General features: G+C 70.5%; 48 protein-coding genes (1 of these 48 running past the window's edge). 24 read left to right on the top strand and 24 right to left on the bottom strand.

Features of this window, described 5'->3' with window-relative positions:
* Positions 1-1,204, top strand: the final stretch of a protein-coding gene (locus Q9R33_RS19670) for a fibronectin type III domain-containing protein (protein WP_311294852.1). The gene continues 4,190 nt to the left of window position 1, outside the view; the window shows 1,204 of its 5,394 coding nt (coding positions 4,191-5,394); the start codon falls outside the window, past its left edge; the stop codon is at positions 1,202-1,204.
* 91 nt (positions 1,205-1,295) lie between these two features.
* Here Q9R33_RS19670 and Q9R33_RS19665 read toward each other — a convergent pair whose 3' ends face one another.
* A complete protein-coding gene (locus tag Q9R33_RS19665) occupies positions 1,296-2,333 on the bottom strand; it encodes a TerC family protein (protein ID WP_311294851.1) in 1,038 nt (345 codons plus the stop codon).
* Between the two features lie 262 nt (positions 2,334-2,595).
* Between Q9R33_RS19665 and Q9R33_RS19660 the strand changes: the two genes are divergently transcribed.
* Together Q9R33_RS19660 and Q9R33_RS19655 are read left to right on the top strand one after the other, a co-directional pair.
* Positions 2,596-4,308, top strand: a complete 1,713-nt coding sequence (locus Q9R33_RS19660; RefSeq protein ID WP_311294850.1) for an IlvD/Edd family dehydratase — start codon at positions 2,596-2,598, stop codon at positions 4,306-4,308.
* A gap of 69 nt (positions 4,309-4,377) precedes the next feature.
* Positions 4,378-5,385, top strand: a complete 1,008-nt coding sequence (locus tag Q9R33_RS19655) for an alcohol dehydrogenase catalytic domain-containing protein (RefSeq protein ID WP_311294849.1) — start codon at positions 4,378-4,380, stop codon at positions 5,383-5,385.
* A gap of 61 nt (positions 5,386-5,446) precedes the next feature.
* On the opposite strand, the gene Q9R33_RS19650 is transcribed toward Q9R33_RS19655, so the two are convergent.
* From Q9R33_RS19650 to Q9R33_RS19635, 4 genes are all read right to left on the bottom strand, one after another.
* The gene (locus Q9R33_RS19650) at positions 5,447-5,836 is read right to left on the bottom strand and encodes a DUF5684 domain-containing protein (protein WP_056372115.1); all 390 of its coding nucleotides are present in this window, start codon (positions 5,834-5,836) and stop codon (positions 5,447-5,449) included.
* Between the two features lie 52 nt (positions 5,837-5,888).
* Entirely contained in the window at positions 5,889-6,731 is an 843-nt protein-coding gene (locus tag Q9R33_RS19645; RefSeq protein ID WP_311294848.1) for a CPBP family intramembrane glutamic endopeptidase, read from the bottom strand.
* Between the two features lie 84 nt (positions 6,732-6,815).
* Entirely contained in the window at positions 6,816-6,986 is a 171-nt protein-coding gene (locus tag Q9R33_RS19640) for a hypothetical protein (protein ID WP_311294847.1), read from the bottom strand.
* Positions 6,987-7,211: 225 nt separating this feature from the next.
* Positions 7,212-8,624 (bottom strand): PLP-dependent aminotransferase family protein, encoded by a 1,413-nt coding sequence (locus Q9R33_RS19635; protein ID WP_311294845.1) that lies wholly within the window; start codon positions 8,622-8,624, stop codon positions 7,212-7,214.
* Between Q9R33_RS19635 and Q9R33_RS19630 the strand changes: the two genes are divergently transcribed.
* Both Q9R33_RS19630 and Q9R33_RS19625 read left to right on the top strand, forming a co-directional pair.
* Complete coding sequence (locus Q9R33_RS19630) at positions 8,623-9,564, top strand: DMT family transporter (RefSeq protein WP_311294844.1); 942 nt, start codon at positions 8,623-8,625, stop codon at positions 9,562-9,564. The genes Q9R33_RS19635 and Q9R33_RS19630 overlap by 2 nt on opposite strands.
* Positions 9,564-10,166 (top strand): FMN-binding negative transcriptional regulator, encoded by a 603-nt coding sequence (locus Q9R33_RS19625; protein WP_056372124.1) that lies wholly within the window; start codon positions 9,564-9,566, stop codon positions 10,164-10,166. Before Q9R33_RS19630 ends, Q9R33_RS19625 begins: the two co-directional genes overlap by 1 nt.
* On the opposite strand, the gene Q9R33_RS19620 is transcribed toward Q9R33_RS19625, so the two are convergent.
* Entirely contained in the window at positions 10,156-11,565 is a 1,410-nt protein-coding gene (locus tag Q9R33_RS19620) for an aldehyde dehydrogenase family protein (protein ID WP_311294843.1), read from the bottom strand. The two genes, Q9R33_RS19625 and Q9R33_RS19620, sit on opposite strands and share 11 nt — an antisense overlap.
* Positions 11,566-11,654: 89 nt before the next feature.
* A complete protein-coding gene (locus Q9R33_RS19615) occupies positions 11,655-12,572 on the bottom strand; it encodes a helix-turn-helix domain-containing protein (protein WP_311294842.1) in 918 nt (305 codons plus the stop codon).
* A 162-nt stretch (positions 12,573-12,734) separates the two neighbouring features.
* On the opposite strand from Q9R33_RS19615, the gene Q9R33_RS19610 reads away from it, so the two are divergent.
* Positions 12,735-14,258: an APC family permease gene (locus Q9R33_RS19610; protein WP_311294841.1), complete on the top strand. Its 1,524-nt coding sequence runs from the start codon at positions 12,735-12,737 to the stop codon at positions 14,256-14,258.
* 96 nt (positions 14,259-14,354) lie between these two features.
* Here the strand turns inward: Q9R33_RS19610 and Q9R33_RS19605 are convergent, their stop codons facing one another.
* Genes Q9R33_RS19605 through Q9R33_RS19590 form a run of 4 tightly spaced genes read right to left on the bottom strand, consistent with a single transcriptional unit; the run spans position 14,355 to position 19,011 of the window.
* Entirely contained in the window at positions 14,355-15,746 is a 1,392-nt protein-coding gene (locus Q9R33_RS19605; RefSeq protein WP_311294840.1) for a DUF222 domain-containing protein, read from the bottom strand.
* Complete coding sequence (locus Q9R33_RS19600) at positions 15,743-16,312, bottom strand: dihydrofolate reductase family protein (RefSeq protein WP_311294839.1); 570 nt, start codon at positions 16,310-16,312, stop codon at positions 15,743-15,745. The genes Q9R33_RS19605 and Q9R33_RS19600 overlap by 4 nt, the downstream gene beginning before the upstream one ends.
* Positions 16,309-16,884, bottom strand: coding sequence for a dihydrofolate reductase family protein (locus Q9R33_RS19595; RefSeq protein WP_310251066.1), 576 nt, complete (start codon positions 16,882-16,884; stop codon positions 16,309-16,311). Before Q9R33_RS19595 ends, Q9R33_RS19600 begins: the two co-directional genes overlap by 4 nt.
* Positions 16,885-16,938: 54 nt before the next feature.
* On the bottom strand, positions 16,939-19,011 hold the full coding sequence (locus tag Q9R33_RS19590; protein WP_311294838.1) for a primary-amine oxidase: 2,073 nt from the start codon (positions 19,009-19,011) through the stop codon (positions 16,939-16,941).
* Positions 19,012-19,167: 156 nt separating this feature from the next.
* Between Q9R33_RS19590 and Q9R33_RS19585 the strand changes: the two genes are divergently transcribed.
* Complete coding sequence (locus Q9R33_RS19585; RefSeq protein WP_311294837.1) at positions 19,168-20,019, top strand: nitroreductase family protein; 852 nt, start codon at positions 19,168-19,170, stop codon at positions 20,017-20,019.
* A 177-nt stretch (positions 20,020-20,196) separates the two neighbouring features.
* Here Q9R33_RS19585 and Q9R33_RS19580 read toward each other — a convergent pair whose 3' ends face one another.
* From Q9R33_RS19580 to Q9R33_RS19560, 5 genes are all read right to left on the bottom strand, one after another.
* A complete protein-coding gene (locus Q9R33_RS19580; protein WP_311294836.1) occupies positions 20,197-20,727 on the bottom strand; it encodes an NAD(P)H-dependent oxidoreductase in 531 nt (176 codons plus the stop codon).
* Positions 20,728-20,752: 25 nt separating this feature from the next.
* Positions 20,753-22,105 carry an LLM class flavin-dependent oxidoreductase gene (locus tag Q9R33_RS19575; RefSeq protein WP_311294835.1) on the bottom strand — a complete coding sequence of 451 codons (1,353 nt, stop codon included), beginning with the start codon at positions 22,103-22,105 and terminating at the stop codon, positions 20,753-20,755.
* Positions 22,102-23,490: an aminotransferase class I/II-fold pyridoxal phosphate-dependent enzyme gene (locus tag Q9R33_RS19570; RefSeq protein ID WP_311294834.1), complete on the bottom strand. Its 1,389-nt coding sequence runs from the start codon at positions 23,488-23,490 to the stop codon at positions 22,102-22,104. Before Q9R33_RS19570 ends, Q9R33_RS19575 begins: the two co-directional genes overlap by 4 nt.
* 126 nt (positions 23,491-23,616) lie before the next feature.
* Positions 23,617-24,615 carry a magnesium/cobalt transporter CorA gene (corA, locus tag Q9R33_RS19565; RefSeq protein ID WP_310251049.1) on the bottom strand — a complete coding sequence of 333 codons (999 nt, stop codon included), beginning with the start codon at positions 24,613-24,615 and terminating at the stop codon, positions 23,617-23,619.
* A gap of 103 nt (positions 24,616-24,718) precedes the next feature.
* The gene (locus Q9R33_RS19560) at positions 24,719-27,349 is read right to left on the bottom strand and encodes a penicillin-binding protein (RefSeq protein ID WP_311294833.1); all 2,631 of its coding nucleotides are present in this window, start codon (positions 27,347-27,349) and stop codon (positions 24,719-24,721) included.
* A gap of 99 nt (positions 27,350-27,448) precedes the next feature.
* On the opposite strand from Q9R33_RS19560, the gene Q9R33_RS19555 reads away from it, so the two are divergent.
* The 3 genes from Q9R33_RS19555 to Q9R33_RS19545 all read left to right on the top strand — a co-directional run bounded on the left by Q9R33_RS19555 (position 27,449) and on the right by Q9R33_RS19545 (position 29,914).
* Positions 27,449-28,417, top strand: a complete 969-nt coding sequence (locus Q9R33_RS19555) for a squalene cyclase (protein ID WP_311294832.1) — start codon at positions 27,449-27,451, stop codon at positions 28,415-28,417.
* Positions 28,418-28,478: 61 nt separating this feature from the next.
* Positions 28,479-29,402, top strand: coding sequence for a trypsin-like peptidase domain-containing protein (locus Q9R33_RS19550; protein WP_311294831.1), 924 nt, complete (start codon positions 28,479-28,481; stop codon positions 29,400-29,402).
* Between the two features lie 44 nt (positions 29,403-29,446).
* Entirely contained in the window at positions 29,447-29,914 is a 468-nt protein-coding gene (locus Q9R33_RS19545; protein WP_235560293.1) for a hypothetical protein, read from the top strand.
* A 43-nt stretch (positions 29,915-29,957) separates the two neighbouring features.
* Here the strand turns inward: Q9R33_RS19545 and Q9R33_RS19540 are convergent, their stop codons facing one another.
* The 3 genes from Q9R33_RS19540 to Q9R33_RS19530 are packed head-to-tail and all read right to left on the bottom strand — an operon-like array spanning position 29,958 to position 33,217.
* Complete coding sequence (locus Q9R33_RS19540) at positions 29,958-30,821, bottom strand: serine hydrolase domain-containing protein (RefSeq protein WP_311294830.1); 864 nt, start codon at positions 30,819-30,821, stop codon at positions 29,958-29,960.
* Positions 30,822-30,857: 36 nt separating this feature from the next.
* The gene (locus Q9R33_RS19535; protein WP_311294829.1) at positions 30,858-32,159 is read right to left on the bottom strand and encodes a DUF222 domain-containing protein; all 1,302 of its coding nucleotides are present in this window, start codon (positions 32,157-32,159) and stop codon (positions 30,858-30,860) included.
* A gap of 59 nt (positions 32,160-32,218) precedes the next feature.
* Positions 32,219-33,217 (bottom strand): Lrp/AsnC family transcriptional regulator, encoded by a 999-nt coding sequence (locus Q9R33_RS19530; protein ID WP_311294828.1) that lies wholly within the window; start codon positions 33,215-33,217, stop codon positions 32,219-32,221.
* A gap of 143 nt (positions 33,218-33,360) precedes the next feature.
* Here Q9R33_RS19530 and Q9R33_RS19525 point away from each other — a divergent pair, with 143 nt between their 5' ends.
* The 3 genes from Q9R33_RS19525 to Q9R33_RS19515 are packed head-to-tail and all read left to right on the top strand — an operon-like array spanning position 33,361 to position 37,423.
* Entirely contained in the window at positions 33,361-34,590 is a 1,230-nt protein-coding gene (locus tag Q9R33_RS19525; protein WP_311294827.1) for an amidohydrolase, read from the top strand.
* A 50-nt stretch (positions 34,591-34,640) separates the two neighbouring features.
* Positions 34,641-36,038, top strand: a complete 1,398-nt coding sequence (locus tag Q9R33_RS19520) for a DUF3100 domain-containing protein (protein WP_311294826.1) — start codon at positions 34,641-34,643, stop codon at positions 36,036-36,038.
* Entirely contained in the window at positions 36,038-37,423 is a 1,386-nt protein-coding gene (locus Q9R33_RS19515; RefSeq protein ID WP_311294825.1) for an L-serine ammonia-lyase, read from the top strand. The genes Q9R33_RS19520 and Q9R33_RS19515 overlap by 1 nt, the downstream gene beginning before the upstream one ends.
* Before the next feature lie 10 nt (positions 37,424-37,433).
* Here Q9R33_RS19515 and Q9R33_RS19510 read toward each other — a convergent pair whose 3' ends face one another.
* The 3 genes from Q9R33_RS19510 to helR all read right to left on the bottom strand — a co-directional run bounded on the left by Q9R33_RS19510 (position 37,434) and on the right by helR (position 42,222).
* Positions 37,434-38,891, bottom strand: a complete 1,458-nt coding sequence (locus Q9R33_RS19510) for a hypothetical protein (RefSeq protein ID WP_311294824.1) — start codon at positions 38,889-38,891, stop codon at positions 37,434-37,436.
* Between the two features lie 61 nt (positions 38,892-38,952).
* Complete coding sequence (locus Q9R33_RS19505) at positions 38,953-39,924, bottom strand: hypothetical protein (protein WP_310251031.1); 972 nt, start codon at positions 39,922-39,924, stop codon at positions 38,953-38,955.
* 63 nt (positions 39,925-39,987) lie between these two features.
* Complete coding sequence (gene helR / locus Q9R33_RS19500; RefSeq protein WP_311294823.1) at positions 39,988-42,222, bottom strand: RNA polymerase recycling motor ATPase HelR; 2,235 nt, start codon at positions 42,220-42,222, stop codon at positions 39,988-39,990.
* A gap of 337 nt (positions 42,223-42,559) precedes the next feature.
* Between helR and Q9R33_RS19495 the strand changes: the two genes are divergently transcribed.
* The 4 genes from Q9R33_RS19495 to panB all read left to right on the top strand — a co-directional run bounded on the left by Q9R33_RS19495 (position 42,560) and on the right by panB (position 47,694).
* Positions 42,560-44,914 (top strand): arylsulfatase, encoded by a 2,355-nt coding sequence (locus tag Q9R33_RS19495; protein WP_311294822.1) that lies wholly within the window; start codon positions 42,560-42,562, stop codon positions 44,912-44,914.
* A 319-nt stretch (positions 44,915-45,233) separates the two neighbouring features.
* Positions 45,234-45,971 (top strand): DUF2520 domain-containing protein, encoded by a 738-nt coding sequence (locus Q9R33_RS19490; protein WP_311294821.1) that lies wholly within the window; start codon positions 45,234-45,236, stop codon positions 45,969-45,971.
* On the top strand, positions 45,968-46,834 hold the full coding sequence (gene panC / locus Q9R33_RS19485; RefSeq protein ID WP_311294820.1) for a pantoate--beta-alanine ligase: 867 nt from the start codon (positions 45,968-45,970) through the stop codon (positions 46,832-46,834). The genes Q9R33_RS19490 and panC overlap by 4 nt, the downstream gene beginning before the upstream one ends.
* A complete protein-coding gene (gene panB / locus Q9R33_RS19480; RefSeq protein ID WP_311294819.1) occupies positions 46,831-47,694 on the top strand; it encodes a 3-methyl-2-oxobutanoate hydroxymethyltransferase in 864 nt (287 codons plus the stop codon). Before panC ends, panB begins: the two co-directional genes overlap by 4 nt.
* Before the next feature lie 32 nt (positions 47,695-47,726).
* Here panB and Q9R33_RS19475 read toward each other — a convergent pair whose 3' ends face one another.
* Complete coding sequence (locus Q9R33_RS19475; protein WP_235560295.1) at positions 47,727-48,734, bottom strand: LacI family DNA-binding transcriptional regulator; 1,008 nt, start codon at positions 48,732-48,734, stop codon at positions 47,727-47,729.
* A gap of 136 nt (positions 48,735-48,870) precedes the next feature.
* Here Q9R33_RS19475 and Q9R33_RS19470 point away from each other — a divergent pair, with 136 nt between their 5' ends.
* The 5 genes from Q9R33_RS19470 (at position 48,871) to Q9R33_RS19450 (ending at position 54,708) form a co-directional block, all read left to right on the top strand.
* Positions 48,871-50,184, top strand: a complete 1,314-nt coding sequence (locus tag Q9R33_RS19470) for an extracellular solute-binding protein (RefSeq protein ID WP_311294818.1) — start codon at positions 48,871-48,873, stop codon at positions 50,182-50,184.
* Between the two features lie 91 nt (positions 50,185-50,275).
* Entirely contained in the window at positions 50,276-51,391 is a 1,116-nt protein-coding gene (locus Q9R33_RS19465) for a Gfo/Idh/MocA family oxidoreductase (RefSeq protein WP_310251010.1), read from the top strand.
* A complete protein-coding gene (locus Q9R33_RS19460) occupies positions 51,388-52,302 on the top strand; it encodes a PmoA family protein (protein WP_311294817.1) in 915 nt (304 codons plus the stop codon). Before Q9R33_RS19465 ends, Q9R33_RS19460 begins: the two co-directional genes overlap by 4 nt.
* Positions 52,303-52,326: 24 nt before the next feature.
* A complete protein-coding gene (locus tag Q9R33_RS19455) occupies positions 52,327-53,067 on the top strand; it encodes a cupin domain-containing protein (protein WP_311294816.1) in 741 nt (246 codons plus the stop codon).
* Positions 53,068-53,166: 99 nt separating this feature from the next.
* The gene (locus Q9R33_RS19450; RefSeq protein WP_311294815.1) at positions 53,167-54,708 is read left to right on the top strand and encodes a M20/M25/M40 family metallo-hydrolase; all 1,542 of its coding nucleotides are present in this window, start codon (positions 53,167-53,169) and stop codon (positions 54,706-54,708) included.
* A gap of 51 nt (positions 54,709-54,759) precedes the next feature.
* On the opposite strand, the gene Q9R33_RS19445 is transcribed toward Q9R33_RS19450, so the two are convergent.
* Positions 54,760-55,518 carry a GntR family transcriptional regulator gene (locus tag Q9R33_RS19445; RefSeq protein ID WP_056372171.1) on the bottom strand — a complete coding sequence of 253 codons (759 nt, stop codon included), beginning with the start codon at positions 55,516-55,518 and terminating at the stop codon, positions 54,760-54,762.
* Between the two features lie 175 nt (positions 55,519-55,693).
* Here Q9R33_RS19445 and iolC point away from each other — a divergent pair, with 175 nt between their 5' ends.
* Together iolC and Q9R33_RS19435 are read left to right on the top strand one after the other, a co-directional pair.
* Positions 55,694-56,653, top strand: a complete 960-nt coding sequence (gene iolC, locus Q9R33_RS19440; RefSeq protein WP_311294814.1) for a 5-dehydro-2-deoxygluconokinase — start codon at positions 55,694-55,696, stop codon at positions 56,651-56,653.
* Positions 56,650-57,546 carry a deoxyribose-phosphate aldolase gene (locus Q9R33_RS19435; RefSeq protein ID WP_310250999.1) on the top strand — a complete coding sequence of 299 codons (897 nt, stop codon included), beginning with the start codon at positions 56,650-56,652 and terminating at the stop codon, positions 57,544-57,546. The genes iolC and Q9R33_RS19435 overlap by 4 nt, the downstream gene beginning before the upstream one ends.
* The last annotated feature ends 125 nt before the right edge of the window (positions 57,547-57,671 follow it).

Below are 57,671 nucleotides of genomic sequence, written 5' to 3'. Positions count from 1 at the left end.
CACCGACGTGGGCGACAAGTACTCGACGGGTCTGTACCAGGACACGACGAAGCTCGTCTACCGTCTGCCTCTCGACGCGGGCACGTACACGCTCACGGGCGGGTTCACCGAATGGTGGGGTCTGAACCGCGCGATGTACCAGACGGTGTCGGTGGGCGGTACCGAACTCGCCAAGGGCACGGTCCCGCTGTCGGGCTCGAGCGGGCCGATCGCCGCGCCGCTCACCTTCACGCTGACGGCTCCCGCCACCGTCGACTACCTCGTCACCAACGAGGGCGCCGGCGCCGAGAAGCCCGTCATCTCGTGGCTCGCCGTGGCCGATGAGACGCTCCCCGGCGCGCCGCAGAACGTGACTGCCTCCCTCGCGGGCGACACCTCGATCACGGTCGCGTGGGATGCGTCGACCCTCGCCGGTCCGGGATTCACGGGGTACCGCGTGTACGAGGCGGGCGGCACCGACCCGGTGTGCGAGACGAGCAGCACCAGCTGCACCGTCAAGGCGCTCGAGCTCGGCACGACCCACGCGTACGAGGTCGCGGGCGTGAACGCACTCGGCGAGGGCGAGCGGTCGGCGGCGACGGCATCCGTCACCCTCCCGGAGGTCGCCTCGAACGACGGTGCGAAGACGGCGCCGGCCAAGGGCGTGCTCTCGTCGAACGACGGATGGGACACCGGCCTGAAGGACGGCACGTTCCAGCTGACGATGAACCTGTGGTGGGGCGAGAACGGCTCGCTGTTCAAGCTCTACCGCGACGGCGAGCTCGTCGCCAAGGTGCCGCTCACGATGATGACGCCCGGCGCGCAGAGCGCTGTCGTCGACATCAAGGGCCTGGTGAACGGCAGCTACGTGTTCACCGGTGAGCTGGTCAACTCGAAGGGCACGACCGCGACGCAGCCGCTCACCGTGAAGGTGACGGATGCCTCGCCCGGCAAGCCCGTCCTGTCGAGTGACGTCAAGAACGGCGCGGGCACGTACACCGTCACCGCCGACCTGTGGTGGGGCACCAACGCCACCTCCTACCGGTTCCTCGAGAACGGCGTCGAGGTCGGCGCGGGCGACCTGAAGGCGGCCACCCCGGGCGCGCAGCGCGCGACCCTGCCGGTCGCGGGCAAGGCCAAGGGGACGTACACCTACACGGTGGAGTTCACGAACGCCGCCGGCACGACGGTGAGCGCACCGCTCAAGGTGACGGTCTCGAAGTAGCCGGCCCAGCCGGCGCGGCACCGCAGCAGCGTCCGGCCTCCGCCTCGTGGCGGAGGCCGGACGCCGCTCTGCGCCGGTGGGGATCACCAGGTCAAGAGAGTTCCTTCTCTGGGTGGGCCGTAGACGTGTGATCTGCGGCGGGGATGGTCGGGTGCGACGTCGCGGCGCGGCCGCCGCGGGTCTTGATGAGGCTCGCCGTCGTCGCGACAGCGATCGTCGCGGCGATGAACAGCAGTGAGAACCAGATGGGGATCTCGGGCGCCCACAGCATCGGCTCGCCGCCGTTGATGAAGGGCAGCTCGTTCACGTGCATCGCATGAAGGACGAGCTTCACGCCGATGAAGGCGAGGATCACGGCGAGGCCCTGCGCCAGGTAGACCAGGCGCTCGAGCAGACCGCCGATCAGGAAGTACAGCTGCCGCAGGCCCATGAGCGCGAACGCGTTCGCGGTGAACACGATGTACGCCTCTTCGGTCAGCCCGTAGATCGCCGGGATGGAGTCGACGGCGAAGATCAGGTCCACGAAGCCGATCGCGACGATCACGAGGAGCATCGGCGTCACGAAGCGACGACCCGCCTTCACGACGGTGAGACGGTCACCGTTGTAGTCGTCGCTGACGGGCAGGCGGCGGCGGACGAATCGCATGAATCGGCCCTGCGAGGGATCCGCCTCACCGTGCGTGAAGGCCTGCCGATAGGCGAGGAAGAGCAGCAGCGCTCCGAAGAGGTAGAAGATCCACGAGAAGTTCTCGATCAGCGTGGCGCCGACCGCGATGAAGACGCCCCGGAGCACCAGCGCGATCACGATGCCGATCATCAGCACCTTCTGCTGGTAGATCTTCGGAACGGCGAATCCCGTCATCACGATGAGGAAGACGAAGAGGTTGTCGATCGACAGCGCCTTCTCGGTGAGGTAGCCCGCGAAGTACTCGCCGCCGTAGGTCCAGCCGGAGACGACGCCGACCCCGATGCCGAACAGCAGCGCCAGGCCGATGTAGAACGCGGACCAGCGGGCCGACTCGCCGATCGTCGGCTCGTGGGGCTTGCGGACGTGCGCGAAGAACTCGTAGACGAAGAACGTGATGGTGATCGCGATGGTGATGACCCAGACGAGCGGGGTGATGTTCAAGGAGGCTCCAACCGTGGCGTGACTGATCGACGCCAAGGTCTTCTCCATCCTCGAGATCGAGGACCGATGACCCGGGATGCACCATGCATCCGTAGTGACGAGCCGATCGTGGTGGAGTACTCCCCTTGGGGTTGCGAGCCTACGGAGCGTTCCCCGGCTCTTCCTGGGAGCACGCCGAGTGCGCCCGACGACGGCCGCCCTCTTTTCCGGCAGGATGGCGGAAAGCGCCCGCGATCGCTGCGGGCGAGGATGAGGGTCGACGGTGACGCTGCGCAGCTCCCACTGGTATTCAGGCGACGACCGGAACGCCTACATCCATCGGGCGTGGATGCGTCGCGGTGTTCCGGATTCGGCCTTCGCGGGGCGCCCGCAGATCGCGATCGCGAACACCGCATCGGACCTGACACCGTGCAACGCGCACCTCGACGAGGTCGCGCGGTCGGTGAAGAACGGCGTCTACGAGGCCGGCGGCATCCCGCTGGAGCTGCCGGTGGTGTCGCTGGGGGAGACGAACGTGCGGCCGACGGCGATGCTGTGGCGCAACATGGCCGCGATGGCGACCGAGGAGATGCTCCGGGCGAACCCGATCGACGGGGTCGTGCTGCTCGGCGGCTGCGACAAGACGATCCCGTCGCTGCTGATGGCCGCGGCATCCGTCGATCTTCCCGCCGTCGTCGTCCCCGGAGGCCCGATGCTCACCGGCCACTTCCGGGGCGAGGCGCTCGGCTGCGGCACCGACGTGTGGAGGCTGTCCGAAGAGGTGCGAGCGGGGACACTGAGCCAGGCGATGTTCCGGGGGAGCGAGTCGTCGATGATCCGCTCCAAGGGGCACTGCAACACGATGGGCACCGCATCGACCATGGCGCTCGTCGCCGAAGCCCTCGGCGTCGTGGTGCCCGGCGTCGCGGGGACGCCCGCACCGGACGCCCGCCTGCTCGAGGCCGCCCACCTCACCGGCGCTCTCGCCGTGGCGCTGGTCGCGGAGGACCGCCGACCGTCGACGTTCCTGACGAAGGGGAGCTTCCACAACGCGATCGTCGCGCTCGCCGCCATCGGCGGGTCCACCAACGCGGTCGTGCATCTGCTCGCGATCGCCGGGCGCCTGGGCATCGACCTCACCATCGACGACTTCGACCGGATCGGCGCCGAGGTGCCGCTGCTGGTCAACCTGCAGCCCGCAGGTCAGTACCTGATGGACGACCTGTTCCGCGCGGGCGGGTTCCTCGCGGTGATGCGCGAGGTGCGCGACCTGCTCGACCCCGCGGCCCTCACCATCACGGGTCGCCCGTTCGTGGAGTACCTCGACGACGCGCGCATCTGGGACGCGGACGTGATCACCCCGCGCGACACCCCGCTGCAGCCGCACGCCGGCATCTCCGTGCTGCGCGGCTCGCTCGCTCCGGGCGGTGCGCTGATCAAGCCCGCCGCCGCGTCCCCGCACCTGCTGAAGCACCGGGGTCGGGCGGTGGTGTTCGACTCCATCGAGGACTTCCACGCCCGCGTCGACGACCCCGACCTCGACATCGACGAGAACTCGGTGATGGTGCTGCGCGGCTGCGGACCGAAGGGATATCCCGGCATGCCCGAGGTGTCGAACATGCCGCTTCCGACCAAGCTCCTCGAGCGCGGCATCCGTGACATCGTCCGCATCTGCGACGGCCGCATGTCGGGCACCGCGTACGGCACGGTCGTGCTGCACGTCACTCCCGAGGCCGCCGCCGGGGGACCGCTCGCCCTCGTGAGGACCGGCGACTGGATCGAACTCGACGTGCGCGACCGGCGCCTCGACCTCGACGTGCCGGCCGACGAACTGGCGAGCCGGATGCCGAACCAGGCCACCGTCGACGGCTACGCGAACCCGCGGCGCGGGTGGGAGCGGCTCTACGTCGACCACGTGATGCAGGCCGACCGCGGCGCCGACCTCGACTTCCTGGTCGGAGCGTCGGGTTCGGAGGTGACGCGTGAGTCCCATTGAGCCGAGGGGCGCGGGTCCCGACCTCCGGCCGGGGGTCCGCGGCATCCGTCCCCGCGTGTGGGCGGGGAGATGAGGGCTCTCGTCATCACGGCGCCGCACCGCGCCGAGATCCAGGAGGTGCCCGAACCCGAGCCGGCAGCGGGCGAGGTCGTCGTCGACGTGCGGCGCGCCGGGATCTGCGGCACAGACATCGAGTTCTTCACCGGGGAGATGGCGTATCTGCACACCGGCCACGCCGCCTACCCGATGCGGATCGGCCACGAGTGGACGGGCATCGTCTCGGAGGTCGGCGCCGGGGTCGACCCCGCGTGGATCGGGCGACGGGTCACCGGCGACACGATGCTGGGCTGCGGCGCGTGCCGCCGCTGCGAGCACGGTCGCCGGCACGTGTGCGAGAACCGGCTCGAGCTCGGCATCCGCGGCGGGAAGGCCGGTGCCCTCGCCGAGAAGGTCGCGACCCCCGTCGCATCGCTGCATCGACTGCCCGATGGCGTCGACGATGCGATGGCCGCCATGGTCGAGCCCGGCGGGAACGCCTTTCGCGCCGTGCGGGGTGCGGATCTGCGCCCGGGCGATCGCTGTCTCGTGCTCGGCCCCGGCACGATCGGCCTGCTGAGCGCGATGTTCGCCCGCGCCGCCGGCGCCGAGGTGCACCTGCTCGCCCGCGACGACCGCGCCCTCGCGTTCGCGCGGTCGCTCGGCTTCGACCACATCTGGACGCAGGAACGGATGCCGCGACTGCCGTGGGACGCCGTGATCGAGGCATCCAACGCTCCGCAGCTTCCGGCGAAGGCGCTCGAGCTCGTCGAGCCGGGCGGGCGGGTCGTCTACATCGGCCTCGCCGGCACGCCGAGCCTCATCGACACCCGCGACCTGGCGCTGAAGGACGTGACGGCCGTCGGCGTGCTCAGCGCCTCGCCCGGCCTCGCGGGCACCATCGACGCCTACGCCTCAGGCGTCGTCGATCCGCGACCTCTCATCGCCGCGACGGTCGCCCTCGAGGAGCTGCCCGCGATCCTCGCCGGCGAGCGGCCGGCGGGTGCGGGGCCGGGCCCGAAGTTCCACGTCGCGCCGTGACCGCAGACGCGAACGCCCCCGGCCGCGGAACGGGGGCGTTCGCTCTGTCAGCGGGAGTGGCTCAGACGGGCTTGGTGTAGGTGTCGTTGCTGAAGCCGGTGATGAAGTAGCCGATCGGGTTGAGCAGGAACAGCAGGAAGAACGAGAACGCGCCGCCGTGGCCGAAAGCCCGGCCGTTGCGGAAGGCGACGATGATCGCGAGCACGATGTTGGCGATCGGCACGAACCACAGCAGTCCGAGCCAGGCCGAGTACCCCGCGACCTTGACGAGCACGAACAGATTCACGATCGGGATGATCGCGAGCCATCCCGGGTAGCCGGCCTTCGTGAACGTCCTCCAGTAGGCGGCGATCGTGGCGATCCAGTAGATCAGGCCGACGACCACGTAGCCGAAGACGGCACCGGCGGAGACGGCCTGGTTGATGGGCTCGATGTCAGAAAGCAGAGTCATGCGCTGAGCGTATGGTGTCCGGCGGCGCCGGCCTCGTATTGGTGCCCGTCGGTCAGGCGGCCTTGGTGCCGATGCCCGGCTCAACCACCGATGCGGTCGGCTCGACCTTCCCTCGGATGAAGAAGAGCAGCACGATCCCGGCGATGACCACGGCGATGTTGCCCTGAGCCGCGACGGCGGTGAGCGCGCCGTCGGCGGGGTAGGCCGACTGCAGGAAGATCGACGGATCGGTCGTCGCATGCAGCAGGATCGGCCAGATCAGGTTGCCCGTCACGCGCAGAGACAGGTACATCAGGATGCCGAAGGCGAACGTGTAGACGAGCTGGAATCCTGTGGCGAGCGGCGATTGTCCCGACAGCACGTTGCCCGAGTGCAGCAGGGCGAACAGCAGGGCCGAGACCAGCGCCACCACGATCTCGCGGTAGCCGCCCTTGCGCATGAGGTTCACCACGAAGCCTCGGGTGAGCACCTCTTCGGCGAAGCCGACGAACAGGCCGGCGACGACCCAGGCCACGACCACGCCGGCGCCGGTCGCGCCGTAGTCGATCGTCGCGAACCGCAGCACGTTGAACACCAGCACCACGGCGACGGCGATCCACATCCAGCCGCGGCCGCGGATGGGCTGCGGGCCGAACAGCTCACGGAGCCAGCCCGCCGACCACGCGAAGAGGACGAGCAGCACTCCGCCGAGCGCGATCGGCAGCGCCGTGCCGAACCAGATGAGAGCCGCCGGATCGTCGGTCGAGGTCACCAGCGGAAGGAACGCGAACGATCCGAGCTGGTACAGCGCGTAGTACGCGACCACCAGCAGCAGGGCACGCCACCAGCCGCCCCGCTCCCAGAAACGCCGCCATCCGTTGGTGCCGTGGCTGGATTCCGTGGCGTCGGTATGCATCGGGTCCCCTGTCTCGTGAGTCGACCGGAGTCTCACCCTAGCGGTGGGGCGCAACGCCCTCCCTCGTCCAGGCGGGGGATGAGTTCAGCGGCCCGTGCCCCACAGCCGGTTCGTCTGGGCGTGGGCCTGCAAGAGATCGTCACGCGCCGCTTCGAGCGCGCGCTGCGCATCGATGAAGGCATCCCGCGCCTCGATGAGCCGGACCGGGACCCCGTCCTCCAGGCTTCCGATGCTGAAGCTGTGCGTCCACGACATGGCGTTGCTCCTCTCGTGCGAGCCGGATCTCGGCGCGCTCCGAACCGGCCGGGGAAGTGCCTCCCCGATGCCGTGCCACGACGCTAGACAGCGGCATCCGTCTCGTCCACGGTGCGGTGAAACACCAGGACACGGGCCGTAACGCACATCCGTCAGGGTGGTCGTACGACCATCGTCCGATGGCGGCTCCGCCCCGTACGTGCAACCGGTCGTGGCGGCGGCCGCTCACCCGCCGATCCCGGCGAGCACTTCGCCGAGGACGCGGCCCGCGTCGGCGAATCGCCGCGGGTCTTCGCTGGAGTAGTTGAGACGGACGAAGGGGCCCGACGGCTCCGCCGGGAACCACTCGTCGCCCGCCGCGATGATGAGGCCCCGGGCCTCGGCCCGGCGTACGACCAGACCAGCGTCGGTGCCGTCGGGAAGGCGCGCCCACAGGTTGAGCCCGCCAGCCGGGGTCGTGTCGATGTGGGCGGTCGGCGCGTGCTCGCGGAGGCTGTCGAGCAGCAGGTCGCGGCGGCTGCGGAGCTGCCCGCGCAGGCCTCTGAGGTGCGTGCGCCACGCGGGCTGTGTGACGACGTCGAGCGCCGCCGCCTGCAGCAGCCCGCTGACGTACATCGACTCGGCGGCGCGATCGGTGAGGACGCGCTCGCGCGCCGGCCCCCGTGCGATCACGGCCGCCACGCGCAGCGCCGGCGACACGCTCTTGGTGAGCGAGCGCAGGTAGATGACGTGGCCGTCGTCGTCGTGCGCCGCGAGGGGACGGGGATCGGCGTCGATGGCCAGATCGTGGGCCCAGTCGTCCTCGATGAGGAACGCGCCCCTGCGCCGCACGATCTCGAGGATCGCGTCCGCGGTCGCGGACGGCCACTGCCCGCCGGTCGGGTTCGCGAACGTCGGCTGTGCGTAGAACGCGCGCGCGCCGGTGCGCTCCAGCGCACGCTCGACCTCGTCGGGGTCGGGGCCGTGCGGCCCTGAGGGCACCGGCACGAGGGTGACGCCCGCCTGCTCGGCGGCGAGCATCGCGCCCCAGTAGGTGGGCGACTCGATCACGAGCGGCCGGCCGGTTCCGACGACGGCGCGGAAGATCGACGAGAGCCCGCTCTGGCTGCCCGAGATGATCAGCACATCGCGCGCTGTCGGGGGCGTGATCCCGGCGGGTGCGGCCGCGGCGAGCTCGTGCGCGAACCAGTCCTGCAACTCCGGCACTCCGGTCACTGGCGAGCGGGTGATCGCGGCACCCGAGCGCGCCGCGCGGACGATGGCCGCGCGGACCGCACGCTCGGGGAGCAGATCGGATGCCGGGTACCCCGAGTGCAGACCGATCGCATCGGGTGCGACCGACCGCTGCGTCGACGACAGCATCGACACGCGCGCCTGCGGCGTGCCCAGCGCCGCCGTCTGCCAGCCGTAGTCGGCGGGCCGTGCGGGGCGGATCGCGCGCACGAACGTGCCGACGCCGGGGCGGCTCTCGACGAGACCGGCCTCGATGAGCCGGCGCATGGCCTTTTGCACCGTCACGGGGCTCGCCTCGTACTCCGCGACGAGTGCGCGGTTGGACGGCAGCTGCGATCCGGGCGGGGCCGCGGCGATCCAGGTGCGCAGAGCCGTCGTGATACGGGCGGTGCTATCCTGACTCATGACAGAACAGAGTAGCGCTACTCTTCTCCGTGCGACAGTGCTACCCCGCGCCGCGGGACTCGGCTGGGGAGCCGTCGGCATCTTCGCCTTCTCGTTCACGCTCCCCTTCACGAGCATCGCGGTGGCCGGCCTGTCGCCGCTGTTCATCGGCTGCGGCCGCGCGGTCGTCGCCGCGCTGCTCGCCGTGCTGGTGCTGTCGATCGCGCGCCACCGGCGTGCCGCAGCGGTCCCGCTCCCGAGCGCAGTCCAGTGGGTGCGCCTCGCGGTCGTCGCCGCGGGTGTGGTCGTCGGCTTCCCGCTGCTCACGTCCTTCGCGCTCGTCTCGGTGCCCGCCAGCCACGCCGTCGTGGTGATCGGACTGCTTCCCGCCGCGACGGCGGTGATGGCGGTGCTGCGCGGCCACGAGCGTCCTGCCGCGGCGTTCTGGGTGTTCGCGGTGCTCGGCGCGCTCGCCGCGATGGCGTTCGCCTCCCTGCAGAACGGCGGGCTGGGCGAACTGCACGAGTCGGATCTGCTGCTGTTCCTCGCGGTGCTGCTGTGCGCGCTCGGCTACGCCGAGGGCGGTCTGCTCGCCCGCGAACTGGGCGCCTGGCAGACGGTGTCATGGGCGCTCGTGCTCGCGTCGCCGCTCATGGTGGTCGGAGCCGCTGTGGGGTGGTTCCAGCAGCCGCCGCACGCCTCCCCGGTCGAGTGGGCCGCGTTCGCGTACCTCGGGGTCGTGAGCATGTTCCTGGGCTTCTTCGCCTGGTACCGGGGACTCGCGATCGGCCCCATCGCCCAGGTCGGCCAGGTGCAGCTCATCCAGCCCGTGCTCGGCATCCTGTGGTCCGCCCTGCTGCTCCACGAGCGCATCGGACTGCCGACTCTCCTCGGCGGCCTCGCCGTCATCGCCTGCGCCGGATTCGCCGTGCGCACCCGCCTCACCCGGAAGGACGCCTGATGCGCCACACGCCCCGCTACCTCATGACCGATCCCGAGCAGGTGAAGGAGCTGATCCGTCACCACCCTTGGGCGACCTTCGTCTCGCCCGTCGGCAGGCTGGTCGCCTCGCACTACCCGGTGCTGCTCGACGAGGAGGCCGACGACATCGTCGTGTTCAGCCACTTCGGGCGCCCCGACGACGAGCTGCATGAGCTCGGCTCCCATGAGATTCTCGTCATCATCCAGGGACCCCACGACTACGTCTCGCCGAGCTGGTACGCGCCGGGCGACCTCGTGCCGACGTGGAATCACGTCACCGCCCACCTCTACGGCACGCCCGAGGTGCTCTCCGACGACGAGAACTACGCGATGCTCTCGCGGCTGACCGACCACTTCGAGCAGGGGCATCCGCACGGGCGGAGCCTCGCCGAGGACGAAGCCGGCACCCGGCGCATCGCGAAGGGCACGGTCGGCCTGCGTGTGCAGGTCACCCGCTTCGAGGCGCGCGCGAAACTCAGCCAGAACAAGCCCGCGGAGGTGCGTGAGAACATCACGGCCCACATCGCCGCGCACAACCCCCCGTTGGCGCAGGCGATGCGGGCCGTGGAGGTCAGCGGCTGATGACCTTCGGCGCGGCGACGGCCTTGAGGCCGGCGACGCCGAACTCCTGGCCGTAGCCTGAGGCCTTGGTGCCGCCGAAGGGCACCACCGGGTTCAGCGCCCCGTGCTGGTTGATCCAGACGGTGCCCGCCTGCAGGCGCTGGGCGACCGCGACGGCGGCGTCGACGTCTGCCGACCACACGGAGGCGCCGAGTCCCTGTTCCGAGGCGTTCGCGCGGCGGATCGCGTCGTCGACGTCGGAGTAGCGGATCACCGGGATGGCGGGACCGAACTGCTCCTCGTCGACCAGACGCGCGCCGTCCTCGATATCGGCGACGACCGTGGTGCGGTAGAACAGCGGGCCGAGCTCGGGCGCGGCCTCGCCGCCCACGACGACCCGCGCACCGCGCTCTCGCGCGTCATCGACGAGGTCGCGCACGATGTCGAACTGCTTCTCGTTCTGCAGCGGCCCGAGCACGTTGCCCTCGTCGAGACCACGCCCCATCGGCATCGCTCGCGCCATGCCGGCGAGCGTGTCGACCACCTTGTCGTACACCGAGTCATGGACGTACAGGCGCTTGAGGGCCGCGCAGGTCTGGCCGGTGTTGATGAAGCAGCCCCAGAACAGGTTCTCGGCGATCGCGGCGGGGTCGGTGCCCGGCAGCACGATCCCGGCGTCGTTGCCGCCGAGCTCGAGCGTGAGCCGCGCCAGATTGCCCGCGGAAGACTCGACGATGCGACGGCCGGTCGCGGTCGAGCCCGTGAACATGATCTTGTCGATGCCGGGGTGGCCGGCGATCGCCGCGCCCACCTCGCGATCGCCGGAGACGACGGTCAGCACGCCTTCGGGCAGGTGCCGGTTGAAGACCTCGGCGAGAGCCAGCACCGACAGCGGGGTGAACTCGCTGGGCTTGACCACCACGGTGTTGCCCATGCGCAGCGACGGCGCGATCTGCCACACCGTGATCATCATCGGCCAGTTCCACGGACCGATCGCGCCCACGACGCCGAGCGCGTCGTAGTGCACTTCGGCTCGCGATTCGCCGGCCTCGAAGACCACCTCGGGCTCGAGCGGGGTCTCGGCTGCGGTGCGGGTCCACACCGCGCAGGCGCCCACCTCGAACCGCGCGTTGGGGCCGTCGAGCGGCTTGCCCTGCTCGCGCGACAGCAGCTGCGCCAGCTCCTCGGCGTTCGCCTCGAGGTCGTCGGCGACGGCGTTCAGGATGCGGGAGCGCTCGGCGTGGCCGAGCGCGTTCCACGCCGGCTGGGCCTGGCGCGCGGCGGCGACGGCGGTGTCGAGATCGGCCAGGGTGTGCACGGGCGCGTAGCCGATCGTCTCGCGGGTGGCAGCATCCGGAATCGCCCGCCCCAGGTCTTCAGAAACGGTGATGGCGTCCAGAATCGACGTCGCGACGGTCATGGGATCCTCCTCGATCGGGTCTGACTCGATTGTCGGAGGATGCTGCGCGCCGCGGTTGACCGCCCGCGCAGGCTGCTTGACCGCCCGCGCTACGCCAGGCGCACGCCACTCGGCGGCACGCCGAAGTGCGCGCGGAAGGTGCGGCTGAAGTGGGCGGCGTCGACGAAGCCGTTCGCGAGGGCGACGTCGGTGATCGAGCGGTGCGCCTGCTGCGGGTCGACGAGGACGTCGTAGCAGCGCTCGAGGCGACGGGTGCGGATCACCGTGGAGACTGTCGTGCCCTGCTCGTTGAACAGGGCGTGCAGGTGACGCACCGAGATGAAGTGCGCCGCCGCGATCTGGCTGGGGGAGAGCTCGCTGTCGGAGAGGCGCTCGTCGATGTGGTCGAGCACCCGCCGCATGAGCGTGCCGTGCGCATCGGTGCTGGTCGCCTCGCGGCCGAGGTTCGCCTCGAGCAGCGTGCCCACCATGTCGACGGCGCTGCGGAACATGCGGCGCGCGAGGTGCGCGTCGAGCTCGCCGGCACCGCGGGCGAGTGAGGCGACGTAAGGCGCGATCATGGCGCCCACGCCGCCGGCTCCGTCGAGGCGCGTCGCGGTGAGGCGGCCGATCGTCTCAGCGGGGATGTCGAGCATGACCTTCGGGAACATCACGACCGACATCCGCATCGTCTGGTCGAAGAGGAGCGAGTATGGGCGGTCGGTGTCGTAGATCGCCATGTCGCCGGCGCGCAGCGAGGTCTCGCGGCCGTCCTGGACGATGAGCCCGCTGCCCCGCTCGATGAGCGAGAACTTGAAGTACTGCTGCGGCGCGCGCGCGATCAGGCCGGGGGTGCGGTGGACGCTGTGCCCGTCGGCGGCGATGCCGAAGACGTTGATGTCGCCCGCCACGGCGGCGTCGAGCGCGCCGCGGAAGCTCTCGTCGTGCTCGGCGTGCACGTCGAGTGCGACGACCGCGTGCGACACGGCGTGGCGGTACGCCGTGAACGACAGGGGTTCTTCTGACATGGGCTCACCTCACTGTGGCCGAATCGTATACGATTCGCGAGTTTACCACGCGGAGGCCCGATGTGCCCCCACAGGCAAGGACTCTGCCCGCGGCGTCAATCCCGGGTGGTCCGGCCCCGGGACGATGATCCCGACCCGACCTGAGCATCGAAGGAGCTGCACATGGCCACCTCCGGCCCCACGACCTCGACGACCCGCACGGCAGCGCATCGCCGTCTCGGGGTCCTCGCCGTCGCGTTCATGATCATCGCCGCCTCGGCGCCGTTGACCGTCGTCGCCGGCGGTGTGACCAGCGCCTACTCGGTCACGCATGTCGACGGCATCCCGTTCGGCTACATCGTGCTGGCCGCCGCGCTCGCGATCTTCGCGATCGGCTACGCCGCGATGAGTCGCTTCATCACGAACGCCGGCGCGTTCTACTCGTACGTCTCGCAGGGGATCGGCCGGCCCGCCGGCGTCGGGGCATCGGTGCTCGCGCTCATCGCCTACAACGCGATGCAGATCGGCATCTGGGGCATGTTCGGCTTCCAGATCTCGTCGTTCATCGAATCCAAGACCGGGTGGGCGAGCCCGTGGTGGGTCTGGGTGATCCTCGGGATCGTCGTCGTCGGCATCCTCGGCGTGAACCGCGTCGATCTCTCGGCGAAGGTGCTCGGTGTGCTCGTGGCGCTGGAGTTCCTCGCGGTCATCGTCTTCGACGTCGTGGCCTTCGTGAACCCCGCCGAGGGCTTCACCGTCGCGCCGATGACCCCGTCCGCGCTTTTCGTTCCGGGCGTCGGCGCCGTGCTCGCGTTCGGCATCGCCGCGTTCATGGGCTTCGAGTCCGCCGCGATCTACGGCGAGGAGTCGAAGGACCCCCAGCGCACGATCCCGCGCGCGACGTTCCTCGCGGTCGCCGTCATCGGTGTGTTCTACGCGATCTCGTCGTGGGCGCTCGCGCTCGCCGTCGGCCCGGCGAAGATCACCGACCCGACCGGCATCACGCCGGAGGAGGCCGGCCCGCCGCTCTTCTTCAACTTCGTCGCCGAGCACCTCGGGGTGCTGTGGGTCGACCTCATGTCGATCCTCTTCATCACGAGCCTCTTCGCGGCCTTGGTCAGCTTCCACAACGCGGTCTCGCGCTACGCCTTCTCGCTGGGCCGCGAGGGCGTGCTTCCCCGCCAGCTCGGCACCGTGCGCACCTCGAGCGGCGCGCCGTGGGCGGGTTCGGTCGCGCAGTCCGTGCTGGCGCTCGTCGTCATCATCGGATTCGCGATCGCCGAGGGCGGCTGGAACCCCGAGAACGGCCCGTACCCTGTGCTCACCCTCTTCACGTGGCTCACGAACCTCGGCGCGTTCGGCCTCGTGCTGCTCATGGTGCTGGTCTCGGCGGCCGTCATCGGCTTCTTCCGGCGGAATGCCCGTGACGTCGGTGCCGGGAGCCGGTTGGTGGCGCCGATCGTCGCCCTCGTCGCGCTCGGGATCGTGTGGATCCTCATCCTCGTGAACTGGGACGTGCTCCTCGGCCAGCCCCAGTCGACGCCGACCACGTTCATCCTTCCGGCGATCCTCCTCGTGCCCTCGATCGCCGCGGTGCTGTGGGCCTACTGGCTCCGCAAGGCCAAGCCCGACGTGTACCGCCAGATCGGCCACGGAGCCGACGAGGCGGAGGCGCCCCACCTGGGCAGCGAGCCGGTCGGCGTGTGACCCGCTGACGCCGAGAAAGAGGGCGACGGATGCTGCAGCATCCGTCGCCCTTCCTGTCCGGGCGTGCGGGATCCCGGTGAGGCCGTCTGCCGTCGTTCAGAAGGGTGCTTCTGTGCCCAGCCCGTCGTCGATGCGGGGCCGGGGAGAGGGGCGCACCGTGAAGGTGGGGACTTTGCGCTCGGGTTGCACGACGTATCGACGCCCAGTCGGAGAGGTCCACGCCACAGCTCCGCCTGACCCCTCGATCTGCCGGACCTGCCAGTCGGTGTTGTCTTTCACCAGGTGGTGCCCCTTGCAGAACGGAAGGGTGTTGTCGAGGCACGTCTCGCCCTCGTCGACCCAGCGGATCTGGTGATCGATCTCGCACCGGGAAGCGGGCATCGAACAGCCGGGGCCCATGCATCGGTCGGCTCGCCATCTCACGAGTCTCTTCAACGGGGCTGGTGGCGGGTAGCTGTCGCGCCCGACCGAGAGGACCATCCCGGTCTCGGGGTGTGTGAGCACCCGCATCCACCGGCTACCACCTCCGCACAGTTCGCGGGCCTTGGACAGCGGGATCGGGCCGATGCCCTCCACGACGGGCGGGTCACCGGCATCGGCGAACTCGTCGTCGAGAAGGGCGAGGACCGGAACGGTGACGACCACCTGCGCCCGGATGCCGGACGCGGCCGCGGGGACGTGATCGGTAGACCCGTCGAGGAGGAGGTCGGTCGCAACGTCGGCGCGGAGCTGGTCGAGTGTGCGGGTCTCACCTTCGGCCTTGCGGATCGATTTCGCCATCTGTGTGAGCCGGCCGTGGATCGCGTGGATCTCCACGTCGGGTGCGAAGATCCACAGCCCGGACATTCCGTCCTCTCCACGTTCGACGGCGATGCGTCGTTGCGTGACCGCACGCTGGTGACGGTCTTCCAGGGTGGCGGCCTGGGCGCTGTCGATCAGGGCGCGCAGCGCCCGACGGAAGGTGCCCACCGGCTCCGACTCTGCCGACGGCATCGCTCGCTCCAGCAGTCTGTCGCGAAGCTCCGGCGGCGCCTCGTCGAGCAGGTCGGCGATGATCTCGGCGTGCTTCTCGGTGATCCGTCCCGAACTCAGGGCGTCGAGCGCCGCGGGATACCGGCGCACCAGCGCCTCGGCCAGAGTGATCAGCCGGCCGGCAGCGTACTCCGTGATCCGCATAGCTGCTGCCAGTTCGAGCCGGATCGACCGCTCGACGATGTCCCGGACTCCGTCGCCGCGGCCACTCGCCTCGCGAAGCAGTTCGCGCCGCATCGAGTCGATCCGCGTCACCCGCTGCGCCGCGAACACCGACATCATCGTCGCCGTCTCGACGACCAGGTCTACCGCGTCCGGCACGTGCGGAAAGCACACTTCGCCGATGTCATCCGCCCACACATCATCCCTGCTCTCGGCGGGAAGAGACGTTTCGGGCATGCTTCGAGTATAGAACAAATATTCGAATCTCGCCATACCCGGGACCGGTCGCGTCAAGCCGCTGCTCGCTTCGGCCGGTACCGCAGGGCGACCGCTCCCGATCGGAAGTCATGGCGATCCACGAGCTCGAGCGGGATGCGCTCGCGAAGACCGGCGAGCAGCGTCGGCCCGTGTCCGGCGACGATCGGCTGCACCACGAACACGTACTCGTCGATGAGTCCCAGATCCGCCAGCGCGAGGGGGAGCGTCACGCCACCTACGAAGAGACCCTTGCCTGGCTCTTGCTTCAGCCGGCGAACCCCTCGCCCCAGGTCGCCTCGCAGCAATTCGGCGTTCCAGTCGACGTCGCCGAGTGTGCTCGACACGACGTACTTCTTCGCTCGGTCGATGGTCTCGGCGAACGGGATCTCCCACGCTCTCATCCAGTCCGGCCACGTGCCCGTCGTCGGCTGCCGCCACGCCGACTCCATCATCTCGTAGGTCACCCTGCCGAAGATCAGGGCGTCGGCTCGTGCCATCTCCGCGGTCCAGTAGCGCATCGACTCCTCGTCGGGGGCGAGCCCCGCCTCGTGATGGCAGCAGCCGTCGAGTGTCACGTTGATCGCATATCGAAGTTGCCTCATCTCGTTCCCCTCCTGTCGGGGTCGTGCTGCACGTCGTACCTCACGTGCGTGATTCCCTTGGACGGGATCACGCGCGTCGGCTGCAGCCGGATGGGCGTGCTCGCAAGATGATCGAACAGCTTGACGCCCGAGCCGAGAAGGACTCCCGTGATCGCGAGCTCCACCGCGTCGACCGCGTCGGCTGCAAGGAGCTGTTGTGCCACGTCAGGGCTGCCCATGATGTAGACATCGCGGTCGCCTGCCGCCTGCATGGCCCGGGCGAGCGCATCTTCCGTGGAGTCCACGAAGGTGAAAAGGGAGCCATTCCTGAAAACCGGCTCGCGCGCCTCGTGCGTGGGCACGAAGACCGGCATCGGGAAGATGTCCTCGTCGCCCCAGGCCGCATCCCCCGCTCGGAGAGTGCGGGCGCCGAAGATGACCGCGCCGGCGCCCAGGAACTCGCGGCCCACCTGCGGATGCATCTCCATCGTCGGGTCTCCGAAGGCCCATCCGTGCAGCACGGACAGATCGTCGTCGGGACCCGTGGCGAATCCGTCGAGAGACATCGACGCGTAGAGCACGACTTGCGACATGACGGCAATGTATACGCTGTCCACATTTGTGTCCAGAGCCGCGTCCGGTTTCTGTCAGTGACCGCAGGCGCACCCCTCGCCCATGCCGCAGCCGCCGTCGACCGCGGCTCTGGCGGCCCGGGGACCCGCCGCGCCCGCAGCCCGATGACCGACCCCGTGCGCCTGGCTCGACTCGGGGACATCCATCGCGGGGTTCACATCGAGGAAGCCGTACGGCTTGAACCAGAAGCCGGCGTAGTCGACCGGCATGATGGGCCAGTCTTCGGGACGCGGGATGTGGGTGAGGCCGAACGTGTGCCACAGCACGAGGTCCTCGCCGTCGATCGAGCGGTCGTCGGCCGTGTAGGCCGGAAGTCCCGCACCGCCCCGGTGGGCGTTCGGGTAGCGGCCGGCGGGCCAGCGCTCGTCGTGGTCGTACGCGGTGCCCCACAGGTGCTTCGTCGCGAACGCGGCGCGCGCCGCCACCGACGAGGCAGGGTCCGCCATGAGCAGCGCGGTCGGCTGGGGGAGCAGGTGGTACGCGGTCGGCTTGCCCAGGTGGTTCGTCTTCGAGGCGCTGCGCACCTCCCACACCCGGGCGACCGACGTGTCGGCGATGCGCTGGGCCTCGGCCTCGGTGCGCAGCGGGGTCTCGGTCCAGGTGAAGGCGTTGCCGAACGGGTTCGCGTCGCCCATCGGGATGCGGGCGGCGTCGATCTCGACGAGCCGGTTGTCCTCGCCGTCGATCGCGACGTCGAGCCGCGCCGAGAACAGGTGCTGGTGCACCGGCGCGAACACGCCGGGCGCGATCTCGGGGGCATGCGGGTTCGTCGATCCCGGCACACCGCCGCCCACGAACACGATGCCCGTCGCCTTCGCCTCGAGCTGGATCGAGCCGTCGAGGTAGAAGTACCAGTAGAAGCCGTAGTCGTAGTTGCCGATCGTCGAGAAGTACGACACGACCAGGCGCCGCGACCGGCGCACGTGTGAGCCGACGGGACCCTGTTCGGTGTGCTTCCAGAGGATGCCGTAGTCCTCCTCGTGCATGCACACCACGTTCGGGATCCGCACGGCATGTCCGTGGTCGTCGGCGACGTGGCCGTCGAAGTACCGGATGACGCCGAGGCAGTCGCAGCCGAGCTCCAGGTGGTTGGCGTTCTTGCCGAGCAGGTACTCACCGGCGTCGAAGTAGCTGATCCAGAAGCGCGTGTTCGACGTGTCGCCGTAGGGCACGACCATCTCGGGCACGCTCGCGCGCGTCAGCACCGGACGGTCGTCGAACCGCACGTCGTGCAGCACGAGTCCCTCGCGGGCGTTGAAGTCGACGCGCATCGACCAGTTCTCCCACTCCACGCGGGACCCGGTCACGGCGAAGCTCGGGCCCTCGGGCTGAGTGATCTCGATCGGCTTGAGGCTGGTGCGGGCAGGACCCACGGCATCCGGGGTGTACTTCCCGCTTCCCGAGGGGACGGGCACGTCCCCTTCGTCCTCGATGCCGATGACCGCGTTCGACACGAGGTCGACGTGGACGATGAGGCCCTCGACCGGGTGCGCCCAGGGGATGTCGTCCTCACTGTCGCGCAGGAATGTGAGCGAGCGGATGACGCGGCGCCCGACCTCGTTCTCACGCCCCACGAACCCGGGCGCCAGCGGCGAGCAGAACGCGAGGTCGATGCGGTCCGCGAGGCCGCGGCGCGTCATCGCGGCGCGCCACTCGGGCGAGGCCTTCACGATCTCCGCCGCGCGGTCGTACTCCTCGAACAGGTACTGCGGCTGGCCGTACGGTGCCCGCGACGGGTCGAGCTCGCGTTTCGCGACCACCGCCTCGCGCGAGACGGACACGATCGCCTCGACGAGCGCGCCTGTCGCAGCATCCATCAGCGTCACGTCCACGCGACGGTCGAAGGGCTCGCCGGGCGACCAGGCGGCGAGCTCGTCCTTGGTCGGCTCGTCGGGCAGCAGCATCGGCACCCGCACCGTGTCGCCGAGGAGGCCCGCCGACACGAGGATCCCGCGGGCCGCCTCGATCTCGTCCGCGGTGAGCGGATCGAGCGGATGCCGCGGCTCGGCCTTCCTCACGGCAGTCACCGGAATGAGGTCCGGGTTGTCGTGGGGCTGGGTGGGCGCGTCGTGCGGGTGCGCAGGCATGGGGCCTCCTTCATATCCGCCCCCACTCTTCCGCTCGCGGGCGCCGGTGTCTTGACCCGGTGCGCAGGAAGCGTGACTGCGGGCGCGACGGAGTCACGTTGCGGCGTGTTTCGGTGCGACATGAGGCGGCGGCGGCCGATGGGCGACACTCGGCGCATGGCCGTCATCCCCCTCACCACAGACCCCGCGGTCATCGATGCCGCACTCATCGCCCATCGGCGCTACGGCGATGCGGACCTCGGGGTCGCGCTGCGAGTCGACGACGCGGGAGTGATCCCGCTGCTCCTCGCGCATCGGTCTGTGCGCGCGTTCGCAAGCGCGCCGCTCGACGACGCCGTGGTCGACACCCTGGTCGCCGCGGCGCAGTCCGCGTCGACGTCGTCGAACCTCCAGTCCTGGAGCGTCGTCGTCGTGCGGGATCCGGCCCATAAGGACGCCGTCGCGACGCTCGCCGGCGACCAGCAGTTCATCCGTGACGCTCCGCTGTTCCTCGTGTTCGTCGCCGATTGGGCACGCGGCGTGGGCCTCGCGCGGGGCCGGGGCGAGGCATCCGAGGGCATCGGCTTCCTCGACAGCACGCTCGTCGCGACGGTCGACGCCGCCATCGCGGCGCAGAACACGATCGTCGCGGCGGAGGCGCTCGGCCTCGGCGCGGTGTTCGTGGGAGCAGTCCGCAACAACCCGGGGGAACTCGCGGAGCTTCTGGGGCTTCCCGCGGCATCGTTCCCCGTGGTGGGCGTGGCGATCGGGGAGCCCGCGGCGGACGACATGTCGGAGATCAAGCCGCGCCTTCCGCAGGCCGTCGTACGTCACGATGAGCGGTACCGCGTGGCCGATCGCGAGGCGCTCGAGGTCTACGACCGGACGCTCCGCGGGTTCAACGCGTCCCAGGGGCGGACGGGCGGCTGGATCGAGTCCGTCGTCGCTCGCGTGCGCAGCCGAAGCGCCCTGCACGGCCGGGATCGCCTGCGCGGCGTGCTCACCGAGCGCGGCCTGCCGTCGGACTGAGGGGCCTCGACCGAGCATCCCCCGCGCAGTCGGCCCTTCGCGTCACATCCAGGTTCGGACGCGGCAGCGAGGGCCGACTCGGTGTGCGGGCGCGTGTGTCACGCCGGGTCCGGACGCGGCAGCGCGGGCCGACCGAACCGGCTCGCGCCTGGCCGACTCACGCCGGGCAGGACCGGATCAGCCGACGCGCACCGGCTCGACCGGCGAGCCGAGGGCGGGAGCCAGTCGGGGCCATTCGGCCTCGAGCCACGACGCCACGATCTCTTCGCGGCGATCGGTGTCGCCGGCGGGGAACGCGATACCGCGGGTCGGGGTCGAGGCCCCGAGCTCGACGAGCAGCGGGCGAAGCCCGTGCTCGACGGCCAGCGCGTGGCCGGGACCGCCGATCGTGAGAAGCGGCACCGCGGTCACCCCTGCGAGACCGTTCGCGCCGTAGCGGTCGAGGAACGCCTTGAGCAGCCCGGTGTAGGTCGCCTTGTAGGTGGGGCTCGCGACGATGAGCACGTCGGCGCTCGCGACCCGTTCGAGCAGCGCGTCGATCTCGGCGTCGGGGAAGCGGAAGAGAGAGCCGGCCACGTCGGCCACGTCGATCGTCGGCTCGACCACGGCACCGCCGCGGTCGGCGAGCTGGCGGGCGACCTCCTCCGCCACCAGCCGGGTGCGCGAGGCGGACTGCGGGTTGCCGACGAGGACGACGATCGATGACATGGGCGTTCCCTTTCAGACGGGGGGCTCAGAAGGCGGACAGGTTGGCGCGCAGACCGCCGTCGACGTACTCGGAGCGCAGGATTCCGCGACGGCGCAGGATCGGCACGAGCTCGTCGAGAGCGCGATGGATCGTCACGGGGTGGAGGTCGCCCGAGAAGATGACGCCGTCGTTGTCGGCGTCATCGCCGAGCGCCTCGATGACGTCGGCGATCTCGTCGGCCGTGCCGACGGTCCCGCCGATGCCGTCGGTGACGTCGGTGACCCGGCCGAGGCGCGCCTTGCCGGTGAGGATGTCGCGCAGCGGCACGCCGTCGAACGAGTCGAACGTTCCCTGGAGGCCCCGGATGGTGCCCTTCGAGACGTGCTCGCCGAAGACCGCCGGGTCGAGCGGGCGATCGAGGTCGAGCGCCGTGAGGTCGGTCTCGAGGTCGCTCGACCACGCTTCCGCGACCTCCCGCAGCGTCGCCTCGTCGGGCGAGGCGGACGCCGCGACGATGCGATCGGCTTCTTCTCGGCTCGCCGCGACGATGGGCTTGAAGACGAACAGCACCTTGATGTCGGAGGGATCGCGGCCGTTCTCGGCTGCGGCGGCGTGCACGCGAGCGCGGTACGAGCGGATGCTGTCGGCATCGAGGTTCGACAGCGCCAGCTGGATCTGCGAGTTCGCGCCGGCGAAGCCGATGCCGCGCGGCGATCCGCCGGGCGACGCGACGATCGGGTCCCCGCTCTCGCCGTTCGGCCCTGACGGCAGCGGCTCGGCGTTCAGCGGCCCATCGAAGGAGAAGTACTCGCCGCGGTGCTGCACGGCGGAGATCTGGGAGCCGTCCGCGTAGATCTGCGACGTCGGGTCGGCGATGAGTGCCCCGTCGCCCCAGCTGTGCCACAGCAGGCGCAGCGCGTCCAGCCACTCCTGGGCGCGATCGTAGGCGGCGTCGTGCGACAGGCGCTCGAGCCCGAAGTGGTGGGCGCTGCCCACGTCGGTGACCACGTTGAGTCCGAGGCGGCTCGAGCTCAGGTGCTGCAGCGACGCGAACTGTCGCGCGGCGAGATACGGCGGGTAGGCGCCGGCGTTCACGGTGGGGATGACGCCGAGGTGCCGCGTCGCCGCGAACAGGTACGGCGCGAGCGTCCACGGGTCGTGCTTCGGACCGCCGTACGCCTTGCGCACGCGCAGGTTCAGCGTCTCGGGGGTGATGCCCACCGACAGTGCGTCCTCGATGAGCACGAAGTCGAAGCCCGCTTGCTCGAGGTCGCGCGCGGACTGCTGGTAGAGGTCGGGCTTCTGCCAGGCGTAGTTCCACTCGTAGGAGGGGCGGCCCCAGCCGTGCGGGCCGAAGCCGCGCGAGAGGAACCAGCCGAAGTGCTGCTGACGGGTCATGACGCTCCCACGGTGCTCAGAAGGTCGGCGGCCGCTGCGGCGGCCAGGGCGTGGTCGAGATCGGCGATGAGGTCGTCGGCGTCTTCGAGGCCGATCGACAGGCGCAGCAGGCCGGGGCCGATGCCGCGCGCGGCGAGCTGCTCGTCGTCGCGCAGAACGTGCGTGGTGGTGGCCGGGTGCAGCACGAGCGACCGCACGTCGCCGAGGTGCGTCATCCGTGTGAACAGCCGCAGCGCGTCCGTGAACGCTCGCGCGGCCTCGCGGCCGCCGTGGAGGGTCACGGCGAACACCGATCCCTGGCCGTGCGGCAGGTAGCGCTGCGCGAGTGCGTGGTGCGGGCTCGACTCGAGTCCGCTGTAGTCGACCGACCCGACGCCGGGGTGCTGCTCGAGCCAGCGGGCGATGGTCAGCGCGGTCGCGGACTGCCGCTGCACCCGCAGCGACAGCGTCTCGACGCCCTGCAGGATCAGGAACGCATTGAGGGGCGACGGCGCGGGGCCGAATCGCATCGCGACGCGTCGGGCGAACTCCAGGAATGCGGTGCGCGGCGCCCGCTCGGCATAGGTGAGCCCATCCCGTCCGCGTTCCCGTGCGAGCTGGGGGTATGCGTCGGCGTGCGCGGCCCACGCGAACGTGCCACCGTCGACGACCACTCCGCCGAGCACGGTGCCATGGCCCGCGAGGAACTTGCTGGCCGAGTGCACGACGATGTCGGCGCCGTGCTCGAGTGGGCGCAGCAGATACGGCGTCGCGAGCGTGTTGTCGACCACCAGCGGCACGCCGTACCGGTGCGCCACCGCGGCGAGCCCGGCGACGTCGAGCACGTCGTTCTTCGGATTGGGGATCGATTCCGCGAACACGAGCTTCGTACGAGGACGGATGCCGCGGCCCCACGCCGCGAGGTCGTTCGGGTCGTCGACGAAATCGACGACGACGCCGAAGCGCGCGAGGTCGTCGCGCAGCAGTTCGCGAGTGCCCTCGTAGATGCTCGACGACGCCAGTACGTGGTCGCCCGCCGAGACGAGCGACAGGACCGTCGTGGTCACGGCCGCCTGACCGCTGGCGACGAGGAGCGCGCCGACGCCGGATTCGAGGTCGGCGACGCGCTGCTCGACGGCGACGTTGGTCGGGTTGCCGACCCTCGTGTAGCTGAACCCGTCGTCGGTGCCGGCGAACCTGGCGTGCGCCTGGTCGAAGTCCTCGAACTCGAATCCCGCCGTCAGGTAGATCGGTGTCGCGCGCGGCCGATGCGGACCCGCCGGACGGTCGCCCGCGTGCAGCTGACGGGTCGCGAAGCCGAGGCTCGCCTGGGGCAGGCCTCCTGACCGGAACGCGTCGTCGACGGGCGCCGCAGGTTCGGGCGCGGACGGGGCGTTCTCGGGCATGGGGTCACGCTAGGCGCATCGTTGCTCGCGCTCCCGCGTCCCCGTCATCCGGCGTCCCCGGACGACACGCGGCGTCATCCGAACACCCCGCGCTACGGCGCCTTCCGCGCCCCGCTGATCTCTGTTTCAGAGCCAGTGGCGCTTGCGGAACACCCAGTAGAGGGTGAGGCTCGTCGCGGCCATCAAGCCGAGCGCCATGGGGTAGCCGAGCGGCCATGCCAGTTCCGGCATGTATTCGAAGTTCATGCCGTAGATCGTGCCGACCAGCGTCGGGCCGAACAGGATCGCGGCCCAACCGGAGATCTTCTTGACCTGCTCGTTCTGGACGAGCGCCGTATCGGTCTGGCGCTGCGTCACGATCGTCGCGTTGACGGTGAGGGCGTTGTCGAGGATCAAGCGGAACGCCGAGGCCTTGTCGATGATGCGCAGCGCGTGATCGTGCACATCACGGAGCGACCGCTGCAGCTCGAGGTCGACCTCGTACTTCGGTGCACCGCGCTGCAGCGACTCGAGCATGTCGGCGAGGGGAGTGACCGCGCGCTGGAGCATGATCACCTCGCGGGACAGGTCGTAGATGCGCTTGGAGAGCGACACGCCCCCGTGCTCGAACAGCGCGTCCTCGATCTCGTCGATGTCGTTCTCGACGCCCTCGATGACCGGCGTGTACTCGTCGACGACCTCGTCGAGGATCGCGTAGAGCACGGCCTCCGGCCCCAGCGCGAGCAGCTCGGGCTCCTGCTCCATCCGTCGGCGGACGCGGCTGAGATCGGGGGACTCCGCATGCCGGATCGTCACGATGAAGTCGGGGCCGACGAACACGTGCAGCTCGCCGAAGTCGACGGTCTCGGTCTCGTCGATGTAGCGCGCGGGCCGCAGCACGACGAAGAGGATGTCGCCGTAGCGCTCCAGCTTCGCGCGCTGATGGCCGGTGAGCGCGTCCTCGACCGCGAGGGGGTGCAGGGCGAACTCGTCGGCGACCTGCGCGATCTCCTCCGGGGTCGGGCGGAACAGCCCGATCCACGCCATCCCGTGCTGGGCGCGGGTGTACTCGAAGGTCTCGGCAAGGCTCGACGGATTCTCGATCCGCTTACCGGCGACGTACACGCCGTTGTCGACGATGGGCATCAGACGATTCTCCTCGGCACGTGGCTAGGTGGGCAACGATCCTCACGATTCCGTGACGAGCGTGGATGCCGCGCCGCAGCGTCCGTCGTCACGAGGCGTGGGATCAGCCGCCGTCGCCGTTGCCACCTCCGCTGTTCCCGTTGCCGTTGCCGTTGCCGTTGCCGTTGCCCGTCTCGCCGTTGCCGGTCCCGCCGTTGCCGGTCTCACCGTTGCCGTTGCTCTCGCCGTCGCCCGGGTCGGAGGCAGCCGGGCCGGCGCTGGGATGGATCGTGACGGTCGCGCCGGCGGTGGCCCGGCCCGCGCCGGGATCCTGGTTCGCGACGAGCCCGGCCGTGACCTCCGACTCGACGGTGCCGCCGACCTGCACGGCGAACCCCGCCGCCTCGAGCCGGCTCCGGGCATCCGCGATGCTCAGTCCCGTGACGTCGGGGACCGTGGCCTGCGAAGTCTTGGTCAGCTGCGGGTCGGGGCTCGGGAAGGCGTCCCCTCCGTAGGCGTCGTTCGCTGCGGCCTGCACCGCCCGGCCGATGCGATAGCGGATGTCCGACAGCCGGGTGCCGTCGTGCCAGGTGTTGAAGACGTCTCCGCCGCCCTCCACGTTGCCCGCCCACGTCGCCGTCGTCACCTTGGTGCTCGACTCGATCATCCAGGTCTGCCATGCCTCGTGGGTGCCGGTCTTGCCGAGGAGAGGGGTGCCGTCGCCGGGGTTGCCGGCGGCTCCTGTTCCTCCGGAGGCCATCACGCCCTGCAGTGCGTAGGCGGCGGTCGCCGCGATGCTCGGGTCCAGGGCCGGGGTGCACGAGCGTGCGGGCTTCGCGATCTCGGTGCCCGCAGCATCCGTCACCCGATCGATGACCTGCGGCTGGCAGTAGGTGCCGCCGTTGGCGACGGTGGCGTAGGCGGCGGCCATCGCGATCGGCGAGACCTGGGCCGTGCCGATGACGGAGTTGAGGCTGTCCATCGAGATCGGCGTGCCGTCGCTCTGCGTGACGCCGAGCTTCGCCGCCACGTTCTGGATGTCGCAGAGGTCGAGCTTCTCCGCCATCGCGAAGTATCCGGTGTTCAGCGAAGCCGCGGTGAACTGCAGGGGCGTGCCGACGCGGCCAGCCGCCTTGCCGAAGTTGTTGACGAGGGTGTTCGACGTGTTGTCCCAATCGCCGTCGCACGAGTTGGTGAGGTGCGTGAAGACCCGCAGCCGCCCGTCGAGGGTCTCATTCACCGAGTGTCCCTGCTCGAGCCAGTCGAGGAGGGTGAACAGCTTGAAGGTCGAGCCGGCGCTGAAGCCCGTGGATCCGCCCACCGAGGGATCCCCGGCGAAGACGAGCGAGGAGTAGTCGGGATCGTCATCGGCGGCCGCGTCCTCGCCGTACTTCGTGTTCTGCGCGATCGCGAGGATGCGACCCGTGGATGCCTCGATGCTCACGGTCGTGGAGCCGAAGCGTCCCGTCGACGCGCCAGGGGACGTCGGCATGGTGGCCGAAGCGGGCGCGTACTGCGTCATCGCGGCCTCGGCGGCGGTCTGCACACGCGAGTCGAGGGTCGTGTAGACGTTCAGGCCGCCGCGCTGGAGGGTCTGCAACCGGTCGGTCGCGGTCTCGCCGAAGGCGGGGTCGCTCAGGATCACGTCCTTCACGTACTCGCAGAAGTACGCCGCCCCGCCCGCCGCGGCGCACCCCGTGACCGTCGGCGTGATGGCCGGCGTGATCGGCTCGATCGCGGCGGCGACGTACTCGTCGTGCGTGATCTTGCCGTCGTCGAGCATGCGGTTCAGCACATAGAGCTGGCGCACCTTCGTCGAGGTGTATCCATCGGCCGCGGCGAGCTTCTGCTCTTCGGTGATCTCGCCCGACGTCACCAGCGCGTCGAGCGCCCCGAGCTTCGCGCCGTCCTCGATGGCGCCGTCCGGCGCCTTGTTGAGGGTCGTGCCGTCGGATGTCGTGATCGAGCCGGCGGGGCGATCGATCCGGTAGCTGTTGGGGTTCTGCACCATGCCGGCGAGGGTCGCCGCCTGTGCGACGGTCAGGTTCGCGGCGGTCGTTCCGAAGTAGTAGCGCGCGGCCGCTTCGACGCCGTAGGTGGTGCCGCCGAAGTTGGCGATGTTGAGATAGCCGAGCAGGATCTCGTCCTTGGAGTACTCCTGCTCGAGCGCGATCGCGTATCGCATCTCCTGCAGCTTGCGTTCGATGCCGGCCGTGCCGGAGGACGTGGTGGCCTCGGACCAGCAGTCGTACTTGGCCTGCTGCGTCTTCGCGGTCGCCTCGCACTGCTGCACGAGGACGTTCTTGACGTACTGCTGACTGATGGTCGACCCGCCCTGGGTCTCGCCGCCGCCCTCGAGGTTCGACAGCACAGCCCGGGTCGTGCCGATGATGTCGACGCCGCCGTGGTCGTAGTAGCGCGGGTCCTCGCTCGACAGGATCGCGTCGTACATCGCCGACGAGACCTGGTCGTAGGCGACCGGCGTGCGGTCCTGCTCGAGGAACTGCGCCAACAACTGCTCCTCACCCGTGTCGGGGTCGGTGGCGTAGAAGTTGCTCGGCACCATCAGCTGGTCGATCTGGAGCGTGCTCGGCAGGTTGTCGAACAGCGTGATCGCCTGCGATGCGGCGGCGCCCGTGAGGGCGACCGCCGGGGTGACGGTGGCGGCCACGAGGACTCCGGTCAGGGCGCTGAGGCCGAGCAGCCCGGCGAGACCGCCGAGGAATCCGCTCGCCCGTCTTCGGGATTCGGGCATGCGGTCGAGCGTAGGAAGCGGGCCTGGGCGGTTCTGGTGACGAAGCTATGCGCCAGGTGGACGCCGCGGACTGTCGGCAGGTGCGACTAACCTGCCCGCATGACCATCGATCAGGATCTGCTCGACTGGCTGCTCGACTCCGACCCGGCGCTGCGCTGGCAGGTCGAGCGCGATCTCGCCGGGGCTCCGCCCGAGGTCTGGCAGGCGACGCGCGCGCGTGTGGCGACCGAGGGTTTCGGAGCGCGACTGCTCGCCGAGCAGGGCGCCGACGGCCAGTGGGCCGGAGGGGCGTTCTTCCCCGCGGGCTTCTTCGGCAGTGCCGAACAGGACGAGCCCGGTCAGCCCTGGGTGGCGACGACCTGGGTGCTGAAGGACCTCCGCGAGTGGGGCGTCGACGCGACGGTGCTCGACGGCACCGCGGAGAAGATCGCCGCGAACAGCCGGTGGGAGTACGAGGACCTGCCGTACTGGGGCGGCGAGGTCGACGTCTGCATCAACTCGTACACGCTGGCGAGCGGCGCGTGGCTCGGCGCCGACGTCTCGCGGCTGGTCGCCTGGTTCCCCGAACATCGCCTGGCCGACGGCGGCTGGAACTGCGAGGCCGAGGAGGGCGACTCGGTGCGCTCGTCCTTCCACTCGACGCTCAACGCGGCGCGCGGCATCCTCGCGTACGAGCGCATCACGGGCGACACGAGCATGCGCGACGCCCGCCACGGCGGCGAGGAGTACCTCCTCTCACGCCACCTGATGAACCGCGCGACGACTGGTGAGGTCGTGGGCCCGTTCGTCACGCGGTTCGTGTACCCCAACCGGCACCGCTACAGCGCGCTGGTCGCCCTGGACCACTTCCGCGACGCCGGACTGCTCGAAGGCACGCCGCCCGACCCCCGTCTGGCCGACGCCGTCGAGGTCGTGCGCGCCGCCCGGCAGCCCGACGGCACGTGGCTGCAGACCACCCCGCTTCCCGGCCGCACCTGGTTCGACGTCGACGTCGCCGAGGGCGAGCCGTCGAAGTGGCTCACGCTGGTCGGCACACGGGTGCTGGATTGGTGGGATGCCTCGGCCTGAGGTGCCTTCCGCCTTCGGCGAACTTCCGCCGCAGCGTCCGTGACGGGTCGACACTGGTTTCGTGGACGACCAGGAGGCGCTCGATGCCTACTCCTCGACGGTGATGCGCGTCGCGCAGATCGTGCTGCCGTCCGTCGCCGCGGTGAGCGTGCGCACGCGGCAGGGTGCGGGCGCGGGCAGCGCATCGGTCATCACCTCGGAGGGGCACCTGCTCACGAGTGCGCACGTCGTCGAGGGTGCGATCGGCCTGGAGGTCGCGTTTCCGGACGGCACGGTGGCGGCAGCATCCGTCATCGGCGCCGATCCGCTGTCGGACCTCGCCGTGCTGCGCGCGGACGTCGACACCCCGCCCCCGCTGACGATGGGGGATGCCTCGAAACTCGGCGTCGGGCAGCTCGTCGTGGCGCTCGGCAACCCGCGGGGATTCTCGGGCAGTGTGACGGCGGGGATCGTGTCGGCGCTCGGCCGTTCGCTCCCGACGCGGTCGGGCCGGGTGATCGACGAGGTCATCCAGACGGACGCGGCCCTGAACCCCGGCAACAGCGGCGGAGTGCTCGCCGACAGTGCCGGCCGCATGGTGGGTGTGAACACCGCCGTCGCCGGGGTGGGACTCGGACTCGCGGTGCCGATCAACGCCACGACCCGCGAGATCATCGACACCCTGCGGGCGTCGGGCCGCGTGCGGCGCGCCTGGCTCGGCATCGCCGGTTCGACGGTGCCGCTCGGCCCCGACGTCGCGGCGAAGGCCGGATCGCGGGTCGGGATGCAGGTGGTCTCGGTGGTGCCCGAAAGTCCGGCCGCCGTGGCCGGCGCGCGTGTCGGCGACATCGTGCTGTCGCTCGACGGCGTCACGATCGCCGACCCGACGGCGCTGCAGCGGCACATGGTCGAGGGCGCGATCGGCCGCCGCATGGAGATGACCCTGTGGCGCAACGGCGCGCTGGTCGACGTGGTGGTGCTGCCGCAGGAACTCCGGGTGCGCTGACCTGCGTGGATCTACGCTGTGACTGTCTGAGGGAAGGAGTCGCCGTGTCGACGTATGACGAGCACCTGTCTCACGCCCACGTTCCGGGACCGGGTGAGTCGAGCATCCCCGAGCTCGAGTTCGACGAGACGATCCCGCCGCGCCCGGAGGAAGAAGTGGCCGACGTCGCCCGGGCGGAGCCGGACGTCGCGGACCACAGCCATCATCGGAACATCGTCCGCGTGTGGCGTGGAGTGATCCGCACGGTGGACCGCGACGAGTACGTCGACTACGTCGAGCGGACGGGCATCGAGGAGTACCGCGCACTTCCTGGGAACAAGGACGCCTGGACGCTGACGCGTGACCTCGCCGACGGCCTGACGGAGATCCTGACGGTCTCGCGATGGGACAGTCTGGACAGCATCCGAGGATTCGCGGGCGACGACGTCGACAGGGCGGTGTACTACCCGGAGGACGACCGGTTCCTCGTCGAGAGGGACGACACCGTGCGCCACTACGTGCAGCGCAGCTGAACTCTGCCGGCCGACGCCTCCGGCGCTGGTTGCTCGCGGCGCTTCAGCCGTGAACGGCCTCGACGACGAAGGCGGCCATGCGGTCGGCGCCGAAGTGGTCTTCGGCGGTGATCGTCACGACCGCGTGGCCCGCGAAGATGAGCAGCTGGCCGTAGGCGCCGTGGAGGCGCCAGGCCTCGCCAGGGCCGCGCCAGCCCGCGAGTGCGTAGCCGTCGTAACCAGGGTTCTCGCCGGCGACCACCCAGTCGGAGTGCATCGCCTCGATCCACTCCGGTGACACGAGCTGCCGTCCCTCCCACCTGCCGCGCTCTCGGATGAGCCGCCCGATGCGGGCCAGTTCGTCGGTGCGCAGGGGGAGGCCGCCGCCCGCGACGATGCGACCGTTCGGGCAGCGCTCCCACTCGACGTCGGCGATGCCCAGCGGCGCGAACAGGCGCGGACCGAGATAGTCGGCGACATCGCCCACTCGCTCGGCGAGCACGCGCATCGCCGTGTAGGTGCTGGCGTTCGAGTACTGGAACACCCTCCCGCGGGAGGGGCGCCGGAGGAACTCCGCGGCGAGGTCGGGCCAGTCGGTCATCATCGTCTCGGACCAGGGCAGATCGATGCCGCTCGTCATCGTCAGCAGATGGCGGAGGGTGACCCCGTCGACGCCCTCGCCGAGATCAGCAGCGGGCAGGTATGTCGCCACGGGAGCGTCGAGCGAGATCAGCCCCTCGTCGGCGGCGATACCCGCGGCGATCACGCAGACGCCCTTCGCGGCGGAGTGGATGTCTTCGCGCACATCAGCGGTCCACCGGTGCTCGGCGACGTCATCACCGATGAGGACATGCAGGCCATGCGCCCGGAACCCCGAGGCGTCCGCCTCGAGCACGATGCGGTCGGCGATGGACTGGGCGCGGGTCACGTTCTCCAGTCTGCCTGCCCACCGGTGCCTGAAGTCTCAGGTGCGGAGGGGCGTGAGTGCGGGGCCACGGTCTTCGCGGCCGGCGGTGGTGTATTCGTGGCCTGTGGGGCTGGTCCAGACCAGCAGCTCGTCATCGAGGCGTGCCGTCCACCGGGTGTGGTGTTTCAGGCGGTGGTGCCTCTTGCAGAGGTGGGCGAGGTTGTCGTGGTCGGTGCAGCCGCCGTGTTCCCAGGCGAGGTTGTGGTCGGTTTCGCAGCCGGTGGCGGGGGTGTCGCAGCCCGGGAACCGGCAGGTGCCGTCGCGGTCGGCGAGCCAGGTGCGGAGCGCGGCGGGGGTCTTGTAGGTGGTGCGGTCGTAGACGAGCCGGATGCCGGTGACGGGGTCGGTGAGCACACGCCGCCAGGAGGTGGCGCCGGCGGCGAGGGTCATCGCGACATCGAGGGGGATCGGGCCGTAGCCGTCGAGCACGGCAGGCTCTTCGCTCTCACCGAGAAGGCTGAGCGCGGGAACGGTGAGAGTGACGTTCACCCTGACCGGGCGCAGCGACTTCGCGGGGTCGGCGCTGTCGGGCACGCCGACGGGGCGGTCGTTGCGGAGCAGGGCGTCGATGAGCGCGTCGAAACGAAGCTGGCCCAACGTGCGGGGGTCACCGGCATCGTGTTCGTCCTTGGCGGTGCCGGTGAGCAGGGTGTGGGCCAGGTGGACCTGCATGATGGGGCCGTAGACCATGAGCCAGCCCATGCCGTCGCGGGCGGGTTGCACGGTCACGTCTCGCGACTTCACCGCCCGGTCGGCGCGTTCCTGGATCGTGTCGGGGTCGAGGTGTTCCCGGATCCGCCGCGACCGGTGCGCGAACCGGTGCACGGTGACATCTCGCCGGCCCGCGAGCACTGCGTCCTCGAAAGCCCCGCGGTGGAGCGGGGTGAACATCACGGCGTCCTCAACCAGGGCCGCTGCGTGCCGGTAGGAGATCTCCCCGGAGGTGAGCGCGGTCATGGTCGCGGGAAGGTCGGCGCACAGCACCCGGGACTCTCGGAGCAGGTCTGCGGCCTGGCGCTCAGTGACGCGCAGCACGCAGGCGACCTCGGCGCGGGTGGAGCGGGCCACCCAGTCCGCAGCATCCGTCGCCGGATCCTCACCCCGCGCCGCCTTCTTCGCAGCCGGCGAGCCCGGGTCGTACGACACGATCCGCTCCTGATGCGCCTCGCTGACCCGCCGCAGCTCGTCGAGCAGCCGGGTGCGTTCCGCCTCCAGGCCAGCCTGCGCGCGCCGCACGCGATCGAGCTCGTCCACCAGGGCGGCTGCGTCGTCGCAGTGGAGCGAATCGGTCGTGCACATGCCCTGAGGTTAGAACATACCTCCGACACTCAGCAGGTGCCTGGACACCGCGAGCCGCTCTACGAGCTTGCTGCAGGCCCCGCGAACCCCGTCGCGCGCGTGTCAGCGCCCACCGTCTGATTCATGTGCTTCGCGATGCGCAACACCACGGCGCGGTCCCCGATGCGTGCGCCCCGCAGGGCTGACTCCAGTGCCACCTCGAATCGGTTCACGTCGGCGAGACGGCGGAGCCACACGGCGAGGATGAGGTTGTACCGGCTTGCGGCGGTGAACGCGAGCCGGACTTCGGGCACCGATGTGATGGCTGGCCGGGCCGCCTCGAGCAGCTGGGCCGGAGCCTCGACGAAGTACCAGGCGTAGATGGGCCACCCCGACGCCGCGCGCGCCATGTCGGTGCGGAAGCGAAGGCTGCCACGCGCACGCAGCGTCGCCAGCGCGTCGGCGACCCGCTGGGGCGCGAAGCCGCTGCGCTCGGCGATCGTCGTGACCGGCACGCGTCCGTCGGCCCAGACTTCTCGCTCGATCGCCGCGCGCAACTCGTCGGGCACCCGCTGCGCGGCACGCGGCCGCGGCGGGCGTGGCGGTCGCACATGCTGCGCTTCAGCGGGATCGAGCGCGCGCAGGCGCCAGCTGCCGCCGTCGATCAGCGTCTCGTTGGCCAAGTGCGTGCGGACGGACCGCACCCCGTCCAGTCGTCCCAATCGGTGCAGCGCGTAGTCCGAAAGCCCTGAGATGTCGGGCGCGAACACCAGGGCCATGAGGTCGCGTGAGCCCGAGGTCACGTCGAGCACGTACACGGCGGGGTCCCGCTGGAGCTCCTGAACGACGGCATCCAGCTTCGCCCGCTCGCAGTCGATCTCCATCAACGACAGCTGCCCGTCGGTCGAGTGGCCGGTGACCCACGCGATGCCCTCTTCCCGGAGGCGCGCCCAGCGACGAGCGAGGGTGCTGGCATCGACGCCGATGACGGGGGCGAGCTCGTTCCAGCTCGCGCGCGGCTCGATCTGCAGCGCGTGCACGAGCCGGCGGTCGATGGCGTCGAGCGAGATCTCCTGCATCCGGACCCTCCCTGGAACCGATCCCGGAATCAAGTGTCCCGCATCCATTCACCACTTTCCGCAGATATCGCGCATCGTCACGGAGTCGAAACATGCGAAAGCGCACCATATCCGCAACGTTCGCAATGACGAGAGGACACCTCGTGAGCCTGACCACCACCGATGCCGTGACCGTCACGGAGTTGAAGGACCGCGCCGCCGCGGGCGTCGACGCTCGTCGCGCCGAGCTCATCGGCTTGAGCCACGCTATCCACGAGAACCCCGAGCTCTCGTGGGAGGAGCACGAAGCCGCCGCTCTCGTCGCGCGCACGCTTCAGGGCGCCGGTTTCGCGGTCGAGGTCGGCGCGTACGGCGTCGAGACCGCGATCGAAGCGGTCTACGGCACCGGCGATCTCACGGTTGCGATCTGTGCCGAATACGACGCGCTCCCCGGCATCGGACACGGCTGCGGACACAACGTCATCGCGGCATCGGGTGTCGGTGCGGCTCTCGCACTCGCCCCCCTCGCCGACGCAGCCGGTCTGCGCATCAAGCTACTGGGCACGCCGGCCGAAGAGCACGGCGGCGGCAAGGTCGCGATGCTCCTCGAGGGGGCGTGGGAGGACGTCGACTTCTCGCTCATGGTGCACGGCATGACCGGTCACGACATCTCGGCAACGAGCTTCCGCTCCACCGCGGTCGACCGCTTCGAGGTCGTGTTCCACGGGCGCACCGCTCACGCGGCCGGAATGCCGGAGCAGGGTCTCAACGCCGGCTCGGCGGCAGCGATCGCCCAGACCTCGATCGCGTTCCTCCGCCAGCACCTGCCGAAGGAGACGAACCTCAACGCCTTCGTCTCGCTCGGCGGCGAGGCGACGAACATCATCCCCGACCGCGCCGTCGTGCAGGTCGAGCTGCGCGCCTACGACATCGACATGTGGCGCGACATGAAGAAGCGCGTGCTCGCATGCTTCGAGGGCGCCGCGATCGCGACGGGATGCCGCTGGGAATGGGCGCCGACCGAGCACCCGTACGCCCCCATGAAGCACGACTCCGCCCTCGGCGAGCTGTGGGACGCGAATCTCCTGGCCCGCGGACGCACGATCACGCCTGCCCCGCTCGGGGGCGGATCCACCGACATGGGCAACGTGTCGCAGGTCGTCCCGACCATCCATCCGACCATCGCCTTCCTCGGGCAGACGGGCCCCGCCCACAACCCCGAGTTCACTGCTGCTGCGGCCACCCCCGCAGCCGATGAGGCCGTCATCGACGCCGCCACGATCCTCGCGTGGACGGTGCTCGACGTCGCCCTGGACGACGCCCTGCGCGCCGACCTGCTCCACCGCACCGCCGAACGCCCCGCCGGGGCGACTCGGATCACGCTCGAGGCATGACCGATCCCGCTCGCCGGGGCCGCGAAGCCTTCCCACCTGGAGAACCCGAAATGACCGCTCACACCCGCACAGGCAGCGCCGCCTCCACCGGTACGTCGTCGAGCCCGATCGCGAAGGCGGCGTCCGTTGTCGCCCTCGGCTTCCGCAGTCCTCGACTGTGGATCCTGATCGGACTCATCGCCGCCATATCCGCCGGCGCGCAGGCGATCGGACCGATCGTCATCCCGCTCGGCATCGCCTCGGTGACGCTGCTGCCGATGATCTGGGGCATCACCGCCGGCGCGATCGTGTCCGGCCAGCGCCTGAAGCCCCTGCCGATCGACCTGCAGCAGGCGGCGACGGTCATCATGGGCGTCGCGGTGCTGTTCCTGTGCGCACGGCTGTCGTTCACCATCGGCCCCAACATCCCGATGCTGCTCCAGGCGGGGCCCGCACTGCTGCTGCAGGAGGTCGGCCACCTGTTCGGCACCATCGCGCTGGCCCTTCCGCTGGCCGTGCTGCTGCGGATGGGGCCGGCTACCGTCGGTGCGACCTTCTCGATCGACCGCGAGGGCTCGTTCGCGATGGTCAGCGAGCGCTACGGCTCGGACTCGCCGCAGTACCGGGGCGTCCTGTCCATGTACGTGTTCGGCACCATCTTCGGCGCCATCATCGTGAGTCTCATCGCCTCGCTCGCCGCTTCGCTGGGCATCTTCGACCCGCTGGCTCTGGCGATGGGCGCCGGCGTCGGCTCGGGCTCGATGATGGCCGCCGCCGCGTCGGTCATCGTCTCGGCGCACCCCGACATGCAGGACCAGGTGCTCGCGCTCGCCGCCACGTCGAACCTCATCACGGGCGTTCTGGGCGTCTACATCGGCGTCTGGGTGTCGCTGCCGCTCGCCGACCGCTTCTACAAGCTGCTCACCCGCAACAAGGACGCGACCCTCCCCGGCCGCCGTCCGAAGGCGACCGGGGCGATGCCGACGTCGGCGGTCAAGACCGTCGAGGAGACGGTGCTCAAGAAGCCGACCGTGAGGGTGCCGCTGTGGGTCTCGATGCTCATCATCGGGTTCGGGGGGCTGGTCGCCGCCGCGATCGCCGCCAAGGGGTTCTCGTGGGAGATGGTCATCGCGTACCTCGTGATGGGCGTCCTGGTCGCGGGCGGCATCGCCCTCGCCAAGGTCACCCGCGGCAAGGTCCCGGCGATCATCGTCGTCATGACGATCGGGGCGCTCCTCACCTCGCCGATCTCGCCCGTGGCCGGATGGTTCACGACGGTCGCCAACACGATCGACTTCCTGTCGCTCATCACGGTGATGCTCACGATCGCCGGCCTGAGCCTCGGCAAGGACCTTCCGATGCTCAAGAGCATCGGCTGGAAGATCATCCCGGTCGGGACCGTCGCGATCGCCGCATCCTTCCTCCTGTCTGCCGTGGTCGCCGAGTTCGCCCTGGGACTGTGGGGCTGATGACGGGCACCGCCGTCGAGGTCGAGCGCGGGGTGTACACCTCCGCGCTCGACCTCTTCTCGATCGGGATCGGTCCTTCGAGTTCGCATACGGTCGGGCCGATGCGGGCGGCCTCCGACTTCCGGACGCGGCTGGCCGACGCCGGCGTCCTGGCGGACGTCGTGCGGTTCGGCTGCCGCCTGCACGGCTCCCTCGCCGCGACCGGGGTCGGACACGGGACACCGGATGCCGTCATCGCCGGCCTGCGCGGATTCCGGCCCGAGACGGTCGATCCCGAGGTCGTGCACGGAGGGTGGGTGCTGCTGCAGTCGGGCGTCTCGCTCGACATCGGCGGAGTGCCGTTCGTGCGCGACGACATGGTGCTCGCATCGCGCGAGCGTCCGCACGGGCATCCCAACTCCTTGCTGCTGACCGCCGAACTCACCGCCGGGGGCGGGATCCTCGAGGAGACGTATCTCTCCATCGGCGGTGGCTTCATCCGCAGGCTGGGTGACGAGCCCGCCGGTGCGGGGACGGCTGCGCTGCCCGAGGCGGCCGCGGATGCACCGCAGTTCCGCACGATGCGCGAGCTCCTCGATCTCACCCGCGGCCGCACCATCGCCGACATCGCGTGGCAGACCGAGACCGCCGTCCACGGCGCCGCCGAGGCGGCGCGTGGTCTCAACGCGATCTGGGCCGCGATGCGGGCGTGCATCGAGCGAGGGCTGCACTCCGACGGCGTCCTGCCGGGCGGGCTGCGCGTGCCGCGGAGGGCCGCCGCCGCGTGGCGGCAGCTGGGGGAACGCGGCGGATCGACGGATGCCGCCGAGGCGGTGTCCGTCTATGCGCTCGCGGTCAACGAGGAGAATGCGGCAGGCGGCCGGGTCGTCACGGCACCGACGAACGGCGCCGCCGGGGTGCTTCCGGCGGTGCTGTACCAGGCGGCCGTGCCGACGGGCTTCGATCCCGAACTCATCCGCACCTTCCTTCTCACCGCGACCGCCATCGGATCGCTCATCAAGGCGAACGCCTCGATCTCGGGCGCCGAAGCCGGCTGCCAGGCAGAGGTGGGAAGCGCGTGCGCGATGGCGGCGGCAGGGCTCACCGCCATCCGCGGGGGCACGCCCGAGCAGATCGAGAACGCCGCCGAGATCGCGATCGAGCACCATCTGGGCCTGACCTGCGATCCCGTCTCGGGCCTCGTGCAGATCCCGTGCATCGAGCGCAACGCGGTCGCCGCGTCGACCGCGATGACCGCGAGCCGGCTCGCCCTGCTGGGTGATGGCAGTCACATCGTCGACCTCGACACCGCGATCGAAACCATGCGCCAGACCGGCGCAGACATGTCGTCGAGGTACAAGGAGACCAGCGCCGCCGGCCTCGCCGTCAACGTCGTGGAGTGCTGATCCGCGACAGCTACGGCACCGCCGGTGCCGTGAGCTCGCTCTCGGCCGGAGGAGCGGCGGGTGGCTCCGCCGTCACCGGCGGCGTCGCGGGCTCAGCAGGTGCGGAGGCCGGTTCAACGGCGGGGACGGATGCCTCTGCCTCGGGCTGCGGCGCGGGCGCGGCGTCGGCCGGTGCGGGCTCGACTGGGGCCCGCTCGACCGCAGCGGGCTCGACGCCGACAGGCTCGACGTCGGCGGGCTCGACCAGGCCGGGCACGTCCGTCACTGTTCCCGCGGGCGCCGGTTCGGCTGCCGCGGGCTCGACCGCGCCCAGAGCGGCAACCGGGTCGGCTGATTCCAGAGCGGCGGCCTCGAGAGGGGCGACCACGCCGGGCGGCGGCTCGGGGAAATCGAACTCGTCGTCAGGGTTGCCGGCGACCTTCGGACCGATCTGGTCGGACGTTCCCGGGGTGCCCGGTGCGCCGGTCCAATGCTCCGGCGGGACGAGGCTCTCGTCGACGGTGAACGTCAGCGGGTTGTCCCACACGATCACCTCTCCCACCACGTTCGTCGCAGGGTCCTCGGCCGCGTACGCGACGTAGCGGTGCAGCGGACGCTCGCCGCCGGGGCACTGCAGGGTGTCGGCCGCGACGCCGGTGAGCGAGAACGTCAAGGTGCGATAGAGGTCGCACTCGGGCTCCCGGTAACCACGACGCCACGGCGCCGTCACCTCGGTGACGCCGTCCTCCGCCACGGGGTGGCTCGGGTGATCGAGACCCTGGACGCCCCACTGGGTCATGGAGTAGGTGTAGCTCGCGCGGGCCTCGTCGAACGAGCCGCGGCACATGGCCACACCGGCCGAGAGCAGGACGACGTAGCGCGGCGTCTTCATGTTGAACACTCCGAAGACGGGCTCGTTCGTCAGCCGGCTGGGCGCCAGGTATGCGGCGGCCGTCTCGCAGTCCCCCGACTCGAGGTAGCCGTACGCAGGGCCGTCGTCGAAGTTGTTGGGGCTCGTGTCGCTCTTCGGGAGGTCCCACGCGTAGACGACGATCGGCGGCTGGCCGCCGTTGCCGCCCGCACCGCCGCCCCCGCCCGAGCCCCGGCTCCCGCCGGAGCCCCCGGAGCCCCCGGACCCGCCGGAGCCGCCTCCGCCGTTCCCGCCGCTTCCACCCGCACCGCCCGACCCGCCGCCCTGCCGGTTCCGCGGGGTGGTGCCTCCGCCAGGACCGGGCTGCTCAGTGTCGGTGCTCGGCGGTGACGCCGGGGGCGCAGCATCCGGAATCGAATCCGGCCGTGCCGGCTCGTCCGAGTCGGTCCGATTCACGTCTTGTCGCGAGTCGTCGTCCCGCTGCGTCGCGGGCGGCTGTTCCTTCTCAGGTGCCACAGGCGAGTACTCGCCGCACCCCGAGAGGCCGAGGGCGACCGCGACCGCGACCGCGGATCCGATCGCGAGCGATCGCTTCGGAGTGGTTCTTGTCGGAGACATCGCTTCCCTCCTTCGTCGAGGATCTGCTGTTGTGGAGGGGGGAAAGGGCGGGGGAGATACCTCAGCCCTGCCCCGCGACCTCGGGCTCCGGGTCGGCGCTCGCGCAGGGGCCGAAGCCCCCGGCGTCCGCGATCCCGTACACATCCCGGACGAACGTGAACCGCAGGCCGTCGCCGTCGACCGGGAGCATGACGACCACGCCGTAGTCGAATGTCCACTCGTCCGAGATGAGGAAGTACTTCCCGCCGGTCGATTCGAGCAGGCGGAGGCCGCGATACCGGTAGCGGAGGTCCTCGCCGGATCCTGCGCACGTGACGTCGACGCCCGGCGACACGATGTCGAGCGGCGCTGCGCTGTCGACCATCACTCCGGGCAGCTTCTCGATCTGGTTCGGGAAGTCGCGGGCGAGCTCCGTGCCCTCGACCGTCGCGTAGTTCATCGCCGACCAGAACAGCCCGATCGCCACGAGGATCGCGATCGCGCCACGGAGGACGCCCTCGGTCATCGGGGCGAACCTCACCGCGTCGCGGAGTCCACCGCGCAGCATCAGCCCGTAGAGGAGCAGGAGCATTCCGCCCGCGCACACGAGGGGTGCCGCGATGTACGTGATCGCGTACCCGATCAGCCCGAGGGCGAGGCCGAGCGCGAACACGCCGACGGCGATGAGCCACATCCAGCGAGCCACCCATGTGACGATGCGATCGTCGGCTCCGAGCCGGATGCGCCGACGCCGGAGCCACTGGTCGAGCCCCACCCACGCGAGACCGGCGATCGCCGCGCAGATCGGGAGCAGCACGACCGGCTGCACGCTCCGGCGGACGTAGTCGTCGACCGTCATCCCGAGGATCGCCTCGTCGATGCCGAGCATCTTCGCCATCTGGTCGCTGCGCACCCAGCCGAAGTACACGAGCAGGGCGGTCAGCACGCCGACGTTGGCGACGACGGCGAGGAGCGAGCGCACGAGCGACCCGCGCGTCTCGCGATCCGCGGCCTCGACGGCCTCGGATGCCTCGTCTTCGACGTCTGTGCTCACATAGGGGAGAGCGGCCGCGGGGCGCCGCAGATACGCGGGCGCCGCGGCATCCGTGCCCCGTCGCTACCCCTCGAGCACCACCAGTCGCTCGGTCGCGCGGGTCATCGCGACGTAGCGGTCGACCGCGCCCTCGATGCCCTCGCCGAACGACGACGGCTCGACGAGCACGACGAGGTCGAACTCGAGGCCCTTCGCGAGCTCGGGGGTCAGCGACCGCACCCGCTCGCGAGGTGCGAACGAGAGGTCGCCGATGACGCACGCCACGCCCTCGCCGTGCTCCGCCAGCCACTCCGACAGGATCCGGTCACGGTCCGCCACCGCGGCGTGACGCACCGGCACACCGCTCGACCGGATCGACGTCGGCACGTTCGCATCGGGGATCGCCGCGCGGATCACCGGTTCGGCCACGGTCATCACCTCGCTCGGCGTGCGGTAGTTGATGGTGAGCGACGACACGCCCACCTCGGTCAGGCCGGCGTGCTCGAGGCGCTCCTGCCACGACTCGTGGAATCCGTGCCGCGCCTGTGCCCGATCGCCGACCACCGTGAAGCTGCGCGACGGGCAGCGGGCCAGCAGCATCCGCCATTCCGCGTCGGTGAGCTCCTGCGCCTCGTCGACGATCACGTGCGCGAACGGGCCCGAGAGGAGATCGGGGTCGACGGCGTCCAGCACCGACTCGTCGACGAGGCTGTTGCGCAGATCGTCGCCGTCCAGCCACTGCATCATCTCGTCGCCGGCCTCCTTCAGGCGGTCGACGACCTGCGCCATGTACTCACGCTCCTGCGCGAGCTTCGCCTCGCGCTCACGGCGTCGCCGCGACGCGCCCGGGTCGCCCAGCCGCCGCCGGGCTGCGTCGAGGAGCGGCAGGTCGGCGGTGGTCCAGGCCGTGGGGACCGGTCGCTGCAGCGCCTCGATCTCGTCCGGCTCGAGCCACGGCGCGCAGCGGCGCAGATACGCGGGCACGCTCCACAGATCCGAGACGAGAACGGATGCCTCGACCAGCGGCCACGCGCGACCGAAAGCGCGCGTCAGCTGTTCGTTGCGGGCCAGCGCCCGCCGCAGCCGGTGCAGCGGCACCTCTTCGCCGTCGACCTGGTCGGTGAGGATGTCGAGGATCGTCTCCCACACCTGGTCGCGCGCCTCGTTGTGCGGCAGACCCGTCTCCGCCGACGCGAACGCCTCGGCCCAGTCCTGGGGATCGAGCCGCAGCTCGGCCCAGGGCGTCTCGACCACCAGGCCCACCGCGGGCGGCTCCTCGTAGAGCTGCACGGCGGGCTCGATCGCGTCGATCATGCGGGCGTCGGCCTTCAGGCGGGCGACCCGGGCATCGGGTTCCGCACCGGCGACCCCGCCCTCGGCCACGAGGTCGCGCAGGGTGCAGGTCTGCACGCTCTCCTCGCCGAGGCTCGGGAGCACGTCCTCGACGTAGGAGAGGTACGCGGGGCTCGGACCGACGAACAGCACGCCGCCGCGCCCCTCGCCGAGGTGCGGGTCGGAGTAGACGAGGTAGGCGGCGCGGTGCAGCGCCACGACCGTCTTGCCCGTGCCCGGGCCTCCGTCCACGACGAGCGCGCCGCGCGAGCCGGCGCGGATGATCGCGTCCTGGTCGGCCTGGATCGTGCCCAGCACATCACGCATGCGGGGCGAACGGCTCGCGCCGAGGCTTGCGATGAACGCGGACTGGTCGTCCAGGGCGGCGTTGCGGTCGAGCCCCTCGGCGGTGAACACCTCGTCCCAGTAGTCGGTCACGCGGCCGCCGGTCCAGCGGTAGCGGCGGCGGCTCACGAGCCCCGAAGGGTGGGCGTGCGTCGCGGCGAAGAACGGCTCGGCGGCGGGCGTGCGCCAGTCGACGAGCAGGCGTCGGCCGGCAGCTGGGCCCACGCGCCCGGAGGCTCCGAGCGACGCGCCAGCGGCGCTTGGAGGGGGCGTGGGGACCGTGAGTCCGAATCGTCCGATGTAGACGGGCTCGGAGCCGTCGGCGGGCACCATGCGGCCGAGGCACGCGTCGACGCCGAAGCGGCGCAGGACCCGCAGTCGGGCGGAGACCCGGTGGATCTCGAGGTCGCGCTCGACCCCGGCCTGACCGTGCCCGCCGGGACGGCGGCGCAGTTCGTCGAGGCGTTCGTCGAGGCCTGCGATCGAGTGCGCGAGCGTGGCGGCGATGGCGGCGAAGTGCTGCTCGTCGCCGCCGACGAGTGCCGGGTCGGACTTGGCGGCGAGGCGCTCGGGAAGGTCGAAGGCGGTGGCGCCGACCGATCGAGAGGACGGGCGGGAATCGCTGATCAGAGGGGTGTTCACGGCATGGGCTCCTGGCGGCATCGCGACGCGGAATCGGACGGAGTAAGTCAGATGAGAGGGGCGGGGGAGCGTCGCGACCGACCAGTATGCGCGCTCGGGGGGCCCTTGCCGCAAGGCCCCCACCCCCGGATATCCTGGTAGTGGCAAGGAGGTCGCGCCTCTGCGTGCGCAGACCCCGCCCGGTCCCGGGGCCACACCGCCCCGCGTCACCCACTGTTCACCTCGCGGCGCAGTTTCACGCGATCCAAGTGATGCGGCGCGTGCATCCCCGTCGATACTGTGACACCACTGGGGGGTGGCGCTCTCGCCCGCCCGCTTCCGGGGACAGGAGATACGCATGACCGCTGATGACCGCCATTCTGTCGTAGGGACACCGCTCCCGCCCGCGCGAACGCTGCCGTTCCCGCCGAAGCCTTCCGGCAGCTACGCGGGGCGCACGCTCGCCGAGTCGACCTACTCGCCGCTGCCGCCCGAGCGGCACCTGGCCGACGACGCGCCCAACGTGCTCGTCATCCTCATCGACGACGCCGGCCCCGCGTTGCCCGCACCGCTGGGTGGCAAAGTCGCGACTCCGACGCTCGAGCGGATCCGCGAAGGCGGCATCGGCTACAACCGCTTCCACACCACCGCCATGTGCTCGCCGACCCGTGCCGCGCTGCTCACGGGGCGCAACCACCACCGCGTCGGGGCCGGCCAGATCGCCGAGCTCGCAGCCGATTGGGACGGCTACTCCGGTCACATCCCCAAGAGCAGCGCCACCATGGCGGAGGTGCTGCGCAACTACGGCTATTCCACGGCGGCGTGGGGCAAGTGGCACAACACCCCCGCCGAGGAGACGACCAAGGCCGGCCCGTTCGAGAACTGGCCCACGGGCAACGGCTTCGAGTACTTCTACGGCTTCCTCGCCGGCGAGGCATCGCAGTACGAGCCCAACCTCGTGCGCAACACCACGTCGGTGCTGCCGCCGAAGTCGCCCGAGGAGGGCTACCACCTCAGCGAGGACATCGCCGACGACGCGATCTCGTGGCTCCGCGACCACAAGGCGCTCTCGCCCGACAAGCCGTTCTTCATGTACTGGGCCACCGGCGCGATCCACGGCCCGCACCACGTCCACAAGGAGTGGGCCGACAAGTACAAGGGCGTGTTCGATGACGGGTGGGATGCTTACCGCGAGGACGCCCTCGCCGGCGCGAAGGCCGCGGGGTGGGTCCCGCGGGACGCCGTGCTGACGCCGCGCCCCGAGTCACTGCAGGGCTGGGACGACATCCCCGACCACCAGAAGCCGTTCCAGGCCCGCCTCATGGAGGTGTGCGCCGGCTTCGGCGAGCACGCCGACGTGCAGGCGGGCCGCCTCGTCGACGAGCTCGGGCGCCTCGGGTACATCGAGAACACGATCGTCGTCTACATCTGGGGCGACAACGGCTCGTCGGGGGAGGGGCAGAACGGCACGATCAGCGAGCTGCTCGCGCAGAACATGATCCCGACCACTGTCGACCAGCACATCGCCGCCCTCGAGGAGCTCGGAGGCCTCGACGCGCTCGGAACGCCGGCGACCGACAACCAGTATCACGCGGCGTGGGCGTGGGCCGGGTCGTCGCCGTACCAGGGCATGAAGCTGATGGCCTCGCACCTGGGCGGCACCCGCAATCCGATGTTCCTCCAGTGGCCGGCGCGCATCGCACACGACCCCGTGCCGCGCACGCAGTTCCACCACGTGATCGACCTGGCTCCCACGATCTACGAGATCCTGGGGATCTCCCATCCCGACACCGTCAACGGCATCCCGCAGGACCCGATCGACGGCACGAGCTTCGCCTACTCGATCGACGACAAGACGGCAGACGGTCGCCACCGCGTGCAGTACTTCGAGATCATGGCCAGCCGGTCGATCTACGAGGACGGGTGGCTCGCGTCGACGACGGGTCCGCGCCTGCCCTGGGTGCCCGGCATGCCAGCGGGCATCCAGACCTGGACGCCCGACGACGACCGATGGGAGCTGTACAACCTCGACGAGGACTGGAGCCAGTCGAAGGACCTCGCCGGCCAGCAACCCGAGAAGCTCGCCGCGCTGAGGGAGCTGTTCGCCATCGAGGCGGCGAAGAACAAGGTGCTCCCCATCGGGGGTGGACTGTGGATCGCGCCGCTGCACCCCGAGCTGCGCATCGCCCCGCCCTATACCGAGTGGGACTTCACAGGCGACACGTTCCGGGTGCCCGAGTTCTGCGCCCCCGCCCTCGGCAACAAGCCGAACGTCGTCACCATCGAGGTGACGGTCGGCGACCGGGCCAACGGCGTTCTCTACAAGCTCGGCGGCGCGGGCGGCGGCCTCACGGCGTACGTGACCGACGGCATCCTGACGTACGAGTACAACCTCTTCCTCGTGCAGCGGACGACCATCGCGGCGGCCGAGCCGCTCGCTGCCGGCGACCACACGATCGAGATCGAGACGTCGTACGTCGTGCCGAAGCCGGGCGGGCCGCTCGGCGTCGTGCTGCGGGTCGACGGCACGGAGGTCGCGTCGGGCACGGTGCCGGTCAGCGCGCCGCTGCTGTTCTCGGCGAATGACTGCCTCGACGTGGGCCGAGCGTACGGCGGCGCCGTGTCGCGGGCGTACGCCGACAAGATGCCGTTCGCCTTCGACGGCGAGATCGGCCGCGTGCACGTCGCCTACAAGGTGCCTGCGCAGGCGTAGCGAGCGCCCCGAGCGGCCCCGGACCCGCCGAGGTCTCGGGGCCGCTGCGTCGTAGCACGACGGATGCCTCGGGGCAGGTGCGGTGGGGTGGCTCGCGCTGTCCCAATCGGCGTTGGCGCTCGTCCCACCGTGGCGGGCTGGTTGGCGCTGTCCGAATCGGCATTCGCGCCCGTCGGGAGCAGCAGCGTTCACCGGATTCGACCGCGCGAGCGCGGCGTCACGGGACGCGCGGTCGCCGGCCCGCGTTGCGCCGGGTATTTTTGAACCTGGTTCAGCCGTCCTGGACCGGATCCATGCGCCGTGACGGGAGACGACGACGATGCCGGACTCGCACCCCGCGCACGCGCTTGCCCGCGTCGCGATCGTCGGCGACGGCCGCGTCGGTCGTGCGATCGCCGCGGCCCTCCGCCAGGCGGGCGTCGATGTGCAAGGCCCCCTCGGCCGCGGGGCGACCGGCGACGACGCCGACCTGGTGCTGCTCGCGGTGCCGGATGCCGAGATCGGGCGCGCCGCCGCACTCGTCGCGCCGGATCGCCTGGTGGGGCACTTCTCGGGCGCGACAACGCTCGAGCCGCTCGCACCGCACGAGGCGCTCAGCATCCATCCCCTCACGACCGTGACCGGCGCCACCTCGTTCGCGGGCGTCCCTGCGGCTCTCGCCGGCTCGACCGTCCGCGCCCTCGCCACCGCGCACGCGCTCGCCGAGTCGCTCGGCATGGCGCCGTTCGACGTCGCCGATGAAGACCGCCCCGCGTACCACGCGGCCGCGTCGATCGCGTCGAACTTCCTCGTGACGCTCGAGTCCTTCGCGGAGGATCTCGCCGCCACCGCGGGGGTTCCGCGAGACGCGCTGTCCCCGCTCGTGCGAGCAACCGTCGCGAACTGGGAGGCGCACGGCGCCGCGGCCCTCACCGGTCCGATCGCCCGCGGCGACGAGGCGACCCTCGCCCGCCAGCGTGACGCCGTGGCCGAGCGGCTGCCCGAACGCGCCGGACTCTTCGACGCCCTGGTCGCCGCGACGCGCGACCTCCGAGCGCGCGAGGAGGTGGGATCGTGATCGTCGTCCGCACGGTCGCCGGCCTGCGCGCCGCGCTGCGCGAACGCCGCGGCGGCAGCATCGGCCTCGTCCCGACCATGGGCGCCCTGCACGAGGGCCACGCGACGCTGCTGCGCGCCGCGCGCAGCGGCGACGACACCGTCGTCATGACGATCTTCGTGAATCCCGCGCAGTTCAACGAGCAGTCCGACCTCGCCGCCTATCCCCGCACCGAAGAGGCCGACCTCGCTCTCGCCGAGGCCGAGGGGGTCGACGTCGTCTTCGCCCCCGACGCCTCCGAGGTCTACCCGGACGGCTTCGCGACGACCGTGAGCGTGTCGGGGCCGATCGCCGAGACCCTCGAGGGCGCCGAGCGCGGCCGCGCGCACTTCGACGGCGTGGCCACCGTCGTGACGAAGCTGCTGCTCGCCGCGCTCCCCGATCACGCGTACTTCGGCGCGAAGGATGCCCAGCAGGTCGCCGTCATCCGCCGCTTCGTCGCGGATCTCGGCATCCCCGTCACGCTCGTCGTGTGCCCGACGTCCCGCGACGCCGACGGCCTCGCCCGCTCCAGCCGCAACACCCGCCTCTCGCCCGACGAGCGGGCGCGGGCCCTCGCGATCCCGCGAGCGCTCACCGCGGTCACGGATGCCGCATCCGGCGGCATCCGTGAGTCCGGTGCGCTGCGCGAGCGGGCGCTGGACGTCCTCGCCGCGGCCCTCATCCAGCTCGAGTACGTCGCGTTCGTCGACCCCGAGACCTTCGCTCCGGTCTCGTCCGTGGACCGCCCGACGCTCGTCGCGATCGCCGCGCGCGTCGGCGCGACGCGTCTGATCGACAACGCGGTGATCCCACCCGTTGCCCCCACCCCCGGAGGTGCATGATGCGCGCAAAGGTGACACTGCAGGGTCTCGCCGAGATGAAGGCCCGCCGCGAGCCGATCGTGATGGTCACGGCCTACGACTACCCGACCGCCCGTGTCGCGGAGCAGGCCGAGGTCGACATGGTGCTCGTCGGCGACTCCGGCGCGCAGGTCGTGCTCGGCCACGACTCCACCGTCGCGGTCACCGTCGAGGAGATGCTCGTGCTCTCGGGCGCGGTCCGTCGCGGGGTCCGATCGGCATTCGTGGTCTGCGACCTGCCGTTCGGATCGACCGAGGTGTCTGACGAGCAGGCCGTCGCCACCGCGGTGCGCTTCGTGAAGGAGGCCGGCGCCGACGCCGTCAAGCTCGAGGGCGGCGGCGAGGCGCGGCTCAGCCGCATCCGGGCGATCGCCGAGGCGGGCATCCCCGTCGTCGCGCACGTGGGCCTCACCCCGCAGACCGCCGTGGCGCTGGGAGGCCTGCGCGCCCAGGGCCGCACCGCCGAGTCCGCAGCGCGCCTGGTGCGGGAGGCCCTCGCCGTGCAGGACGCCGGCGCGAGCGCGCTCGTGATCGAGGCTGTGCCCGCTGACGTCGCAGCGGTCGTGCTGCCGGCGCTCGAGATCCCCGTCATCGGCATCGGCGCAGGGCCCGCCGACGGCCAGGTGCTCGTGCTCCATGACCTGCTGGGCATCACCGAGGGCAAGACCGCGGCCTTCGTCAAGCGCTACGGCGCCATCGGCCCCGACATGGTCGCCGGCGTCGCAGCGTACGCGCGCGAGGTGCGCGGCGGCGTCTTCCCCGGGCCCGAGCACGGCTACTCCGCGACCGACGTCGCGATCGCCGCGGCGCGCGCCGAGCTCGATTCCCGCAGCGCGGACTGAACGGATGCCGCGGGCCGCGGCATCCGTCCAGGTCAGTCGGGTGCCGGCCCGGTGGACTCGCGCCAGATGACGCGGTGAATCTGCTGGGCCTCGGTCGGCGCGCGCTCGCCGCGGAGCGCCGTGATGAGCCTGGTCATCGCGCGTGAGCCCAGGCCCTCGAGGTCGACCTCCACGCTCGTCAGCGCAGGGCTCATCAGGCGACCGAGCTGCTGGTCGTCCCATCCGGTGACGCTGAGGTCGTCGGGCACGCGCCACCCGCGATCCATCGCCGCGCGGATCGCGCCGGCGGCCACGAGGTCGTTCGCCGCCATCACGGCGGTCGCCCTGTCGTGCTCGGGAAGTCCGCGGACCGCGGCCATCCCCGATTCGGCCGACCAATCGCCCTCGATCACGCCGGTCGACTCCAGCCCGAGCGATGCGACCGTCTCGAGATAGGTGTCGCGCCGGGCGCGCGCCGAAGCGAACTGGAGGTCTCCGGTGATGTGGAGGAACCGTCGGTGGCCGCGTTCGGCCAGGCCGCGGATCAGATCGACGAGGGCCGAGGCGTCCGCGAGCTCGCCGATGCCGCGCATCTCGTCGTCGAAGTCGGCCGATGCGACGATCGGCGTCCCGCTGGAGGCCTGCAGCTCGAGCGAGGCGAGCACGGGGGCGAACGAGACGATGCCGTCGACCTGACCGGAATCGGCCAGCTCGGCCACGCGCTCCGTTCGCTCCTCGGCGCCCCCCTCGAGGGCCAGCACCTCGACCGCGTAGCCGGCGGCGTGCGCGGCCGCGCTCGCTCCGGCGAGCATGCGCGCCGGACTGTAGGCGAGGGTCGGCACGACCACGGCGAGCCGGCCGGTGCGGCGCGTGCGCATCGAGCGGGCGACGAGGTTCGGCCGGTAGTTCAATTGGTCGACGGCGGCCTGCACGCGCGCCTTGGTGGTCGGCTTCAGTCCATCGGGAGCGCGGAAGAAGCGCGAGACGGTCTGATGCGAGACATCGGCGAGGCGGGCGACCTCCATGATCGTCGGCCGGCGGTGCGGTGCAGTGTCGGTCACGAGCGCCTCCTTCGACATCCATGTTGACACAGATTGTGAACCTTCACTATTCTCACTTTCCAGTCGAGTGATCGATCACTAAGTGAAGGTTCACGCGACGTCACCCGCACGCGACCAGCGTTCCGAAAGGACAAAGATGTTCACACGCAGAAAGACGGGCGCCGTCGGCGCCGTGGCGATCGTCGGCCTCGCCGCGGCCCTGGCCGGCTGTGCAGGCTCCGCCCCCGCCGGCTCCCCGGCGGCCACCTATGATCCGGACGAGAAGGTGACCCTTGACTTCGCGTTCTGGGGGAACGACGTTCGCGCGGAGATGTACAACGAGGCCATCGCCGCGTTCAACGAGGACTACCCGAACATCACGGTGAACTCCACGTTCCTCTCCTGGGACGAGTACTGGGAGAAGCGCCAGACCGAGGCTGCCGGCAAGAACCTCCCTGACGTGTTCCAGATGGACATGACCTACGTCCGTCAGTACTCCGACAACGGCTTGGTGCTGGACCTCACGCCCTACGTCGGCGACATCATCGCCACCGACGGCTACGACGACGCCGTGCTCGACATCGCGTCGATCAACGACACGATCGCCGGCATGCCCGTCTCCACGAACGCGATCGGAATGTTCGAGAACGTGGTGCTGACCGAAGAGGTCGGCGTCGAGCCGTTCGAGGGCGGCGACTGGGCGGCGTACGACGAGTGGCTGCACGAAGCCCGCGATGCCTCCGAGGCCGCCGGACTCGAGGTCTGGGGCGGCGCGGACCCCACCAGCTTCATCCAGCCGTTCGAGCTCGTGCTTCGATCCGAGGGCAAGTCGGTCTTCACCGAGGAGGGTGAGGTCGGCTTCACCAAGGAAGACCTCGCCGACTTCTGGAATCGTGGCGGCGAGTTGCGGGAAGACGGCGTCGTCACCCCGCAGCAGCGGATCCAGGAGGTCACCCCCAAGGGTGCTTTCGACTCCGCCCAGGCGCTCACCGAGATCGTGTGGGACAACTTCGGCGCTCCCTACAAGGCGAACCTCGGCGACGCGTATCCCGACCTGAACCTCGTCGCGCCTCCGGTCACCGAAGAAGGCGCCAAGGACCTGTACAAGAAGGCCGGCATGCTCATCTCCGCTGCGGCGAGCACGGAGCACCCCGAGGCCGCCGCCCTGTTCACCGACTTCCTGGTGAACAGCCCCGAGGTCGGCGCCATCTTCGGGACGAACCGTGGGATGCCGGCATCCCAGACCCAGCTCGAGGGCGTGGAGCTCGACGAGACCGCCCAGCAGATCATCGACTACGAGGAGTCGATCGCCGACCGCATCGGCGACGCGCCGCCGGTTCCGATCGTGGGCTACGGCTCGGTCGAAGCGAAGTTCAAGGCCCTCGGCCAGGAGCTCGGGTTCGGCACGATCACGGTGGACGAGGCGGTCGATCAGCTCTTCGCCGAAATCGACGTCATCGTCAACCAGTAGCGCGCATGTCGACGGGTGCGGTCCGGGATGTCCCGCGCCGCGCCCGCCGACGCGCATCACCCCACCTCCCCCTGAGAAGGAACCACAGGTCATGTCCACACCCCGCCCACCCTTCCGCGTCGGCATCATCGGCACCGGCGGCATCGCCCACGCCCACGCCGACGCCCTGAACGCGCTCTCGCCCCGCGTCGAGATCGCCGGCGTGGTCGACCTCGACCGTGCGCGTGCCGTCGCCTTCGCCGAGAGCTTCGGCGTCGACCGGGTCTACGCGGACGCGGCCGATCTCTTCGCGAACGAGGAACTCGATCTCGTGCACGTGTGCACGCCGCCGCAGACGCACACGCCGCTCGCGATCCAGGCGATGCGCGCGGGCGTCGCGTCACTCGTCGAGAAGCCCACCGCGCTCACCCTCGGCGAGGTCGACGAGCTCGAGGCGGTGCAGGCAGAGACCGGCGTGCCGGTGCTCACGGTGTTCCAGCACCGGTTCGGCGCCGCCGCCCGCCACCTCGGCGCCCTCGTCGCCGGGGGCGAGCTCGGCCGGCCCCTCGTCGCCACCTGCGAGACCCTGTGGTACCGCCCCGACGAGTACTTCGAGGTGCCGTGGCGCGGGCGATGGGATGTCGAGGGCGGCGGTCCGACCATGGGCCACGGCATCCATCAATTCGATCTGCTGTTCGCGATCTTCGGCCGCTGGTCGCAGGTGAGCGCCTTCGCGGCGCGGCAGCTGCGACCGACCGACACCGAGGACGTCTCGATGGCGCTGGTGCGTTTCGAGAACGACGCCCTCGCGACCGTCGTCAACTCGCTCGTCTCGCCGCACGAGACCTCGCGGCTGCGGTTCGACTTCGAGTTCGCGTCCGTCGAGGTGCGCCACCTGTACGGATACACCAGCGAGGACTGGACCTTCACACCGGCACCGGGCCACGAGCATCTCGCGATCCGCTGGGCCGAGGGCTTGGACAGCGGGGCGACCAGCGGCCACCGCGACCAGATCCGCGCGATCCTCGACGCCTTCGAGGCGGGCGAGGCTCCTGGGGTCGACCTCGCCGAGGCGCGGCACACGCTCGAGTTCGCCGCGGCCACCTACGCCTCTGCGTTCCGTGGGGCTGTGGTCCAGGCGGGTGAGCTGCGCGGCGAGGATCCCTTCGTCCGCTCCATGAGCGGCGGGATCGTGCCCTGGGCTCCCGTGAAGGAGGTGCTCGCATGAGCGCGCTGCGCATCACGCACGACATCGGCTCCGCGGTCACGGTCCGCGACGGTGACGTCGACCTCTTCACCTACGTGTATCAGCCCGCGACGGTGCCCGTGGAGTCGCCCAAGCCCTACCTGCACCCCATCCGCACGCGCCGCGGCGACGTCGTCAGCCTCTTCCGTCCGCACGACCACGTGTGGCACAAGGGCATCGCCTGGGCGCTGCCGGTCGTGAACGACGAGAACTTCTGGGGCGGGCCCACGTACGTCCACGGGCAGTTCTACGTGCAGCTGCCGAACAACGGCGTGCAGCAGCACGACGGAGCAGTCGAGCTCGAAACGGGCGAGCGTGCCACGGTCGCGCACGGGCTGCGGTGGATCACCGAGTCAGGAGACGTGCTGTTCGCCGAGGAGCGCGCGCTGACCGCCGAGATCGTGTCGGACGAGGCCTGGGCCCTCACCTTCGACACGCAGCTGACCAACGTCTCGGGCGCGCCGATCGCCATCGGCTCCCCGACGACCAAGGGGCGCGAGAACGCCGGCTACGGCGGGCTGTTCTGGCGCGGGCCGCGCTCGTTCACCGATGGCACGCTCATCGCGCCCGGGGCCTCCGGCGCGGGCGACGACGTGCGGGGAGCGCGCTTCGAGTGGATGGGCTTCGTCGGCCGCCACGACGACGTCGACGCCACCTCTCTCGTGCTCATGCTCGACGACGCGGCCAACCCGCACCACCCGCCGCAGTGGTTCGCGCGCTCCGAGGAGTTCGCGGCGCTGAACCCCGCGCCCTTCTTCAGCGAAGAGGTCGTCGTCGCTCCCGGCGAGACGGTACGGTTCCGGTACGCCGTCGGCATCGCCGATGGGGGAGCGGATGCTGCGGAGCCGCTCGCAGACGTGCTCCGAGGTATCCTCCAGCCGGTCCTCGTCTGAGTCGAAGAGGGAGAGGAGCTTCTCGTGATCGACACCGCGCCCACGTTTCCCGGCGCCACCTCCGTGACGCTGCTCGACGTCTACGACGACCTCGCTCCCGACGGCCTCCGCGGCGGCAGCCCGCACATGCATCTCGCGTCGACGGAGTGCTACGTGGTGATCGGCGGGCACGGCGAGCTGCACACGCTCGATCCCGGCGGACTGCGCGAGACCGAACTGCGCAAGGGCTCGGTGGTGTGGTTCACCCCCGGCACGATCCACCGTGCGGTGAACCACGGCGGGCTCGAGGTGCTCGTGGTCATGGGCAACGCCGGGCTTCCGGAGGCGGGCGACGCCGTGATGACCTTCCCGGCCGACATCGTCGCCGACGCCGCGCGGTACGCCGCAGCCGCGGCGCTCCCCGCCGGGCCGCTCGAGGCACGTGCCGAGGCGGCGGCGCGGCGGCGCGATCTCGCGGTGGAGGGCTTCCTCGTCCTCCGCGACGCCGCGAGGGCCGGCGACCTCCGGCCCCTGCAGGAGTTCCACGCGGCCGCCGCCCGGCTGGTGCGGGGACGGGCCGAGGACTGGACCGGCATCGTGGAGCGGGGGCCCGCCGCGCAGGCCGCGCACAGCCTCGACATCACCCGTGCGCTCGCTGCCGGCGACGCGGGGCACCTCTCGGCGGCTGCCGTCTCCCAGGCGCCGGCGCTCGTGGGTGAACGGGGATTCGGGATGTGCGGCCGGCTGCGCGCCTACGACGTGGGCGGCGACCTGGTGTCTCGCTGACCCCTGCCTCTTCCGTCCGCGCGATCGGCGCGGTAGGTTCCCGCATGACGCCACACTCGGCGCCTCCTCCCCCAAACTCGGATACGAGGAGCACCAGTGATGCATCGAAACCGACGCCGGGCCACCGTGGCGGCGTCCGCCCTCATCATCGGCGGTCTGACCGTCGCAGCCGTCGGCGCCCCGGCGCTGGCCGCGCCCACCCCCGACACGTCCGTTCTCACCGAGGCGGTGACGATCGACGGGCTCAAGGCTCAGCTCGCCGCGCTGCAGGGCATCGCGGACGCGAACGGCGGCACGCGCGCCGCCGGCACACCCGGCTACGAGGCCTCGCTCGACTATGTGGAACAGACGCTGAGCGCCGCCGGCTACATCGTCACGCGCCAGCCGTTCTCGTATTCGTTCATCGAGTACGACGGCTCGACGCTCGACCAGACCGCGCCGGGCGCGACGTCGTACCCGTTCATCGACGCCTTCTACCCCATGGAGTTCACCGGCACGGGTGCGGTGACCGCTCCGGTGCGTGCGGTGGATGTCAACCTCACGGGCGACCGCGCGTCGACGAGCGGCTGCGAGTCGGCGGACTTCGCCGGATTCCCGACGGGGTCGATCGCACTCATCCAGCGCGGCTCCTGCGACTTCAGCGTCAAGGCCGCGAACGCGGTCGCGGCGGGTGCCGCAGGCGTCATCATCTTCAACCAGGGCAACGACAATCCCAGCGACGATCGCTTCGGCGTCTTCGGGGGCACGCTCAGCTCGGCGAACTGGACGCAGACCCCGGTTCCGGTGGTCAGCGCCTCGTTCCAGGTGGGCGCGGGGCTCGTCGGCACGGCCGGCCTCGTGATGCGGATGAACGTCGTGGCCACGGCCACGACGATCAACACCGCGAACCTGATCGCCGACACTTCCGGCGGTCGCGCCGATCGTACGGTCGTCGTGGGCGCGCATCTCGACTCGGTTCCCGAGGGACCGGGCATCAACGACAACGGCTCGGGCACGGCGACCCTGATCGAGACGGCGCTGCAACTGTCGAACCTCGGCATTCAGCCCGAGAACCGCATCCGGTTCGCGTTCTGGGGCGGCGAGGAAGACGGCCTCATCGGCTCGTCGTATTACGTATCGCAGCTCAGCAAGACGCAGATCAAGCAGCACCTCGTCAACCTGAACTTCGACATGCTCGGCTCGCCCAACGGCGGACGGTTCGTGTATGACGGTGACGGCAGCGGCTTCGGCACCGTCGGCCCCAACGGGTCCGACGTGATCGAGGGCGTCTTCGACTCCTACTTCGCGTCGAAGAACCTGCTGACCGAGCCGACCGCGTTCGACGGACGCAGCGACTACTTCGCGTTCATCGAGGCCGGCATCCCCGCGGGCGGCCTGTTCTCGGGCGCCGAGGATATCAAGTCGCCCGCGCAGGCCGTGAAGTTCGGCGGCACCGCCGGGGTCGCGTTCGACCCCTGCTACCACCAGGCGTGCGATACCTACGCGAACATCGACGACGTGATCTTCGAGCAGCTCGCCGACGCCGCCGCCCATGCGACGCTTGTCTTCGGTGACACGGAGTCCGCGGTGAACGGAACGGCCAAGGGCAAGGCTGCCGGGCAGTTCAAGCCCGCGTTCAAGGGCAACAACGCGCTGCGCTGACAGGGAGAGGGGCGGATGCCTCGGCCCGAGGCATCCGCTCCGCTTCCACGCCTATTTGGCCACGAGCGTCGTCTGGAAGCTGTACATGTCGGGGCGATAGCAGTGGTGGCCGAACTCGACGGCGCGGCCGGACGCGTCGAACGCGACGCGCTCCATCGTGAGGACCGGGCCGCCCTTGTCGATGTCGAGCAGCCCCGGCTCGTCGCCGTGGGCGCGGCGCGCGCCGATCTTCTGGTTGGCGACGCGGATGGTGACGCCCCGCGCGCGCATGATCTCGTAGAGACCCTTCTGCTGCAGCTGCTCGGTGGTGATGTCGGAGAACTCGATCGGGAGGTAGTTCGTGAGCACCGCGACCGGCACTCCGTCGGTGGAGCGCTGCCGGCGCAGGTAGACGATGTCGGAGCCGACCGGAACGCGCAGAGCCTCCGCGGTGTCGGGATCAGCCGGCCGGGTGTCGTGCTCGAGCACGAGAGTGCCCGGTTCGTGCTGTGAGCTCTTGAGGTCCTCGTAGAGGCTCGTGAGCTCGACCTGGCGGGTCACCTGCCCCTGGACGACCTGCGTGCCGATGCCGCGGCGCCGCACGAGGAGGCCCTTGTCGACGAGCTCCTCCATCGCGCGGCGGATCGTGGGCCGGGAAAGGCCCGCCCGCTGGCCGATCGCGATCTCGTTCTCGAGCCGTGCGCCGGCGGGGATCTCACCGGATCGGATCGCCTGCTCGATGGCGGTGGAAACCTGGTAGTACAGCGGCACGGGGCCGGTGCGGTCCAAGCCTGCGAGCAGATCGTCGATCTTGACCACGTCGTCCGCCATCACTCACTCCAAGTCCCGACAGCATAATGTCCCGACAATGGTACATCGCTCGGACTTTGTCAGCCGACGACACGCGCAGGGCGCGATGTGTGCAATATGCTGCTTGTGCTATTGTCAGGACAATAATCCACCGAAGTGCAGTCTGCGGGCCGCACAGAGAGTTGTACAGCGGAGTATGACCGAGAACACTTCTCCCCTCGACGTCCTGGCCTTCGGGCGGCTGGGCGTCGACATCTACCCGCTCCAGTCGGGAGTCGGGCTCGAAGAGGTGCAGACGTTCGGCAAGTTCCTCGGGGGCAGCGCTGCGAACGTCAGCGTGGCCGCCGCGCGGCACGGCCGCCGCGTCGCGCTCATCGCCGGCGTCGGCGACGACCCGTTCGGTCGCTACCTGCTCGCGGAACTGGAGCGTCTGGGCGTCGACAACCGTTACGTGGGCGTGAACCCGACGCTGAAGACTCCGGTGACGTTCTGCGAGATCTTCCCGCCCGACGACTTCCCGCTCTACTTCTACCGCGAGCCGAAGGCCCCCGATCTCGATGTCGCGCCCGGCGACCTCGACCTGGAGGCCGTCCGCTCGGCGCGCATCTTCTGGTTCACGGCGACCGGTCTCAGCCAGGAGCCCAGCCGGGCGGCGCATCACGCCGCGCTGCTGGCGCGTACAGCCGGCCACACTGTGTTCGACCTCGACTACCGCCCCATGTTCTGGGTGGATCCGGCCGAGGCGGGTGTCCAGGTGGCACGAGCGCTCGAGCACGCGACGGTGGCCGTCGGCAACCGCGAGGAGTGCGAGGTCGCCGTGGGTGAGACCGAGCCGGAGCGCGCCGCGGACGCCTTGCTGGAGCGTGGCGTCGAGCTCGCGATCGTGAAGCAGGGGCCGAAGGGCGTGCTCGCCAAGACCCGCGACGAGTCCGTCGTCGTGCCGCCGTACTCGGTCGACGTGGTGAACGGATTGGGCGCAGGCGACGCCTTCGGCGGCGCCCTGTGCCACGGGCTCCTCGCGGGGTGGGACCTCGAGCGCATCCTCCGCTTCGCGAACGTCGCCGGAGCGATCGTCGCGTCGCGCCTGGAGTGCTCGACCGCGATGCCCACCGAAGCCGAGGTCGCCGCGATCCTCGAGACGGGGGCCTCCCGGTGACGCAGTTCCTCACTGCGGACGACTTCGCGCGCCTCCGTGACATCCGCGCCACACAGCCGGCCACGATCGGCGCGGCGCTGGCCGACCGCCGCCGGCGCGAGGTGCTGCGCGGGGACGGGCGGCTCTTCATCGTCGCCGCCGACCACCCGGCCCGGGGCGCCCTCGCCGTCGGCAAGAACCAGACGGCGATGGCCGACCGCTATGAGCTGCTCGATCGCCTCGCGACCGCACTCAGCCGCCCCGGCGTCGACGGCGTGCTCGGCACGCCCGACATCATCGACGACCTCGCCGCCCTCGGCCTGCTCGACGACAAGATCATCGTCGGCTCCATGAACCGCGGCGGACTACGCGGCGCGTCGTTCGAGCTGGATGACCGCATGACCGCCTACGACGTGCCGACCATGGTGGCGTCCGGCATCGACTTCGCCAAGACCCTCGTGCGCGTCGACCTCGCCGACCCCGGCACCCTGTCGACCCTCACGGCGATGGCGGACGCCGTGACACAGGCGTCGGCGGCGGGCCTGCCGATCATGCTCGAGCCCTTCCTCAGCAACCGGGTCGACGGCCGCGTGGTCAACGACCTGTCGACGGATGCAGTGATCCTGTCGATCGCGATCGCCTCCGGTCTCGGCGCATCCAGTGCGAACACCTGGATGAAACTGCCCGTCGTCGACGACATGGAGCGCGTCATGGCGGCCACCACGATGCCGACGCTGCTGCTCGGCGGCGACGCCGGCGTCGACCCCGACGAGACCTTCGCCGCTTGGGAGGACGCGCTGTCGCTCCCCGGCGTGCGCGGACTCACCGTCGGCCGCACCCTTCTCTACCCCCCTGACGACGATGTCGCCGCCGCCGTGGACATCGCCGCCGGCCTCGTCCACACCGACCTCTGAACCCCTCCCCTCACGAAGGAACACCCATGAGCATCGCTGAGACCACCCCCACCACGACCGACGTCGGCGCCGACGTCCGCGTGATTTCGCATTGGATCGATGGGGCGGAGCGTGCGTCGTCGTCG

The sequence above is a fragment of the Microbacterium sp. PRC9 genome (assembly GCF_031844125.1).
In the GTDB taxonomy this organism is placed as follows: domain Bacteria; phylum Actinomycetota; class Actinomycetes; order Actinomycetales; family Microbacteriaceae; genus Microbacterium.
Note: the sequence above shows the minus strand (reverse complement) of the source record. Positions and strands in the feature narration are given on the sequence as shown.

Excerpts from the sequence above, each read along its gene's own strand:
- Q9R33_RS19645 (WP_311294848.1), bottom strand. The coding sequence starts at position 6,731 with ATGCATACCGACGCCACGGAATCCAGCCACGGCACCAACGGATGGCGG.
- Q9R33_RS19590 (WP_311294838.1), bottom strand. The coding sequence starts at position 19,011 with ATGCCTGCGCACCCGCACGACGCGCCCACCCAGCCCCACGACAACCCG.
- Q9R33_RS19635 (WP_311294845.1), bottom strand. The coding sequence starts at position 8,624 with ATGAGTCAGGATAGCACCGCCCGTATCACGACGGCTCTGCGCACCTGG.
- Q9R33_RS19515 (WP_311294825.1), top strand. The coding sequence starts at position 36,038 with ATGACGGGCACCGCCGTCGAGGTCGAGCGCGGGGTGTACACCTCCGCG.
- Q9R33_RS19510 (WP_311294824.1), bottom strand. The coding sequence starts at position 38,891 with ATGTCTCCGACAAGAACCACTCCGAAGCGATCGCTCGCGATCGGATCC.
- Q9R33_RS19585 (WP_311294837.1), top strand. The coding sequence starts at position 19,168 with ATGGCCGTCATCCCCCTCACCACAGACCCCGCGGTCATCGATGCCGCA.
- Q9R33_RS19655 (WP_311294849.1), top strand. The coding sequence starts at position 4,378 with ATGAGGGCTCTCGTCATCACGGCGCCGCACCGCGCCGAGATCCAGGAG.
- Q9R33_RS19620 (WP_311294843.1), bottom strand. The coding sequence starts at position 11,565 with ATGACCGTCGCGACGTCGATTCTGGACGCCATCACCGTTTCTGAAGAC.
- Q9R33_RS19570 (WP_311294834.1), bottom strand. The coding sequence starts at position 23,490 with ATGCCCGAGAACGCCCCGTCCGCGCCCGAACCTGCGGCGCCCGTCGAC.
- Q9R33_RS19470 (WP_311294818.1), top strand. The coding sequence starts at position 48,871 with ATGTTCACACGCAGAAAGACGGGCGCCGTCGGCGCCGTGGCGATCGTC.
- Q9R33_RS19650 (WP_056372115.1), bottom strand. The coding sequence starts at position 5,836 with ATGACTCTGCTTTCTGACATCGAGCCCATCAACCAGGCCGTCTCCGCC.
- Q9R33_RS19640 (WP_311294847.1), bottom strand. The coding sequence starts at position 6,986 with ATGTCGTGGACGCACAGCTTCAGCATCGGAAGCCTGGAGGACGGGGTC.
- Q9R33_RS19610 (WP_311294841.1), top strand. The coding sequence starts at position 12,735 with ATGGCCACCTCCGGCCCCACGACCTCGACGACCCGCACGGCAGCGCAT.
- Q9R33_RS19535 (WP_311294829.1), bottom strand. The coding sequence starts at position 32,159 with ATGTGCACGACCGATTCGCTCCACTGCGACGACGCAGCCGCCCTGGTG.
- Q9R33_RS19495 (WP_311294822.1), top strand. The coding sequence starts at position 42,560 with ATGACCGCTGATGACCGCCATTCTGTCGTAGGGACACCGCTCCCGCCC.
- Q9R33_RS19450 (WP_311294815.1), top strand. The coding sequence starts at position 53,167 with ATGCATCGAAACCGACGCCGGGCCACCGTGGCGGCGTCCGCCCTCATC.
- panB (WP_311294819.1), top strand. The coding sequence starts at position 46,831 with ATGATGCGCGCAAAGGTGACACTGCAGGGTCTCGCCGAGATGAAGGCC.
- Q9R33_RS19575 (WP_311294835.1), bottom strand. The coding sequence starts at position 22,105 with ATGACCCGTCAGCAGCACTTCGGCTGGTTCCTCTCGCGCGGCTTCGGC.
- Q9R33_RS19560 (WP_311294833.1), bottom strand. The coding sequence starts at position 27,349 with ATGCCCGAATCCCGAAGACGGGCGAGCGGATTCCTCGGCGGTCTCGCC.
- Q9R33_RS19630 (WP_311294844.1), top strand. The coding sequence starts at position 8,623 with ATGACAGAACAGAGTAGCGCTACTCTTCTCCGTGCGACAGTGCTACCC.
- Q9R33_RS19445 (WP_056372171.1), bottom strand. The coding sequence starts at position 55,518 with ATGGCGGACGACGTGGTCAAGATCGACGATCTGCTCGCAGGCTTGGAC.
- Q9R33_RS19555 (WP_311294832.1), top strand. The coding sequence starts at position 27,449 with ATGACCATCGATCAGGATCTGCTCGACTGGCTGCTCGACTCCGACCCG.
- Q9R33_RS19580 (WP_311294836.1), bottom strand. The coding sequence starts at position 20,727 with ATGTCATCGATCGTCGTCCTCGTCGGCAACCCGCAGTCCGCCTCGCGC.
- Q9R33_RS19600 (WP_311294839.1), bottom strand. The coding sequence starts at position 16,312 with ATGAGGCAACTTCGATATGCGATCAACGTGACACTCGACGGCTGCTGC.
- Q9R33_RS19625 (WP_056372124.1), top strand. The coding sequence starts at position 9,564 with ATGCGCCACACGCCCCGCTACCTCATGACCGATCCCGAGCAGGTGAAG.
- Q9R33_RS19490 (WP_311294821.1), top strand. The coding sequence starts at position 45,234 with ATGCCGGACTCGCACCCCGCGCACGCGCTTGCCCGCGTCGCGATCGTC.
- corA (WP_310251049.1), bottom strand. The coding sequence starts at position 24,615 with ATGCCCATCGTCGACAACGGCGTGTACGTCGCCGGTAAGCGGATCGAG.
- iolC (WP_311294814.1), top strand. The coding sequence starts at position 55,694 with ATGACCGAGAACACTTCTCCCCTCGACGTCCTGGCCTTCGGGCGGCTG.
- Q9R33_RS19595 (WP_310251066.1), bottom strand. The coding sequence starts at position 16,884 with ATGTCGCAAGTCGTGCTCTACGCGTCGATGTCTCTCGACGGATTCGCC.
- Q9R33_RS19460 (WP_311294817.1), top strand. The coding sequence starts at position 51,388 with ATGAGCGCGCTGCGCATCACGCACGACATCGGCTCCGCGGTCACGGTC.
- Q9R33_RS19530 (WP_311294828.1), bottom strand. The coding sequence starts at position 33,217 with ATGCAGGAGATCTCGCTCGACGCCATCGACCGCCGGCTCGTGCACGCG.
- Q9R33_RS19615 (WP_311294842.1), bottom strand. The coding sequence starts at position 12,572 with ATGTCAGAAGAACCCCTGTCGTTCACGGCGTACCGCCACGCCGTGTCG.
- Q9R33_RS19465 (WP_310251010.1), top strand. The coding sequence starts at position 50,276 with ATGTCCACACCCCGCCCACCCTTCCGCGTCGGCATCATCGGCACCGGC.
- Q9R33_RS19520 (WP_311294826.1), top strand. The coding sequence starts at position 34,641 with ATGACCGCTCACACCCGCACAGGCAGCGCCGCCTCCACCGGTACGTCG.